This is a genomic window from Streptomyces sp. NPDC048291 (genome assembly GCF_043201715.1).
In the GTDB taxonomy this organism is placed as follows: Bacteria; Actinomycetota; Actinomycetes; order Streptomycetales; family Streptomycetaceae; genus Streptomyces.
In genome coordinates this window covers 283,357-340,494 of record NZ_JBICZC010000006.1, presented here as the reverse complement: position 1 = coordinate 340,494, position 57,138 = coordinate 283,357, and the positions used below count along the sequence as shown (strand labels likewise).

Here is a 57,138-nt window from a genome sequence, read left to right as displayed (position 1 = left end):
TCTGCTCGCGTACCAGTGCGGTCACGCGCCGCCGACGAGATTCGACCGATTCACCCTCGTTTACGTCGATCTGGATGAGTGAGGCGCGCACAGTACCACCGTCCTGGCATTCGAGTCGTCCACACGGGCCTACGATCGTCACACGAAAGCACTGCCGGGGTGCCTCACAGCAGCGTAACTTAGCGTCTCAAGACACCCGCCGACAGCAGCCACCTCCCGCTGGCAGCGCCGCCATCACCTGCCCGAGTACCGACCGCCGAGGGGTCCCGTTCCGTGAGTCTGCATCCCACCCTCCAGCCCTACGCCGACGCGTGGACCCACTCCATCGAAGCGATATCCGAGCTGGTGACGCCGCTTGTCGAGGGCGAGTGGAACCGGCGGACACCGTGCCCGGGCTGGTCGGTGCGGGACGTGGTCTCCCATGTCATCGGCCTGGACTGCGAGATGCTCGGCGACCCGCGGCCCATCCACACCCTGCCGCGCGACCTCTACCACGTCACCAACGAGCACCAGCGGTACACGGAGATGCAGGTCGACGTACGACGCCACCACACGGCGCCGGAGATGACCTCGGAGCTGGAGTACACGGTCATCCGCCGCAACCGCCAGCTGCGCAACGAGTCGCGGGAGCCGGGGCACCTCGTGCGCGGGCCGATGAGCAAGGAGATCCCGCTCGAAGAAGCCATGCGCAACCACGCGTTCAACGTGTGGGTGCACGAGCAGGACCTGCGGGCGGCGCTGGGCCGGCCGGGCAACCTCGACTCGCCGGGCGCGCAGGTCGCCCGGGACGTGCTGCTCGGCGCGCTGCCCAAGGTGGTCGCCAGTGACGCGGACGCGCCACGCAGTTCGGCGGTCATCTTCGACGTGCACGGGCCGGTCGAGTTCCTGCGCACGATCCGCATCGACATCCAGGGCCGCGGATCCCTGGAGACCACGCCCGCCCTCGGCCCGGCCGCCGTCTTCACCCTCGACTGGGAGACCTACGTCCGCCTGGCCTGCGGCCGCACCACCCCGGACGCGGTCGCGGACCGGGTGAAGGCGGAAGGCGACCCGGAGCTGACGGCGGCGATCCTGCGGAACTTCGCGGTCACGCAGTAGGAAGCGGAAGCAGTGAGAAACGGAAGCAGTGAGAAGCGGTAGGAATCCGTGCGGGAAGCGGTGAGAGCGGGGCGCCGGTAATTCGGTGGGCGGCGGTCGCCGTCGGGACCTACCGTGCCCGCCATGACTGTTGCCCCCGCACCGCACGACGATCTCCCGCCCCGGCTCACCCGTCTCACCTTCCACGGCCCGCTCTCCGAGGCCCGCGCGACCGGCATGGTCCGGCGCCTCGCCGCGACCTGCCCGGCCACCGTTCTCGACATCGGCTGCGGATGGGGCGAGCTGCTGCTCCGGCTGCTGGAGGCCGTGCCGGCGGCACAGGGGGTCGGGGTGGATCTGCGGGAGGAGGATCTGCGGCGCGGGCGGCGGAACGCGAAGGCGCGGGGGCTCACGGAACGGGCGCGGTTCCTGCGGGAGTCCGCGGCGGGGACCCGGCGCGGCCCGGCCGACGTGGTGCTGTGCCTGGGCGCGAGCCAGGCGCTGGGCGACGATCCGGTGACGGCCCTGCGGGAACTGCGGCGGCTGGTGACCGACGGCGGGCGGGTCCTGCTCGGCGAGGGCTTCTGGCAGCGGACCCCGACGGAGGCGGAGCTGGCCCGGATGTGGCCGGACGCCTCGGTCACCGACCACCACGATCTGGCGGGCCTGGTCGACCTCGCGGTGGCCGCGGGCTTCCGCCCGGAGTGGACCGAGACGGCGAGCCTCGACGAGTGGGAGGAGTTCGAGTCGGCCTACCAGGCGGACACCGAGACATGGCTGGCGGCCAACCCCGCCCACCCCCTGGCCCCGGAAACCCGAACCCGCCTCGACACCCACCGCACAGCCTGGCTGACCTACCGAGGCATCCTGGGCCTCGCCTACCTGACCCTCGTCCCGACGACGCCCTGACCCCACGACGCCCTGATTGCACGGCGCCCCGATCCCACGCAGGCAGGACCCCACGCAGGCAGGACCCCGCACGCACGGAAACCCGCCGACGACGGGAACCCCCACAGGTCGCCGAACCTCTCCACCGACGGTGAACGGGCGGTGCGCGGGTGGGAAAAAACCCGACCACGCACCGAAAGCCGCCCACGGCGGGAACCCCCACAGGTCGCCCAGCCTCTCCACGGGCGGGAGAAGAAGTCACGCAGGGACGTGCACCGTCTCCACCCGGCTCGCCACCAACCGTTCCCGCTCCCGCCGAACCGCCCGCCCCCGCAACCGCAGGATCTGGCTCACCCCCAGCCCCTGCAGCACGAACACGCACGAGAAGGCCACGGTGTAGTTGTCGCCGGTGGCATCCAGCAGCACACCCACCACGAACAACGTCGTCATCGACGCCACGAAACCACCCATGTTGGTGATCCCCGACGCGGTCCCCTGCCGCTCGGGCGGATTCGCGGGCCGCGCGAAGTCGAAGCCGATCATCGACGCAGGCCCGCACGCGCCCAGCACCGCGCACAGCACCACCAGCAGCCACATCGGTGCATGGTCGGCCGGGTACACCAGCGTCGCCGCCCACACCACGGCTGTCGCCCCGACCGTGCCCAGCGCCAGCGGCAACCGCGCCGTGTGGTGCCGGGCGACGATCTGGCCGTAGACGAGGCCGACCACCATGTTGGAGAGGACGACCAGGGTCAGCAGCTCACCGGCCGTGGCGCGGGACAGCCCCTGCGCCTGGACCAGGAACGGCAGCCCCCACAGCAGCAGGAACACCATCGCCGGGAACTGGGTGGTGAAGTGCACCCACAGGCCCAGCCGGGTCCCCGGCTCCCGCCAGGACGCGGCGATCTGCTTCCGTACGTAGGCCGCCCCCTGGTGCGGGAAGGGCGCCGGCTCGTGCCCCTCGGGGTGGTCCTTCAGGAACAGGAACACGAGGACCAGGACGACCACCCCGGCCAGCGCGCTGCCCGCGAACGCCGGGGTCCAGCCGATGCCGTGCAGCAGCCGGGCCAGGACCAGCGTGGAGACGAGGTTGCCGGCCATGCCGACGAGACCGGCGAGCTGGGCGACGAGCGGACCGCGCCGGGCCGGGAACCAGCGGGTGCCGAGCCGCAGCACGCTGATGAACGTCATCGCGTCACCGCAGCCGAGCAGCGCGCGCGAGGCGAGCGCGGTGCCGTACGACGGGGAGAAGGCGAAGCCCAGCTGCCCGGCGGTGAACAGCACGGCGCCGATGGACAGCATCTTCTTCGTGCCGAGGCGGTCGACCAGCAGGCCGACGGGTATCTGCATGCCGGCGTAGACCAGCAGCTGGAGTATCGAGAACGTGGACAGGGCGGAGGCGCCGACGTGGAAGCGGTCGGCCGCGTCGAGGCCGGCGACCCCGAGGGAGGTGCGGAAGATGACGGCGACGAAGTAGACCGAGACGCCTATGCACCAGATCATCACGGCCCGGCGGCCGCCCGGCGGATCACCGGGCAACGACGCGCTGCCGCGGCTCATCGGACCTCACCCCGCGCCAGGTGCGCGAACCAGTCGACGTGCCGGTGCACCAGGCCGACCGCGCGATCGGCGTCCCCCGCGCGGAGCGCGTCCAGGATCTCCTCGTGCTCGGTCAGCGACTTGGCGATGCGGTCGGGGTGGGCGTTCATGATCGCGACGCCCATCCGCAGCTGGCGGTCGCGCAGCTGGTCGTAGAGGCGGGAGAGGATCTCGTTGCCGCCGTCGCGGACGATCGCGGCGTGGAAGCAGCGGTCGGTGACGGCCGCGGCGGCCAGGTCACCGGCGGCGGCCTCGGCCTTCTGCCGGTCGAGCAGCTCCGCCAGGCGGGCCACCAGCGCGGCCGAGGCGGGTACGGCCTTGCGCATCGCGTGTTCCTCGACGAGCATCCGGGTCTCCACCACGTCGGCGATCTCCTGCGCGGAGACGGGCAGCACCATGGCGCCCTTCTTCGGGTAGAGCTTGATCAGCCCCTCGGCCTCAAGACGCAGCAGCGCTTCCCGTACCGGGGTGCGGGAGACTCCCACGGCCTCGGCGAGTTCGCCCTCGGTGAGGAGCGCGCCGCCTTCGTAGTGACGGTCCAGGACGCCTTGCTTGACATGGGAGTAGACGCGGTCGGCGGCGGGGGGCTGCTTGACGGCCAGGCTCATGCCCACAGCATAGATACAACACGTACGCAAGGCCCGTCTCGTCCACCATGCGGACGTCACATAAATCCCCCTCAGCAACCGCACAACCATCTGTGCTACTTACGTGTCACACACGTGCGGCCCCATTCGCTTCGGCACCCCCAACTCGGCCGCACGCCAGGGGCATTACGACTCGACTCGACTCGGGGTATTTCAGTTGATTACCGGTATTAAGGGCACTCGCCTCCGCAAGGCCGCCGCCGTCGCCGTCACGTCCGGCGCGCTGCTGGCGACCGGGGCCCTCACCGCGGCGCCCGCGCAGGCCGTCACCAAGCCCTCGATCGTGGCCAAGGGCGGCTACGTCATGAACAACGCGAACGCGAAGACGCTGTACACGAAGGCGGCGGACACCAAGCTGTCCACCGGCTCCACCACGAAGGTCATGACCGCCAAGGTCGTGCTCGCGCAGTCGAACCTGAACCTCGACAAGAAGGTCACGATCCAGAAGGCGTACAGCGACTACGTCGTCGCCAACAACGCCTCCCAGGCGCACCTGATCGTCGGGGACAAGGTCACCGTCCGCCAGCTGCTCTACGGGCTGATGCTGCCCTCCGGCTGCGACGCCGCCTACGCGCTCGCGGACACGTACGGCTCGGGCACCACCCGCGCCAAGCGCGTCGCCAACTTCATCGCCAAGATGAACACGGCCGCGAAGAACCTGGGTCTGACCAACACCCACTTCGACTCCTTCGACGGAATCGGCAACGGCAACAACTACTCGACGCCGCGCGACCTGACGAAGATCGCCAGCAGCGCGATGAAGAACTCCACGTTCCGCGCGGTCGTCAAGACGAAGGCGTACACGGCGAAGACGATCACCAAGACCGGTTCCACCCGCACCATGGGTACCTGGACCAACACCAACACGCTGCTCAGCAGCTACAGCGGCGCCATCGGCATCAAGACCGGCTCCGGCCCCGAGGCCAAGTACTGCCTCGTCTTCGCCGCGACCCGCAACGGCAAGACGGTCATCGGCACCGTCCTCGCCTCCTCCTCGATCACCCAGCGCGCGACGGACGCCACGAAGCTCCTCAACTACGGCTTCGCGACGATCTGACACGCCGTACCCCGATCCCGCAAAGGCCCGCCGCAAGCCACGCGGCGGGCCTTCGGCATACCAGCACGACCAGCACGACCAGCCGCAGGAGAACGCGAGTTCGTCCCCCGCGTTCGGGCCTGACAGCCGGCGAGAAGAAGAATGGGCGGTCGCACGACGAATCCGCGACCGCCCACTCTCTCGACCTGGCCGCCCCTACCCCCAGGTGATCAACCGCTTCGGCTGCTCCAGGATCGCCGCGATGTCCGCGAGGACCTTGGAGCCCAGCTCGCCGTCGACCAGGCGGTGGTCGAAGGACAGGGCCAGAGTGGTGACCTGGCGCGGCTTCACCTTGCCCTTGTGGACCCACGGCTGGAGCCTGATCGCGCCGACGGCGAGGATCGCCGCCTCGCCCGGGTTGAGGATCGGCGTGCCGGTGTCGATACCGAAGACGCCGACGTTGGTGATGGTCACCGTGCCGCCCTGCATGGCGCCGGGTGACGTCTTGCCGTCCCGGGCCGTGGACACCAGCTCGCCGAGGGACTCGGCCAGCTGCGGCAGCGTCTTCGCGTGGGCGTCCTTGATGTTCGGGACGATCAGGCCGCGCGGGGTGGCCGCGGCGATGCCCAGGTTGACGTAGTGCTTGAGCACGATCTCCTGGTTCGCCTCGTCCCAGGACGCGTTGATGTCCGGGTTGCGCTTGATGGCGACCAGCAGCGCCTTGGCGATGAGGAGGAGGGGGTTGACCCGGAGGCCCTGCAGGTCCTTGTCCTGCTTCAGCTCCTCGACCAGCTTCATCGTGCGGGTCACGTCCACCGTCACGAACTCGGTGACGTGGGGTGCGGTGAACGCGGAGCCGACCATCGCCGCCGCCGTCGCCTTGCGCACGCCCTTGATGGGGACGCGGGTCTCGCGGGCGGTGTCGTACGCGGCTACGGGAGCCGCGGCAGCGGCCACCGGTACGGCCGCCGCCACCGGCTCGGGCACGGCAACCGCCGGCACCGCCGCGTGCACGTCCTCGCGCGTGATGACGCCGTCCGGGCCGGAGGGGATCACCGTGGCCAGGTCGACGCCCAGGTCCTTCGCCAGCTTGCGCACCGGCGGCTTCGCCAGCGGGCGGGGGCGCTCCTCCGCCGTGGCAGGGGCCGGGGCGGGGGCGGGGGTGGGGACCGGTGCCGGGCCGTGGCCGTTGAGCTCCTGCTGGACCGCCGCCCGGACCGTCACCTCGGCGGCCGTGGTCTCCGGGCCCTTGCGCGGACGGCGCTTGGTGGAGGAGGCGGCCACGCCGTAGCCGACGAGGACCGGCTGGCGGCCTTCCGGCTTCTTCTCCGGCTCCGGGGACGGGGACAGGGCCGGAGCCGGGGCCGCGGCGGACTCCGCGGCCGGCGCCCCGCCCGCCACGTCCACCGCGATGATCGCCGTGCCCACGTCCACCGTGGTGCCCTCGGCGAAGCGCAGCTCGCGGACCACGCCGTCGTAGGGGATCGGGAGTTCGACGGCCGCCTTCGCCGTCTCGACCTCGCACACCACCTGGCCGTCGGTGACCGTGTCGCCGGGCTGGACGTACCACTTGAGGATCTCGGCCTCGGTGAGCCCCTCGCCCACGTCCGGCATCTTGAACTCGCGTACGGACGCTTCCGTCATCGTCGTCACGACCCTCTCCTCAGTACGCCAGGGCACGGTCGACGGCGTCGAGCACCCGGTCAAGGCCCGGAAGGTACTCCTCCTCCAGGCGGGCCGGCGGGTAAGGGGCGTGGTAGCCGCCGACCCTGAGGACCGGGGCCTCCAGGTGGTAGAAGCAGCGCTCGGTGATGCGGGCGGCGATCTCCGCGCCCGAACCGAAGAACACCGGTGCCTCGTGGACCACGACCAGGCGGCGGGTCTTCTCGACCGAGGCCTGGATCGAGTCGAAGTCCATCGGGGAGACGGACCGCAGGTCCAGGACCTCCAGGGACTTGCCCTCCTCGGCGGCCGCGTCGGCGGCCTCCTGGCAGACCTTCACCATCGGGCCGTAGGCGGCGAGGGTCAGGTCCGTGCCCTCGCGGACCACGCGTGCCTTGTGCAGCGGGCCGGGGATGGCCTCGGGGTTGACCTCGCCCTTGTCCCAGTAGCGCCGCTTGGGCTCGAAGAAGATCACCGGGTCGTCGCTCTGGATGGCCTGCTGCATCATCCAGTACGCGTCGGAGGGGTTGGAAGGGCTGACGATCTTCAGGCCCGCCACGTGCGCGAAGAGCGCCTCGGGGGACTCGGAGTGGTGCTCGACCGCGCCGATGCCGCCGCCGTAGGGGATGCGGACGACGACCGGCATCTTGACCTTGCCCAGCGAGCGGGCGTGCATCTTCGCGAGCTGGGTGACGATCTGGTCGTACGCCGGGAAGACGAAACCGTCGAACTGGATCTCCACCACCGGGCGGTAGCCGCGCAGGGCGAGGCCGATCGCGGTGCCGACGATGCCGGACTCGGCGAGGGGGGTGTCGATGACGCGGCTCTCGCCGAAGTCCTTCTGCAGGCCGTCGGTGACCCGGAAGACGCCGCCGAGCTTGCCGACGTCCTCGCCCATGACGAGGACCTTGGGGTCGGACTCCAGCGCGCGGCGCAGCGACTCGTTGATCGCCTTGGCCAGGGCCATGTTCTTAGCTGTCACGGTCTCCGCTGCCATGGTCAGACCCCCTCTACGTCCGCGAACGACGCCTGGTAGGCGGCGAACTGGGCTCGCTCCTCGTCGACGAGCGCGTGCCCGTCGGCGTACACGTTCTCGAAGATGGCGAAGTTGTCCGGGTCCGGCATGGCCCGTACCGCTTCGCGCACTCGCCTGCCCAACGCCTCGGACTCGGTCTCGAGTTCCGCGAAGAATCCGTCGTCCGCGTGGTTTGCGGCCTCCAGGTAGCGGCGCAGGCGCAGGATCGGGTCCTTGGCCTCCCAGGCCTCGCGCTCCTCGTCGGCCCGGTACTTGGTCGGGTCGTCGGAGGTGGTGTGGGCGCCCATCCGGTAGGTGTACGCCTCGACGAGCGTCGGGCCCTCGCCGCTGCGGGCGCGCTCCAGCGCCCACTTGGTGACCGCGAGGCAGGCCAGCACGTCGTTGCCGTCGACCCGGACACCGGGGAAGCCGAAGCCCTGGGCCCGCTGGTAGAGCGGGACGCGGGTCTGCTTCTCGGTCGGCTCGGAGATCGCCCACTGGTTGTTCTGGCAGAAGAACACCACCGGGGCGTTGTAGACCGCGGCGAAGGTGAACGATTCGGCGACGTCGCCCTGGCTGGACGCGCCGTCGCCGAAGTAGGCGATCACCGCGCTGTCCGCGCCGTCCTTGGCGACGCCCATCGCGTAGCCGGTGGCGTGCAGCGTCTGGGAGCCGATGACGATCGTGTAGAGGTGGAAGTTGTTGCTGTTGGGGTCCCAGCCGCCGTGGTTGACGCCGCGGAACATGCCCAGCAGGTTGGTCGGGTCGACCCCGCGGCACCAGGCGACGCCGTGCTCGCGGTAGGTCGGGAAGACGTAGTCGTCCTCGCGGGTCGCCCGCCCGGAGCCGATCTGGGCGGCCTCCTGGCCGAGCAGGGACGCCCACAGGCCCAGCTCGCCCTGCCGCTGCAGGGCGGTGGCCTCGGCGTCGAAGCGACGGGTGAGCACCATGTCGCGGTAGAGACCGCGCAGCTCCTCGGGGGTGATCCCGGCGACGTACGCGTCGTACTCGGCGTTCTTGACCCGCTTGCCCTCGGGGGTCAGCAACTGCACGAGCTCGGGCTCGGTGCTCTTCTTCGCGGTGGTACGGGTGGTGGTGCGGCTGGTGGTGCGCTTGGTGCCGGTCTTGCTGCCGGTGGTACCGGCCTTGCCTGCGGCGCTGCGTCGCGGTGTGCCCGCGGCACTGCTGTCCACGCTCACGTGTGCTCCTCCGTCGGTCCGGCCCCCGGGGTTGCCGGGTGAACCAGTGCGGCTCACCTGTTTCCGACACCCGTGACACGGGGTGGGTGCCACTCGGCCGGGAACAGGCGTGACAGGTGCCCCGGCGAGCGCCCTGCAACATGCACGTTACCCAGTGCCTCACATTTCTGTGAAACCCCTCCTGACCTGCGTTTTTGCTTGGAAATCCAAGTACTTTTTGCTTGGGTTTCCTAGTAGATCGACGCGGGCCGGAAGGTTGCTGGTCAGAGCCTTGCAGGAGGCCGGAGCAACGGCACGTTATCCCGCCGCCCGGGGCCACGGGAAGACATCCAGGGGTCCGGTCTGCTCGCCGAAGCGCGGGCGCACGCCGCGCGCGGCGCAGCGACCCTACGCCCCGGGCGCCGTCCCGGCGGCGCGTATTTCGCACTTGTATTCGCCGCGGTCCATCGCGTGACCGAAAGCGACCATCGATGACTATCTGTGATAACCCGCAGCTCACAGGGTTGGCGTTTGCCCTACCATCTGCCGCGTGCCGCGCTCATGTTTACCCCCTCTCGTGCCCCAAGCGCCCCCTCTGGGCGCCCTGCTCCGGCAGTACGCCGCCGGCTCCGCACTCGCCTGCGAGCCCGTCGAACAAGGTCTGCTCAACCGCGGCTACCGCCTCTGCACCACCCGCGGCAGCTACTTCCTGAAGCACCACTTCGACCCCGACACCGCCGACCCGGCCGCCATCGAACGGCGTCATCTGGCCACCCAGCGGCTGGCCGCCCTCGGCGTCCCGGTCGCCCCGCCCCTCGCCGGCCGCGACGGCCGCACGGTCGCCGTCGTCGGCGGCCACGCCTACGCACTGCACCCCTGGATCGACGGCCGGCACCGGCACGGCGGACAGCTCACGCGCGGGGAGTGCGCGCGGCTCGGCGCGCTCCTCGGCGCCGTGCACGCCTGCCTGGAGCGCGTGATGCCCCCCAAGGGGCGCACCCGCCCGGCCACCAGCCCCCACCCCGTCGAGAGCGCCGACCCCGCCGACACCTTCGCGCTCATCGACGACCTGCTCGCCCACGTCAGCCGGCACCGCCCCGCCGACGCCTTCGACGAACTCGCCCGCCACCGGCTGCTCGAACGCCGTGCGCTCCTGGAACAGCACACCGCCCGGCGCCCCCCGCGCGGCGCCTCGGTGGGCTGGGTGCACGGCGACTTCCACCCGTTCAACCTGCTCTACAAGGGCGACGCGCCCGCCGCGATCGTCGACTGGGACCGGCTCGGGGTGCAGCCCCGCGCGGAAGAGGCCGTACGCGCCGCCGCCATCTTCTTCGTGCGCCCGGCGGGAGCGCTCGACCTGCGGAAGGTGCGGGCGTACGCGCGCACGTACCGGCGCGCGGCCGGCGCCACGCCCTCGGAACTCGCGGCGGCCGTGCACCGCGTGTGGTGGGAGCGGCTCAACGACTTCTGGATGCTGCGCTGGCACTACGAGCGCGGCGACACCCGCGCGGACCCCCAGTTCCCGGCCGCCTCGGCGCTCGCCGTGTGGTGGACCCGGGAGTACGACGCGGTGTGCGACGCGTTCGTGCGGTAGCGGCAGACCGGCGGCGGCCGGTAGGTGCGGCCGGTCGGCAGAGGCAGCCCGACGGCGGTCGGTCAGCCGGTCAGCCGGTCAGCCGAAGGGTGTCGGTGTCCTTCAACCGCCGCCGACACCGGTGCCGGCGATCGAGTTGCCGCCGTCGACCCCGCCGTCGTCGCCCGTGCCGGTCGTGTCGGAGGGCTGCGTGTCCGGCGAGCTCTCCGTGTCCGTGGGCTGCGAGGCGCTCGCCGTGTCGCTCGGCTGGTCGCTCGGCTCGCTGCTCTGCGTCTGGGACTGGGTGTACGACGGGGTCTGGGACGGCGTGTACCCGTTGCCGTTGCCGGTGTTCGAGCCGCTGTCGTCGGTCGCCGTGTCCGTGGCCGTGTCGCTGGCCTCGTCCGACGGGCTGGAGCTGGGCGTCTCGTCCTTGGTGGTCTGCGAGACGGTCGGCGACTGCGTCGTACCGGTGCCACCGCCGTCGCCGCCACCGCCGTTGTTGATCGCCAGGGCGACGCCCGCCGCGATGGCGATCACCGCGAGGACGGCCAGGATCCACAGCTTGCCGCGGCCGCTGCCCCGGTTGCCGTGCCCCTCGAAACCGCCGTCGTCGCCGCCTCCGTAGCCGCCCGGCAGGATCGGCTGCGGGATCTGGGTGGTCCCGGCGGCGGCCGCCGGGTGCGGCATCACGGTCGTACCGGCGAAACCGCCCGCCGGGGTGTGCCGGCCGTCGGGCACGGTGACCGGGCCGGTGTTCCAGGTGCCGGTGTGGCTGCCCTGGTCGTACAGCATCTGCAGGCCGTACTGGACCAGGCCGCGCATCTCCTCGGCGGTCTGGAAGCGGTCGTCGGGCTCCTTGGCGAGCGAACGCATCACCAGGCCGTCCAGCTCCGGCGGGGCGACGCCCTCGGAGGTCTGGGACGGCGGCACCGGGATGTCCTGGACGTGCTGGTAGACCACCGCCAGCGGGGTCTCGCCGATGAACGGCGGGCGCAGCGAGAGGAGTTCGTAGAGCAGGCAGCCGGTGGCGTACAGGTCGGAGCGGTGGTCGACGGCCTTGCCGAGCGCCTGCTCCGGGGAGAGGTACTGGGGGGTGCCCATGACCATGCCGGTCTGCGTCATCGTCGTGGACGCGCCGTGCAGGGCGCGGGCGATGCCGAAGTCCATCACCTTGACGGAACCGGTCTGGGTGATGATGACGTTGGCCGGCTTGATGTCGCGGTGCACGATGCCGTGCTGGTGCGAGTAGGCCAGCGCCTCGAGGACCCCGGAGACGATGGTCAGGGCCTGCTCGGGGCCCGGCGCCTCCGCGTTGATCAGCAGGTCGCGGATGGTGTGGCCCTCGACCAGCTCCATCACGATGTACGGCACCGACTGACCGCCGACGACGTCCTCGCCGGAGTCGTACACGGCCACGATCGCATGGTGGTTGAGGCCGGCCACCGACTGCGCCTCGCGCGTGAAGCGGGCCTTGGAGACCGGATCCTCGGCGAGGTCCGCGCGCAGCAGCTTGACGGCCACGGTCCGGCCGAGCCGAATGTCCTCGGCCGCGAACACCTCGGCCATACCGCCCCGCCCGAGCCGGTGGGTCAGCCGGTACCGGCCGTCGCCGACCAGGCCGTGGTTGCCCCACATCTCCGGCGCGTCCGACATCCCGCCGCCAGTCGCCTCGGGGTCGGACGGGCCCTGGGCGCTGTGCGTCTGTGCCATCGGTCCTCGCCGTCGTTTCTGCCCGCGGTGCGCGCGGTGTTGTCACGGTCTCCGTCGGCCACGCTACAGCCTCCGCGCAACCCGTCGGTCCGGGATCCGACCCCTGGACGGACCGGCCATCAAACCCGTACCACTCGCCGCCGTGCAAATTCTGTGTACCGGACGTAGGGCAGCTGTAATGCTTCCGCGCCTCTTCTTTCGCGTACGGTCACGGAACGGGCACCACGCTTGACGTGTCAGTGCCCTCCGGCAGACTTGGCCGGGAATGAGACATTCGATCAACAAGGGTGCCTGAGTACCCAACGGGGGACGGGGAAATGAGCCAGGACGGCGCACATGGCCGTTATGCGGGGCGGGCTCTGGCCGGTGGCCGCTACCAGCTGCGCGACCTGCTCGGCGAGGGCGGCATGGCCTCCGTGCACCTGGCGTACGACTCGGTCCTGGACCGGCAGGTCGCGATCAAGACCCTGCACACCGAACTCGGCCGGGAACAGGCCTTCCGCGAGCGCTTCCGCCGCGAGGCCCAGGCAGTGGCCAAGCTCACGCACACCAATATCGTCTCCGTCTTCGACACCGGCGAGGACGCGCTCGACGGCTCCACGATGCCGTACATCGTCATGGAGTACGTCGAGGGCCGCCCGCTCGGCTCGGTCCTGGACGAGGACGTACGGCAGTACGGCGCGATGCCCGCCGACAAGGCGCTGAAGATCACCGCCGACGTGCTGGCCGCGCTGGAGATCAGCCACGAGATGGGGCTGGTCCACCGCGACATCAAGCCCGGCAACGTGATGATGACCAAGCGCGGTGTCGTCAAGGTGATGGACTTCGGGATCGCCCGCGCCATGCAGTCCGGGGTCACCTCCATGACCCAGACCGGCATGGTCGTCGGCACCCCGCAGTACCTCTCCCCGGAGCAGGCGCTCGGCCGGGGCGTGGACGCGCGGTCCGACCTCTACTCGGTCGGCATCATGCTGTTCCAGCTGGTCACCGGGCGGCTGCCGTTCGACGCGGACTCCCCGCTGGCGATCGCCTACGCCCACGTCCAGGAGGAGCCGGTCGCTCCCTCCTCGGTCAACCGGGCCCTGCCCCCGGCCGTGGACGCGCTGGTCGCCCGCGCGCTGAAGAAGAACCCGAACGAGCGCTTCCCGACCGCCGAGTCCATGCGCGACGAGTGCCTGCGGGTCGCCGCCTCGCTCCACCCGGCCGCGCCCAGCATCGTCCCGGGCATCCCGCCGACGCAGAGCGGCTCAGGGGTAGGCTCCGCGGTCTTCCCGCCGGTCGGCCAGGGGACGCCGGCGCCTCCCGGTCCGGTGCAGACGCCGTACCAGCCGGCACCGGCACCGAATCCCTACGGGGGCGCGGCGCCCGCACCCGGCTACGGCTATCCGCAGCAGGCGGGCTACCAGACCCCGGCCGGGTACGCCCCGCCGGCGGCGGCTGCGTCGACGCCGCCGCCCTACAACATCACGCCGCAGGGGCCGTCCGCCGGGGGCGTCGGTGGTGGCGGCGGTGGCGGCGGTGGCGGTGGGAAGAGCAACCGGCCGGTGGTCATCGGGTCGATCGCGGTGTCGCTGGTCGCGGTGATCGGCCTGGTCGTGGCGCTGGCGCTGAACAACGGCGGCGGTGACGACACCGGCGGCAGCGGTGGTGGCGGGGGCGGTGGCAGCACCGCGAGCACCGCCGCCTCGCACGCCTCGGGCTACCGCGGCCCCGACACCTCGAAGACCGTCGAGAAGACCGAGTGCACCGAACCCCAGGAGTCCTACGACGACCCGGACAAGATCCAGGTCCCGGACTTCAAGTTCAAGTACATCAAGTCGGTCAAGGAGTGCTTCCAGGCCGCCGGCTGGCAGATGAAGATCGTCTCCGTGGACGAGAACACGTACGGCGACGGCACGGTCATGGAGCAGTTCCCGTCCTCGGGCACCGACGTCGACCCGCAGGACATGCCGACCATCGAGCTGAAGGTGTCGACGGGCAACCCGGCGACCGGCTGAGGCGGGACGTTCCGGCGCGGGACGTCCTGGGGCGGGACGTACTGGCGCGGGGCGCACCGACGCACGGCGCGCGGCGCAGTAGAAAGGGCCCGGCGGCTGTCCGCCGGGCCCTTCGCCGCTTCGGGAGTGTCCCGGGAGTCCCTAGAGGTACGGCCCGCCGGAGCGGCCGGCCGGGCCGTGCTCCTCGCCCTCGTGGCCGACGCCCGGCGGCAGCGCGCGCCGCATCTGCTCCAGCTGGGCGCGGGCGGCCATCTGCTGGGCGAACAGGGTGGTCTGGATCCCGTGGAACAGCCCCTCCAGCCAGCCCACCAGCTGGGCCTGCGCGATGCGCAGTTCGGCGTCGGAGGGGGTGGAGTTCTCGGTGAACGGCAGCGAGAGCCGCTCCAGCTCCTCCACCAGCTCCGGGGCCAGGCCGTCCTCCAGCTCCTTCACGGAGCTGGCGTGGATCTCCTTGAGCCGGACCCGGCTGGCCTCGTCGAGGGGAGCCGCACGCACCTCCTCTAGGAGCTGCTTGATCATGCTGCCGATCCGCATGACCTTGGCGGGCTGTTCCACCATCTCCGTCACCGGGATCTCGCGGGAGTCCTCGTCCCCGTTGCCGCCGCCGAGTGCCATCCCGTCCTGGCCCACGACCAGGATCTGCGGATTCTCGGGCGACCGTTCGTTCCTCGGCATCTCCATGCCGCCATTCTCTCGCACCCGTACACCTCACCACCGTGGTGCCCCCCATGAGGGCTGATCCACCACTCTGACCGGCTCCGGGCCGGCCGTAGCCCCTTCGGCCGAGTCAGAAATGCCAGTTCTGCGGGCGAATGTGAGGCTGATGATCGTCTGCCCTGACGACGACCGTGCTCCAGGAGGTCACCGCCGTGACTCCAAGGCTGCGACTCCCCTTCACCGGCATCCGGCCGCCCGCGGCCCGCGAGCAGTCCCTGCGCCGGGTAAGGCTCGCGCTCGCCCGTCGGCTGTCCGTACGTCTGCTGCTGGTTCTCGCGGCGGTCCTGTTGCCGTGCGTCACGGCCGTCGGGTTCACTCCCCGGCCGGTGCCCTCGGGCTCCGCCCGCGCCTCGGCCACCCCCGAGCCGTCGCTGGCCGGCACCGTGGCGGGCGAGGGCCGGATGCGGCCGGGACGGCCTCAGGGACCGGCGACGAAGATCGAGGGCCAGGACCCCGACGACCCCGAGGAGCCTGAGGAGGCTGACGACTCCGCCGCCCGCGACACCCCCGGCACCCCCGGCACCTCGGACGACTCCGACGACCATGGCGGTCTCGGCGAAGGAGCGGCGACCGAGCCCGCGGGGAGCGGTGCCGGGAGCCCGGCGGCCGACTCCGCACAGCCGCCCCGCGAGGCCGTCCTCGCCCCCACCTCGCCCCAGCCGCCCCAGGCGGGCCAGGCGATGGGCTCCGGCCAGGAGGACGACACCGAGCCCATGCTGCACGTCCTTCCGCTCGGCAGCGGCCTGGTCCTGATCGGCCTCGGGCTCGGCCTCGCCTTCGTCGGCCTGCGGGTACGGCGGGGCTGAGGCGCTACGGGGCGACCAGCACGACCTTGCCGATGTGCTCGCTGGCCTCGACCACCCGATGGGCCTGCGCCGCGTCCGCCATCGGCAGCTCCCGGTCGACGACCGGGCGGACATGGCCCTGGACGATCAACGGCCACACGTGCTCCCGCACCGCCGCGGTGATGGCCGCCTTCTCGGCGAGCGGACGGGCGCGCAGCGAGGTCGCGCTGATCGCGGCCCGCTTGCCCAGCAGCGCGCCGATGTTCAGCTCGCCCTTGACGCCGCCCTGCATGCCGATGATCGCGAGCCGCCCGTTGACCGCGAGCGTCTGCACGTTCCGGTCCAGGTACTTGGCGCCCATGTTGTCCAGGATGACGTCGGCCCCCGCGCCATCGGTGGCCTGCTTCACCTCGGCGACGAAGTCCTGCTCGCGGTAGTTGACGAGGATGTCCGCGCCGAGCTCGGCACAGAAGTCCAGCTTCTCCTTCGTGCCCGCGGTGACCGCGACCCTGGCGCCGACCACCTTGCCCAGCTGGATCGCCATGGTGCCGATGCCGCTGGAGCCGCCGTGCACGAGGAGGGTCTCGCCGGGGCGCAGGTGGGCGATCATGAAGACGTTCGACCAGACCGTGCACGCCACCTCGGGCAGCGCCGCGGCCTGCTTCAGGTCCAGGCCCTCGGGCACCGGCAGCAGCTGCCCGGCCGGCACGGCGACCTTCTCGGCGTACCCGCCGCCCGCGAGCAGCGCGCACACCTCGTCGCCGACCGACCAGCCGGAGACACCCGGGCCGAGCGCGACGATCCGCCCGGAGCACTCCAGACCGGGGTACGGGGAGGCCCCCGGCGGCGGGTCGTAGAAGCCCTGCCGCTGCATGATGTCGGCGCGGTTGACGGCACCGGCCACCACCTCGACCAGTACCTCGCCGTCACCGGGCACGGGATCGGGAACCTCCGCCCACACCAGCGCCTCGGGCCCACCAGGTTCGGGAATCGTGATCGCATACATGCGGCCGACGCTACTCCCCGCCCGTCCGGCCCCGGCCGGTGACGTCACCGGCGACTCGCCCGGTCAGGCGCGGGGCAACGGGCGTACGTCCGGTGCGACCTGGTTGCCCGGCGAGGCCCGCACGATCGTGATCAGCCGGTCCGTCGCCTCGATGGTGCCGACGGCCGGGTCGTCGTACCCGAGCACCCGGTGTCCGCGTACGACGCTCACCACCAGGTCCGCCGTCTCGCGCGGTGTCCTGCCGACCTCGGCCTTGACCGCGGGGCGTTCCACGAGGTCCAGTCCGCTGCCCTGCTGGATGAGGTCCTCCATGACCATGCCGGCCGCCGGGCTGAGCACGGACAGCCCGAGCAGCCGGCCGGCCGCGCTGGCGCTGGTGATGACGGCGTCGGCGCCGGACTGCTTGAGCAGCGGCGCGTTCTCCTCCTCGCGGACCGCCGCCACGATCTTCGCGGCCTTGTTGAGCTGCCGGGCCGTCAGGGTCACCAGCACGGCCGTGTCATCGCGCTGGGTCGCGATGATGATCTGCCGCGCCCGCTGCACCTCGGCCCGCTTCAGCACCTCGCTGCGGGTCGCATCGCCGATGACCCCCGCGTATCCGTCGGCGGTGGCCGCCTCGATCACCTTGGAGCTCGGGTCGACCACGACCACCTGTTCCGCCTTCAGCCCGGTCGCACAGACGGTCTGGATCGCCGACCGGCCCTTCGTCCCGAACCCGACGACGACGGTGTGATCCCGCAAGGCGGACCTCCAGCGGTTCAGGCGCCATTCCTCCCGGGTGCGTTCGGTGAGGACTTCGAGCGTGGTGCCGACCAGGATGATCAGGAACAGCACACGCAGAGGCGTGATGACGAAGATGTTGGTGAGCCGCGCACCGTCGCTGACGGGGGTGATGTCGCCGTAGCCGGTGGTGGAGAGGGTGACGGTCGCGTAGTAGAAGGCGTCGAGCAGGTCGACGGAACCGTCGGAGTTGTCGGTGTACCCGTCACGGTCGACGTAGACGATCAACGCGGTGGCGACCAGCACCAGCAGGGCCATGGCGAGCCGTTTGGTGACCTGGCGGATCGGGCGGTCCACGACCTTGGTCGGGAGTTTCACCCGCTGGGTCGCCAGGTGTTCGTCCGCCTGGCGGGCGATGGCGTCATGGCCGGGAAGTTTCACGTGAAACATACTCCGATGCCGGCGGCCGCCCAGGGGAGGTCGAGGAGTTCCGTCTCCTCCCCCTGCCGTGCTCCGCCCGGCGCCACGACCGCGAGCGCGTCGGCGGCGGCGATGCCGCGGAGCATGGCCGGGCCGTTGTAGTGCAGCGGGACCGCGGCGTCGCCGCGCAGGACGACCGGGATGAGCCGGGTGTCGTACGGGTGCCCGTGCGTCGCCTCCGCCAGCGGCAGGGTGTACGGCTCGGGGGCCGGGTGGGCGGCGAGGGTGCGCAGCAGGGGCTCGGCGAGGGTGAGCAGGCCGGAGACGGCGGCCAGGGGGTTGCCGGGGAGGCCGACGAGGTGCTGGTTCTCCTTGGTGCGGGCCAGCAGCATGGGGTGGCCGGGGCGCACCTTGACGCCGTCGACGAGGAGTTCGGCGCCGATGCGTTCCAGGGTGGGGTGGATGTGGTCGACCGGGCCGGAGGCGGTACCGCCCGTGGTGACCACGAGATCGGCCGTCGACGAGGTGATCGCCTTGTACAGGGCCTTGGCGTCGTCACCGAGCCGGCGTACGGCGGTGACCTCGGCGCCGAGCGCGCGCAGCCAGGGCGGCAGCATCGGGCCGAGCGCGTCCCGGATGAGTCCGTCGTGCGGGAGTCCTTCGGTGAGCAACTCGTCGCCCAGGATCAGAACTTCGGCGCGGGGGCGGGGGACGACGGTGACGGTGTCGTACCCCGCGGCTGCGGCGAGGCCGAGGACGCCCGGGGTGACCAGGGTGCCCAGCGGCAGCAACTGGTCGCCGGTGCGGCACTCCTGGCCGCGCGGACGGATGTCCTGGCCGTGGACCACCTCACGGGTGGGGTGCAGCCGGCTCTGGGCGTCGAGACGGCCGTGCTCGCTGCGCAGCACGGCCGTGGTGTCCGCCGGGATCCGGGCGCCGGTGGCGATACGGACCGCCTCGCCGTCGGTGAGCGGCTCGGGCTGCCCGTGCCCGGCCAACACGCCTTCCTCGCGGACGTCCCAGGGCCCGGGGCCGGCGACCGCCCAGCCGTCCATCGCCGAGGTGTCGAAGGAGGGCAGGTCGGTGAGCGCGTCCAGCGGGGCGGCGAGGGTCAGGCCTAGGGCGTCGGCCAGCGGTACGGAGACGGGGGCGCGACGGGCCCCGGACCGGACGGCGGACCGGGCGGCACGGGCGGCGGTCTCGCGGGCCTGGGGCCAGGGGGTGGCCCGGTGGCGGTGGGCCGAGTGACCGCCGTGCGCGTGCGCGCCGCGTTCGCCGGGCGCGCCGTGTTCACCGTGTTCGCCGTGGAGGGTGGGCGCTGCGCTCGCGTCCTGCCGGGGGTCCCTGGGCTTTCTCACGAGGGCGAGCGCCTCCTCGACGTCGAGATCGTCGTCGGTGTCCGCGGCGGCGGGGGTGCCGGACCGGATGCCGGGGGCGGTCACCGGCCGGGCCCGGGGGCGGGGTTGCCGGGCGCGGGGTCGCCGGGGGCGGGGTCGGCTTCTTCCGCCCAGCGCTGGGCCAGCGCGGCGGCCTTGCGGGCGGCCTCGGCGACCGCCTCGGGGCCGCCCTTGCCCTGTGCGGCGGCGTAGCCGACGAGGAAGGTGGTCAGCGGGGCGGCAGGGCGGTCCACGCCGTGCGCGGCGTCCCTGGCCAGGTCGAGCAGAAGGCGGATGTCGACGTCCAGGTCGATGCCCAGTTCGTCCTTGACTGCGGAGATCCATTCGTCCAACACGTGCCCATGCTCCCTGATGCGTGCCCTGGCGTCGGCGATGTCGTCCCAGGTGTCGCAGTCGAAGGAGGCGAGGGGGTCCGGGACGCGGGTGAGGTTCAGTGCGGCGGTCAGGCGCCGCAGGGGGAGGCCGGTGAGACCGCGGTCGCCCGCGGCGAGGGCCGCAAGTGCGTGGCGCAGTGCCGCCGTCCGGTAGGCCGCCACGAGGGGTTGGTCCCTGCCGTCGGCATCGGTGAGCAGCGCGGCGTCCGCGCCGGTCGTGTGCAGGACCGACAACAGGCGCTCCACCGTTGCCTCTTCGAGGAACGGGAGGTCGGCGGAGAGCACGAGTGCGCAGTCGGCGGCGGTGTGGCGCAGGCCGGCGTCGAGCGCGGCGACCGGGCCGCCGCCCGGCGGGTCCTCGCGGGTCCAGTGGACCGGGCGGGAGGTGGGGCGGGGGGCTGCCACGACGACGGTCCGGCGGGCGCCGGCGCAGGCCGCGAGGACGCGGTCGAGGAGCGGGCGTCCGCCGACCCTGACGGACGGCTTGTCGGCCCCGCCGAGGCGCCTCGCGGCGCCGCCGGCCAACACGATCGCGTCGTAGGGCGGGGGCTCGGTGGCGGTCACCTTTCGAGTATGGGGGGCGTTCTGATCACGGGGAACCGATGGGGGCGTGGGATGTGCAGGGTGTGGTTGCGTGCGCCCAAGGGGCGGGGGCAGGACGTCCGTGCGCGAGTGCGGGTTGTGTTTGGTTGATCGCGCAGTTCCTCCCCCAGCCTTCGGCCGGGGGTACCCCCAGCGCCCCTGACGGGGCGCTGCGGCTAGAGCGTCCTGAGAAGTACCGTCGGATTCTCCACGCAGTCGGCCACGTAGCGCAGGAAGCCGCCCGCTGTGCCGCCGTCGCAGACCCGGTGGTCGAAGGTGAGGGAGAGCTGGACGACCTGGCGGACCGCCAGCTCGCCCTCGTGGACCCAGGGTTTCGGGACGATGCGGCCCACGCCGAGCATGGCCGCCTCGGGGTGGTTGATGATCGGGGTGGAGCCGTCGACGCCGAAGACGCCGTAGTTGTTGAGGGTGAAGGTGCCGCCGGTGAGGTCCGTGGGGGTGAGGGTGCCGGCGTGTGCCGACTCGGTCAGGCGGGCGAACTCCGCGGTCAGGGACTCGGCGTCGCGGGTCTGGGCGTCGCGGACGACGGGGACGACCAGGCCACGGTCGGTCTGGGCGGCGAAGCCCAGGTGGACGTGGTCGAGCTGGACGATCTCGCGGGCCTCGACGTCGACGTAGGAGTTCAGCTCGGGGTGGCGGGCCAGGGCGGCGGTGCAGATCCGGGCGAGGAGGGCGAGGAGGGAGATCCTCGGCCCCGCCGCCGCGTTCATCGCCGTGCGGGCGCGCATCAGTTCGGTCGCGTCGGCGTCCACCCAGCAGGTCGCGTCGGGGATCTCCCGGCGGCTGCGGGAGAGCTTGTCGGCGACCGCGCCCCGGATGCCCTTGAGGGGGGTGCGGGTGCCGGAGAGGGCGTGCGTGGTGGTGGGCGGGGTCTTGGGGGCGGTGGCACGGGCCGCGCTGACCCGCAGGGCGTCCTCGACGTCGGCGCGCAGGATCAGGCCGTCGGGGCCCGAGCCGGACAGCCTGCGCAGGTCCAGGTCGTTCTGCCGGGCGAGGCGGCGGACCAGGGGGGAGATCACCGGGACGGGGCCCTCGGTGAGCGGAGCGGACGACGCGGGCGCTGCGGGCACGTGCGCGTGGGTGACCGTTGCCGCTTCCGTGAGAGCGGCGTACGGCGCCGGTTCCGGGGCGGTGCCCCGGTCTGCGCTGTCGCGGTCTGCGCTGCCCCGGTCGGCCGAGCCGTTGGCCCGTTCCGGGGCGGCGTTGCGGACCCTGCGGCGGCGCGCCGGAGGCGTCCCCGTGCCGTATCCCACCAGGACGTTGCCGGATCCCTCGGGCTCGGGGACAGTCGTCGCCTCGCCGACGGCGACCGTCAGGAGCGGTGCCCCGACGGGCAGCTCGGCGCCCTCCTCGCCGAAGCGGGCGGTGACCACACCGCCGTAGGGGCAGGGGACCTCGACCATCGCCTTGGCCGTCTCGACCTCGACGACCGGCTGGTCGATCGCGACGACCTCGCCGACCTGGACCAGCCAGGTCACGATCACCGCCTCGGTGAGCCCCTCCCCGAGGTCGGGCAGTTTGAACTCCAGCACCTGTGCCATCAGCCCTCGGCCTCCCACTGCAGACGCGCCACCGCGTCCAGGATGCGGTCGACGCCGGGCAGGTGGTGGCGCTCCAGCATCGGCGGCGGGTAGGGGATGTCGAACCCGGCCACGCGCAGCACCGGTGCCTCCAGGTGGTGGAAGCAGCGCTCGGTCACACGTGCCGCGATCTCCCCTCCCGGTCCGCCGAACCCGCCCGACTCGTGTACGACGACCGCTCGCCCGGTGCGCCGTACGGAGGCGCAGACCGTCTCGTCGTCGAACGGCACCAGGGAGCGCAGGTCGACGACTTCCAGGTCCCAGCCCTCCGCCTGGGCGGCCTCGGCGGCTTCGAGGCAGACCGGTACGGACGGGCCGTAGGTGATGAGCGTGGCGCTGCGCCCGGTTCGGCGCACCACCGCGCGGCCGATGGGTTCAACGTCCGTCGGGTGCTCGGGGTTCCAGGAGTCCTTGGACCAGTACAGGCGCTTGGGTTCGAGGAAGACGACCGGGTCGTCGGAGGCGATGGACCGGCGCAGCAGGCCGTAGGCGTCGGCGACGGTGGCGGGGGTGACGACGTGCAGGCCGGGGGTGGCCATGTAGTAGGCCTCGGAGGAGTCGCTGTGGTGCTCGACGCCGCCGATGCCGCCGCCGTAGGGGATGCGGACGGTGATCGGGAGGGGCATCCGGCCGCGGGTGCGGTTGCGCATCCGGGAGACGTGGCTGATGAGCTGCTCGAAGGCGGGGTAGGCGAAGGCGTCGAACTGCATCTCCACGACCGGGCGCAGCCCGTACATGGCCATGCCGACGGCGGTGCCGAGGATGCCGGCCTCCGCGAGGGGGGTGTCGGTGCAGCGGGCCTCGCCGAACTCCTTGGCGAGGCCGTCGGTGACCCGGAAGACCCCGCCGAGGGTGCCGACGTCCTCGCCCATGACGTGCACGGCGGGGTCGGCGGCCATGGCGTCCCGCAGTGCGCGGGTGAGCGCCTGCGCCATGGTGGCCGGCTTGACGGCGACGGTCGTCATCGCTGCCCGCCTTCCTGCTCCTGCTGCTCGGCCTCCAGCTCGGCGCGGAGCACGGCGCGCTGTTCGCGCAGCTGCGTGGTGGTCTCGGCGTACACCTGGTCGAAGAGGTGCATGGGGTCGAGTTCGGGGTCGCGGTTCATTCGCTCGCGCAGGTCGGCGGCCATGGTCTCGGCGTCCTCGCGGGCACACCTGACGGTGTCCTCGTCGAGCAGGCCGCGGTCGGTCAACTCGCGTTCGAGGAGCAGGATCGGGTCGTGGTCGCGCCAGGCGTCGACCTCGGTGTCGCCGCGGTAGCGGGTGGCGTCGTCGGCGTTGGTGTGGGCGTCGATCCGGTAGGTGACCGCCTCGACCAGGGTCGGGCCGCCGCCCTCGCGCGCGTGCCGTACGGCGTCGGCGAGGACCTCGTGCACGGCGGCCGCGTCGTTGCCGTCGACCAGGCGGCCCGGCATGCCGTATCCGACGGCCTTGTGGGCCAGGGAGGGCGCGGCGGTCTGCTTGGCGAGCGGGACGGAGATGGCGAAGCCGTTGTTCTGGACCAGGAAGACGACCGGGGCCTGCCAGACGGCGGCGAAGTTCAGGGCCTCGTGGAAGTCGCCCTCGCTGGTGCCGCCGTCGCCGACCATGGCGAGCGCGACCACGTCGTCGCCCTTGAGGCGGGCCGCGTGGGCGAGGCCGACGGCGTGCGGGAGCTGGGTGGCGAGGGGGGTGGAGAGGGGGGCCACGCGGTGCGCGTACGGGTCGTAGCCGGTGTGCCAGTCGCCGCGCAGCAGGGTGAGCGCCTCGACGGGGTCCACGCCCCGGGCGATCACCGCGAGGGTGTCGCGGTAGCTGGGGAAGAGCCAGTCGCGTTCCTCCAGGGCGAGGGCGGCGGCGACCTCGCAGGCCTCCTGGCCGGTGCTGGAGGGGTAGACGGCGAGGCGGCCCTGCTTGGTGAGGGCGGTCGCCTGTGCGTTGTACCTGCGGCCGCGGACGAGCTGGGTGTACAGCCGGCGCAGCAGCTCCGGGTCGGCCTTGGCGGCCGACTCCGTCCCGAGAACGCGGTACGGGCGCTCGTCGGGCAGCAGCGGCGCGGGGTCCGTCCGGGGCTGCCAGGCGGGCGGCGGCGACGGCCGGTATGCGCCGCGCTGCTCCATGACCGTCATGACGGCACCTCCTTGTGGGGGTGGCTACGGGAGACGGATCGCCTGTGACCCATCCCACCTACCGATTGTTCGGTCGTCGGCACATTTTGGCTACAGGCACCTCCAGGCTGTGGACAAACGGTTCTCCACAACCTGCAATGAACGCAGTACGTCCATGGTAGGGAGGTGGAGGGACATGGCACCTGAACAAATGGCCGAGGGCCCGCAGGACCGCGCGGCGCTGCCGCCCGCGCGCCCGCTGGACGCCATTGATCAGGACATCCTGCAGATACTGCAGGCGGACGGCCGGGCGTCGATACGGTCGGTCGCCGAACGCGTCCATGTCTCGCGCGCCAACGCCTACGCACGGATCAACCGGCTCGTCGAGGACGGAGTGATCCGCGGTTTCGGCGCCCGGGTGGACCACGAGCGGGCCGGCCAGGGCACCTCGGCGTACATCACCCTGAAGATCGTCCAGAACAGCTGGCGGACCGTGCGCGAGCAGCTGCGGCAGCTGCCCGGCGCCTCCCACATCGCCCTGGTGGGCGGGGACTTCGACGTCCTGCTCCTGGTGCACACGCCCGACAACCGGGCGCTGCGCGAGCTGGTGCTGACCCGGCTCCAGGCCATCCCCGAGGTGCTCAGCACCCGCACCCTGCTGGTCTTCGAGGAGGAGGACCTGGAGCCGGAGGACGGCTGAGGACGACCGGCGTCAGTGCGCGCGCAGGCCGGAGAAGACCAGCCGGACGACCGCGTCGGAGACCTCGCGCTCGCTCGCGCCGCGGCCGTCCGGGCGGTACCACTCCACGATCGAGTTGACCATGCCGAAGACCAGCCGGGTCGCGAGGCGGACCTCGACGTCTCCGCGTATGTCGCCCTCGGCGGCCGCCGCCTTCAGCAGGTCGGCCACCCGGTGGTCGAAGTCCCGGCGCCGCTCCAGCGCCCACCGCTCGGTGTCGGTGTTGCCGCGCACCCGCAGCAGCAGCGTCACGTAGGGCAGTTCGGTGATCAGCACCTCGACCATGCGCCGTACGACGTGTTCCAGTCGGTCGGCGGCGGGGCCCACGCGCGCGTGCTCCTCGTCGAGGATCGCGAACAGGCCCTCCAGGGCCCGGCTGACCGCGCGGCGCAGCAGCTCCTCCTTGCCGGCGACGTGGTGGTAGATCGACGACTTGGAGATGCCGGCCGCCTTCGAGAGGTGCTCCATGGAGGTGCCGTCGTAGCCGCGCTCGTTGAAGACCTGGACGGCCACCGAGAGCAGGGTCTCGGGGGTGTAGGTGTCGCGCTTGGCGGTGGTCATGAGGCGCCCTCCCGCTTCTCGGTGGCGTAGGCGTGCCGGTACAGCGCGAGGGAGGGCGCGTAACGGCCGCTCGGGTCGCGCAGGTGCAGGTCGTCGAGGAGGTCGTAGGCGAAGTCGCGGCCGAGGCGGCGGCTCCACTCGAAGGGGCCGAGCGGGTAGTTGACGCCCAGCCGCATCGCGGTGTCGATGTCCTCCTCGGTGGCGACGCCCTTGGCGACGGCGTCGTGCGCGAGGTCGATGACCCGGGCCACCGTCCGGGCGACGATCATGCCGGGCACGTCGCCGATGACACTGACCTGCTTGCCCAGCGCCTGGAAGAGGCCGATGGCCTCGCCGAGCGTCTGAGGCAGGATGTCGTGGCCTGCGGAGAGGGCGATGCGGGTGGCGCGGCGGTAGTCGAGGGCGAGGTCGAAGTAGACGACGTCCCGGAACTCCACCGAGGTCTGGCCGTCGGCGAGGACCAGCTGGCCGCCGCTGGGCAGGACCAGGCGGGTGCCGTGGTCCTCGTCCTCCTCGCGGACCTGGATGCCGGCCTCGCGGATCATCGCGAGCAGTTCGGCCGCGGGACCCAGGGTGCCCTCGGCGACGACGTAGACGGGCGGGTCGGCGGGCTCGGCGGTGTGCGGCTCGACGGGCTCGGCGTCGTCCGCGTAGTCGTACCAGCCGTGCCCGGTCTTGCGGCCGAGCCTGCCGGACTCGACCAGCCGGCGCTGGGCCAGGGAGGGCGCGAAGCGGACGTCCTGGAAGAACGCCTGCCACACCGAGTGCGTCACGGATTCGTTGACGTCCTGGCCGATCAGGTCGGTCAGCTCGAAGGCGCCCATGCGGAAGCCGCCGCACTCGCGCAGCACCGCGTCGATGGTGGCCGGGTCGGCGGCCTGCGCCTCGTGGACCGCGAACGCCTCGGCGTAGAAGGGCCGCGCGATGCGGTTGACGATGAAGCCCGGGGTGTCCGCGCAGGCGACCGGCGTCTTGCCCCAGGAGCGGGCGGTCTCGTACGCGCGCGTGGCCGAGGTGACGTCGGTGGCGAACCCGGAGACGACCTCCACCAGCGGCAGCAGCGGGGCCGGGTTGAAGAAGTGCAGGCCGACCAGGCGGGAGGCGCTGCGCAGGGCGCCGCCGATGGCGGTCACCGACAGGGAGGAGGTGTTGGTGGCGAGCAGACAGTCCTCGCCGACGATGTCCTCCAGGGCGCGGAACAGCTCCTGCTTGGCCTCCAGCCGCTCCAGCACGGCCTCCACGACCAGCGTGCAGTCGGCGAACCCGGTGAGCTCGTCGGTGGGCAGCAGCCGGGCGCGGGCGGCGTCCCGGGCGGCGGCCGTCATCCGGTCCTTCTCCACGAGCCGGTCGAGGCGGGCCACGATCGCCGCGGCCGCCTCCCGGGCCCGCCCGGGGACGGTGTCGTACAGCCGGACGGGATGGCCCGCGACGAGTGCGACCTGGGCGATGCCCTGGCCCATGGTGCCGGTGCCGACGACGCCCACGGTGCTGCTGAGGTCGAGTGCTGTCATGTGCGCGATCCTCCCGCACGGGGTTTTCCACAGATGCGGCAGGCCCCCTTGTCCCGACCGATCGTTCGGTTACTCTAACTCTGTCCGGCCGTTTCCGCCCAGGTCATGAGCTTCAAGGGGAAGCTCATCAGACGAGGAGTTGGTCCCGCATGACCGCCGAACTCACCGCGCCCGAGCTGATCGCCAAGCACCGGCCCACGCTTGACCAGGCGCTGGAGGCGATCCGCACGCGTGCGTACTGGTCCCCCCACCCCGAGCACCCCAAGGCCTACGGCGAGCACGGCAGCCTGGACGCGGCGGCGGGCAAGGCCGCCTTCGACGCCCTCCTCGGCACCCGCGTCGACCTCGGCCAGCCCGGCACCGACGACTGGACCGGCGGCGAGGTCTCCCCGTACGGCATCGAGCTGGGCGTGACCTACCCGCATGCCGACGTCGACACACTGCTGCCGGCGATGCGGGCCGGGCAGCGCGCGTGGCGCGACGCGGGCGCGGAGGCGCGCGCGGTGGTCTGTCTGGAGATCCTCAAGCGGATCAGCGACCGGACGCACGAGTTCGCGCACGCGGTCATGCACACCAGCGGCCAGGCCTTCATGATGGCGTTCCAGGCGGGCGGCCCGCACGCCCAGGACCGCGGCCTGGAGGCGGTGGCCTACGCCTACGCGGAGCAGGTCCGCACCCCCGGCACGGCCGAGTGGACCAAGCCGCAGGGCAAGCGGGACCCGCTCGCGCTGACCAAGACGTTCACGCCGGTCCCGCGCGGCATCGCGCTGGTCATCGGCTGCAACACGTTCCCGACGTGGAACGGCTACCCGGGCCTGTTCGCCTCCCTCGCCACCGGCAACGCGGTCCTGGTGAAGCCGCACCCGCGCGCGGTGCTGCCGCTGGCCCTGACCGTGCAGGTCGCCCGCCAGGTCCTCGCCGAGGCCGGCTTCGACCCGAACCTGGTGGCGCTGGCCACGGAACACCCCGGCGAGGGCATCGCCAAGACGCTCGCGACCCGCCCCGAGATCAGGATCATCGACTACACCGGTTCGACCGCCTTCGGCGACTGGCTGGAGGCCAACGCCCGGCAGGCGCAGGTGTACACCGAGAAGGCCGGCGTGAACACGGTCCTGGTCGAGTCGACCGGCGACTACAAGGGCATGCTCTCCAACCTGGCCTTCTCGCTCTCCCTCTACAGCGGCCAGATGTGCACCACCCCGCAGAACCTGCTGATCCCCCGCGACGGCATCCGCACCGACGAGGGCCCGAAGACGTACGACGAGGTGGTCGCCGACATCGCCCGCGCGGTCGACGGCCTGCTCGGCGACGACGCCCGCGCGAACGCTCTGCTCGGCGCCATCGTCAACCCCGACGTCAAGGCCCGTCTGGAGGCCGCCGCCGGGCTCGGCGAGGTCGCCCTCGCCTCCCGCGAGATCGCCAACCCGGAGTTCCCGGGCGCGGTCGTGCGCACGCCGGTGATCGTGAAGCTGGACGGCGCCAAGCCGGACGCCGAGGCCGCCTACATGAGCGAGTGCTTCGGCCCGGTGTCCTTCGCCGTCGCCGTCGACTCCGCCGCCGACGCGGTGGAACTGCTGCGGCGGACGGTCCGGGACAAGGGCGCGATGACGGTCGGCGCGTACACGGTCGACGCCGACGTGGAGCGTGCGGTGGAGGAGGTCTGTCTGGAGGAGGCGGCCCAGCTGTCGCTGAACCTGGTGGGCGGGGTGTACGTCAACCAGACCGCCGCCTTCTCCGACTTCCACGGCTCGGGCGGCAACCCGGCGGCGAACGCCGCGCTGTGCGACGGGGCGTTCGTGGCGAACCGGTTCCGGGTGATCGAGGTGCGCAGGGAGGGGTGACGCGCGGGGCACGACCGGCCGACGTCTCCGGCAGGCATCGCGGGTGCGGCGCCGTCGGGGCTGGTCGCGCAGTTCCCCGCGCCCCTTACGGAGCGCTCCAGTCCCCTCTCCTAGAGAGCACTCCAGTGGTACAGCGCCATCGCCACGCTCGTCGCCAGGTTGTAGCTGCTGACCTGGGGGCGCATCGGCAGGCGCAGGAGATGGTCGGCGCGTGCGCGGAGGTCGGCCGAGAGGCCCGTCCGCTCGGAGCCGAAGGCGAGGATCGCGTCGTCGGGGAGTTTCGTCGCCCTGATGTCCTCGCCCTCCGGGTCCAGGGCGAACACGGGACCCCGCGGCAGCTCGGGCACCGGCATCCGCTCCACCGCCGTGGCGAAGTGGAGGCCCGCGCCGCCGCGGACGACCGTCGGGTGCCAGGGATCGAGGGTGCCGGTCGTGACGACACCCGTCGCGCCGAAGCCCGCCGCGAGGCGGATCACCGCGCCCGCGTTGCCGAGGTTGCGGGGCTCGTCGAGGACCACGATCGGGGCGGTGCGCGGGACGCGGGCCAGCTCGCGCAGGTTGGCCTCCCGGGACGGCCGTACGGCCAGGCCGGCCACGGCCGTGGGGTGCGGGCGCGGGACGAGGGACGCGTACGTCTGGGCCGGCACCTCCGTCAGCAGCGCGGCCAGCGCCTCCCGTACGTCCGGCGCCAGTTCCTCGGCCAGGGCCAGCGCCGCCGCCCGGTCCGCCGTGACCGCCACCGGCACCTGTGCGCCGAAGCGCAGCGCGTGCTTGAGGGCGTGGAAGCCGTCCAGGAGGACGGCGGAGCCGGCCAGCCGCGCCCAGTGGTCCAGGAAGTCGGTCATGCCCCGAAGCCTACGCGGGGCTGTTCGTCGGGCTCCGGGAAGCGCTGCCCGGGCAGCTCCGGGGCGGTCCGGCGGAGCACCCGGTCACGCGCGCGTGCCGCCCAGCCGCCGACCCGGTGCAGGAAGGGTGTCGGCAGGAAGACGGAGTCCGCCGCGATCATGGCCAGCGAGAAGAAGGGCAGCCCGAGGACGACCGCGATCACCGCGTGCTCGGTCATCATCGCGGCCAGCAGCACGTTCTTGACCCGCCGGTTGAACAGCGTGAACGGGAAGGCGACCTGCACGATGACCGTCCCGTAGGTCACCAGCATCACCATCGTGCCGTTGGCGGACAGCAGGTCGGCGAGGGCCGGCCAGGGCGAGAAGTAGTCCAGGTGGAGCGGGTAGTAGACGGCGGTGCCGTCCTGCCAGCGGGAGCCCTGGATCTTGTACCAGCCGGCGGTGGCGTAGATCAGGCAGGCCTCGGCCATGATCACGAACAGGGCGCCGTTGTGCAGGATGTTCGCGACGACGTCGAGCAGGATCCGGGGCTCGGACGTGCGCGCCCGACGGCCGGCCGCCCACCACAGGGCGCTGCCCGCCCAGGTCGCCCACAGCACGGCCGGGACCAGCCAGCCGCCGCCGGTGCGGCCGGTGAGGGCCGCCGCGAGCAGGACGAGACCGGACACCGCCCACAGGGCGAGGCCCGCCAGGTCGGGGGCCACGCGTTCGCCACGCGCGCGTGCGGCGCTCTCGCGGGCGGCCCGGCGCGCGTCCAGGGACCACACCTGCCCGCAGCGCGTGAACACCAGGTAGAAGGACATCAGGTGCAGCACGTTGTCGCCGCCGTCGCCCACGAAGACACTGCGGTTCTGCAGGGACAGCACACCGATCATGAAGAACACGGCGGTGGCCCGGGTCCGCCAGCCCACCAGCAGCAGGGCGCTGGAGACGACGGCGAGGAGGTAGAAGACCTCGAAGAAGGCCGGGCTGTCGGAGGCCATCAGCGCCGTGAAGGCGTGGTTGTCGGAGGTCAGCTGCTGGGCGAGGCCGAAGCTCCAGGTGGCGTGCGGGCCGTACAGCTCCTGGCGGTGCGGGTACTCGCGCAGCAGGAACAGCAGCCAGGTGGCGGCGAAGCCGATGCGGATGACGGCCGTCTGGTACGGGCCGAGCGCCGCCTCGGTGACCCGGGCGATGGCACGGGACAGGCACAGGGCGAGACGGTTCACCGGACACCGCCGTTCGCTTCGTCCTGCGTGACCGTCCACCAGGGCAGCACCCGGTAGACGGGTGTGTCGGAGACCTTCTCGCCGCTCCAGTCCGGCGGGGTCACGTTGGTGGTGCCGGAGCGGACCTGCACGCGCTCGATGGTGCCCTTCTGGCTCGTGGCGTCCCCCTTGTACATGCGCATCACGACGATCCGCCGCAGGTACTGCTCGGACAGGGAGCCGCGCAGGCCGATCGGACGGTTGTCGGTGCCGTGCGTGGAGGTGAAGAAGTCCCAGGCCCTACGGAGCTCGTTCTGCACGGTGTGGCTGGGCACCAGGCTGCCGTCGATGGCCCTGCCGTCCTGTGCGGACAGGTCGTTCCAGCCGGTGGTGGTCGTGCTGCCGTCCGGCATCAGCACGTCGGCGCGCACCTGCACGGCGATGTTCTGCTGCAGCGGGTTCGGCGCGAAGAGCTTCCAGTTCTGTTCGAACTCCGGGTACACCCAGTCCTCGATCGCCTTGCCGTGCTGCTTGGTCACCGTGTTCGCAGGCGCCAGGCTCAGGAACACCATCCCGAGGTGCACGCAGGCCGTGACCGCGATCAGGGCGAGGGCGAGGGCCGCACCGACCTGGTAGCGCGGGGACAGGGCGGCGACACCGGTACGAGGGAGGGCGGGGCTCTCCGCCGGCGGGGCCGGCGGGCCGGGTGGCGGCTGCTCCGGAGGAGCCGGACGGTCCGGACCGTCCGGTGGGGCCGGCTCGGGTTCCGCACGCGTCCCGCTCGGGGCGTCCGGCCCGTGCCGGGCGTCCACGCCCTCGTCGTACGCGTCGTCCATGCCGCCCCGTTCCCCGATTCCGCCGCGCCGTCCGGGCGGACACCGATCCGATCGGGCGCCGCACGGTGTGCCGCTGCCCGGCACTCGCACGGAACGGTACTCAGCACCGGCCACCGGGCGCAGCCCCGGGGACCAGGCCAACGGCGTGGCCATCACCACTCCGGGCACGGCCGTCGGCCCTTCCGAACCACGGCGCCCGCGCCCGCCGCCCGGGATCACCCCAGGTCATACCGCGTCCGAGCGCGCCCGCCGACCACCGTTCCGCAGGTTTTCCACAGGTGGCGGCCGAGGTTCTCCACAGGGGTTGATCGACGGCACGGGCACCGCGACCATGGGATTGGCCGGAACCGAACGATCGGACGGGACTCCGACGGCCCTGCCCGGGGTCAGGCGTTCGCGGCCCGGGCGCGGAGCATGCGGCGGACGGCGTCCGAGCGTTCCAGAAGGGTGTTGCGGACCACGGGGGCCGCTTCACCGGCCACCTGACGGGCCTTCTCGAGGTACGCGGCATCGATGGCGTACGGCGGGAAGAGGTGGGAGGCGTAGGTCATCGCCGGGATCATGCCGCCCTGGTTCAGCTCCGGGACCGCGGCCAGGTAGCGCTCGGCGTACGGGGCGAGCAGGGCGTCCTGGCCGGGGCGCCAGAAGGCGGCGGCCACCGCGGAGACCGCTGCGACGGGCACCTCGCGGTCCACGACCAGCCGCTGCCAGACCTCGGCCTTGGCGGCAGGGTCGGGGAGGGCGGCCCGGACGGTGAGGGCGCGGACCCAGGCGTCGGGGTCGGTGTCGCGTTCGAGCAGGGCGGCGGACTCGGCGGTGACGTCGCCGCCGAGTTCGGCCTCGCGGACGAGGGCGCGCCAGCGCAGGTCGACGTCGTCGCCGGCCTGCTCGCGGAGCCAGGCCAGGTCCTCGGCGCCGGTCGCGGTGCGGGCGAGGCCGCGCAGGGCGACCTGGCGGCGGCCCGGGGCGGCGGCGATTCGGCGGCAGGTCGCGGCCACGGCCTCGGCCAGCGCGGGACGTTCGGCGGGCGGGGCCCAGAGCTCGGCGATGTTGATGGCGAGCGTGAGGTAGGGCTCGATCACGGCGTCGGACGTCTCGGCCGCGAGAACCGCGGTGAGGCAGTGGCCGGCCTCGGCCGCCGTGGCCTCGCCGGCCGTGAGCATGTCCCAGACAGTGGCGGCGGCCACGCCCCGCGAGATGGCCGTGGGCAGCTGTGCCGCCGCGCGGAAGAGGGTGTCCCGGGTGGTGGGGTCCGGGCGGGTGGTGGCGAACGTGAGGTCGTCGTCGTTGACCAGAAGGAGGTCGGACGTGGCGGGAAGGCCGGTGACCGGGGTGCGGGCCTCGGTGACCTCGACGCGGACCAGCGCGGTGCGTTCCAGGGCGTCGCCCGCGCGGTCGTACGCGCCGACCGCGAGGACCTGGGGGCGCGGGCTGCCGTCGGCGACCAGGGTGACGGTGTCGCCGTCGTGCTCCAGGGTGAAGCGGTCGGTGCCGGCGCTCTCCAGCCAGGCCTTGCGCCAGCCGGTCAGGTCGCGGCCACTGGCCTCGGCGAGGGCGTCGATCAGGTCCTGGAGGGTGGTGGTGCCCCAGGCGTGCCGGGCGAAGTAGGCGGCCATGCCGGTGCGGAAGCGGTCCTCGCCGACGTAGGTCATCAGCTGGAGCAGGACGGAGGCGCCCTTGGGGTAGGTGATGTTGTCGAAGATCGACGCGGCCTGGGCGACGTCGTGGATGGGCTGGTGGATCGGGTGCGAGACCGGGCCCTGGTCGGAGAGGTATGCCCGGACCTTGCCGCCGAGGAGGTGGCCGGCCCAGGCGTCGGTGTAGCGGGTGGCGCCCTCGGCGGCCCAGTGGCAGGCGAACTCGGCGAAGGCCTCGTTCAGCCAGAGGTCGTCCCACCAGCGCATGGTGACGATGTTGCCGAACCACATGTGCGCCATCTCGTGCAGCAGCACCACCGCGAGCAGCTCGCGCTCGGCGGGCGTCGGCTCGGCGCGCCGCAGGAAGGCGTCCGACCAGGTCACGCAGCCGTAGTTCTCCATCGCGCCGCCGAACTCGGGCATGAACACCTGGTCGTACTTGCGCTGCGGGAAGGGCATCGCGAAGGCCTCGGCGTAGAAGGCGAGGCCCTGCCGGGTGAGGGTGAAGACTTCGTCGGCGTCGCGTTCCAGGACCTCGGCGAGCGAGCGGCGCGCGTAGACGCCGAGGTCGTGGCCGTCGGCCTCGCGGCGGATCCCGTGGAAGGGGCCGGCGTTGACGACCGTGTTGTACACGGACAGCGGCGGGGTGTCCGGGAAGCTCCAGCGGCGGGCCGCGCCCTGCTCCTCGATCCGCGGGTCACCGGAGTTGCTGAGGACGGTCCAGGCGGCGGGGGCCGTGACGGTGAAGGCGTGCGGGGCCTTGAGGTCGGGCTGGTCGAAGCAGGCCCAGACGAACCGGGCCTCGTCGGGTTCGAAGCTCGTCCACACGTACACCTCGCCGTCGGCGGGGTCGACGGCCTTGTGCACGCCCTCGCCGGCGATGGTGTCGGCCTGGACGCTCTCGACGCGCAGCACGTTGTGCGCGGCCAGTCCGGGCAGCGGGATCCGGCCGTCGCCGGAGGGGGTGAGGGGGGTGCCGTTCAGGGTGGCGGCGCGGACCTCGGCCGCACAGTCGACGAAGGTCTCCGCGCCCGGCTCGGAGCAGCTGAAGGTGACCGTGGAGACGGAGCGGAGCTCTGGTCCGTCGGCGAGTGCGGTGAGGTCGATGTCCACGTCGTACCGCTCGACCGTGATCAGTGCGGCCCTGCGCTCGGCCTCGGTGCGGGTCAGGCTGCGGATCCCCATGTGTCCTCCCTCGTGTGTCCGTCCCCCATCGGCGGACAGCGGCCGTCAGCCTACGACGGGCGGAGCCGGTGATCGCAGTGGTTTTGGGTTCCCTTCTTCTAGAACCTGTTCTATCTTGACGGATCGTCAGATCAGCGGATGCCCGCCGGGAGGACAGGACCGTGGACTTCACCTTCACCGAGGAGCAGTTGGCGGCGGCCGAGGCGGCGCGCGGGGTGTTCGCCGGGGTGGCGCCGGACGCGGTGCCGAGCCCGGCGCTGACCACCGGTGCCGTGGCCGAGTGCTTCGACCGGGAACTGTGGGACAGGCTGGCCGGCGCGGATCTGCTGAGTCTGCTGCTGGGCGAGGAGTACGGAGGCGCCGGTCTGGACGCCATCGCACTGTGCCTGGTGCTGCGGGAGTCGGCGAAGGTACTGGCGAGGGTGCCGCTGCTGGAGCACAGCGCGGCCTTGGCAGCCCTGGAGAGGTACGGGACGGCGGAGGTGCGGGACCGGCTGGCGGCGCGGGCCGGGCGGGGCGAGCTGGTGCTGACCGTCGCCGCGAGCGGACGCACCGGGCACGACCCCGCCGAGCTGGCGGTGACCGCGCGGCGGGACGGTGACGGGTGGGTCCTGGACGGGGTGCAGACGGCGGTGCCGTGGGCGTACGACGCCGGCCTCGTCCTCGTACCGGCGCGCACCGAGGCGGACCGGAGCGTGCTGGCGCTGGTGGCACCGGGTGGCGAGGGGGACGCGTCCGGCGTCACGGCCGGAGGCGCGTCCGGGGTCACGGTCGCCGAGCAGGTGTCGACCAGCGGGGAGCGGCTCGGGGAGCTGCGGCTGGCGTCGGCGCGGGTCGCGGGGCGAGACGTGGTGACGGCGGAGGGGGCCTGGGAGTGGCTGCGGGAGCTGCTGGTGACCGGGACGTGCGCGCTGGCGCTCGGCCTGGGTGAGCGGGTGCTGCGGATGACCGGCGAGTACGCCGGGAAGCGGGAGCAGTTCGGACATCCGATCGCCACGTTCCAGGCGGTGGCCGTGCAGGCCGCTGACCGGTACATCGACCTGCGGGCCATGGAGGCGACGCTGTGGCAGGCCGCGTGGCGGATCGCGTCGGGTGCGGCCGGGGCGCTGCCGGCGGCCGGGGACGTGGCGGTGGCGAAGATCTGGGCGGCCGAGGGGGTGCGGCGGGTGGTGCAGACCGCGCAGCACCTGCACGGGGGGTTCGGGGCCGACACCGAGTACGTGCTGCACCGGTATCACGCGTGGGCGAAGCAGATCGAGCTGGCGCTCGGCGGGGCCGGGGTTCATGAGGAGGCGCTGGGGGAACTGCTCGCCGCGCATCTACTGGGGTAGGGGATGCGGAGCAGGGGGCGCCCGGTCGTGGGTGATCTGCGGGACGGTGGGGGCTGGTCGCGCAGTTCCCCGCGCCCCTGACGGGGCGCTTCCGGACCGGCGTTGTCTGGTTCCCCTCAGACGACGAAGCCCGATTCGCCGCTGTCCGTGATCACCTCGCGGCCCGCTGCCTGCCACACCTGCATGCCGCCGTCCACGTTCACGGCGTCGATGCCCTGCTGGACCAGGTACATGGTGACCTGGGCCGAACGGCCGCCGGAGCGGCAGATGACGTGGACGCGGGCGTCCTGGGGGGCCGCCTCGGTGAGCTCGCCGTAGCGGGCCACGAACTCGCTGATCGGGATGTGCAGGGCGCCGGCGGCGTGGCCCGCCTGCCACTCGTCGTCCTCGCGGACGTCCAGCAGGAAGTCGCCGTCCTTGAGGTCCGCGACCTCGACCGTGGGCACACGTGCTGCGAAGTTCATGTCCCCGACGCTACCCGACCGGAGCGGGGGGCTACTCCTGGGTCAGGAGGGCCGCCAGTTCCGCCTCGCGTTCGGTCACGTCCTTGCGGAGCCGCTCGGCGATCTCGTCGAGGAGGGCGTCGGGGTCGTCGGGGGCGAGCCGGAGCAGGCCGGCGATGGGGCCGTTCTCCAGCTCCTTGGCGACCAGCCCGAGCAGCTCCTTGCGCTCGGAGAGCCATTCCAGGCGGGCGTACAGCTCCTCGGCCCGGCTCGGCCTGCGCTCCGGCGGGACCGGGCCGGCCGCCCACTCCTCGGCCAGCTCGCGCAGCAGGGCCTCGTCGCCGCGGGCGTAGGCCGCGTTGACCCGGCTCAGGAACTCCTCACGCCGCTGCTGCTCGGCCTCGTCCTGCACCAGGTCGGGGTGGGCCTTGCGGGCCAGCTCGCGGTAGAGCCGGCGGGCCTCCTCGCTGGGGCGGACCCGCTGCGGCGGCCGGACCTCCTGCTCGGTGAGCATCGCGACGGCCTCCGGGAACAGACCGTCGCCGTCCATCCAGCCGTGCAGCAGCTCCTCGACGCCGGGGATGGGCAGGACCCGGGCCCGGGCCTCCTCGGCGGCACGGATGTCCTCGGGGTCGCCGCTGCGCGCGGCCTTGGCCTCGGCGATCCGCGCGTCCAGCTCCTCGATGCGGAAGTAGAGGGGGCCGAGTTTCTGTTCGTGCAGGCGGGAGAAGTTCTCCACCTCGACACGGAAGGTCTCGACCGCGATCTCGTACTCGATCAACGCCTGCTCGGCGGCCCGCACGGCCTGCTCCAGCCGTTCCTCGGGCCGCGGTGCCTGGGACTGCTCAGCTTCCGGGGTCGTCACCCGACCAGCCTAGGGCCTGTCGTCGTCGGCGGTGGCCGGGACCCACTCGGCGACCAGATCGGTGCAGGCCACGACGAGGGTGCCGGGGCGGCAGGCAAGCTCGTGGGTGCAGCCGCCGGGGTGCGGCAGGATCTCGTCCAGGATCACCTCGCCGAGCGAGGTGAGGTCGCAGGCGCCCAGGATGTCCGTCTGGAAGCGGGAGACGCCCGTGTAGCGGACGATCAGGTCCTCGTCGTGCCTGCGGCAGTCGTGGCGGAAGCGGATCTCCATGTCGGCGGGGGCCGTGCGGCGCATGTCCAGCGGGCGCAGGTCCTTCACGCAGCGCCGGCCGCCGAACTCGTAGTGGCGCGGATCGGTGGCGAAGGCACGGGCGCCGGGCGGCAGGCCGACGGCGAGTTCCGGCAGCCGCGCCAGGTAGGGGCCGGGGTCGACGGAGACCGCGGCCGTGCCCTTGTCCGTCGCGCCCTCGGCTATTTCGACGTACTTCACGTCAACACCTCTCGGGACACCGGAGGCCGGAGGCCGGAGATCACTCGGATCACTCGGATCACTCGGATCGCACCAATCACCCGGGTCACACCCCGAGCTCCGCCGCTATGCGTCCCGCCCGCACCGCGGTCACCAGTTCCTCGTGGTCCGCTTCCGTGCGGTCGGCGTAGGCCACCGCGAACGCGGCGATCGCCTCGTCCAGCTCCTCGCTCTTGCCGCAGTAGCCGGCGATCAGACGCGGGTCGGCACTGTGCGAGTGGGCGCGGGCCAGCAGGGCACCGGTCATCCGGCCGTAGTCGTCGATCTGGTCGGGGGACAGCGCGGCCGGGTCGACGCTGCCCTTGCGGTTGCGGAACTGGCGGACCTGGAAGGGACGCCCCTCCACCGTGGTCCAGCCGAGCAGGATGTCGCTGACCACCTGCATCCGCTTCTGGCCGAGGACCACCCGGCGGCCCTCGTGGTCGACGGCCGGGGTCTCGAAGCCGGCCGTGGCGAGATGGGGGACGAGCGCGGACGGGCGGGCCTCCTTGACCTGGAGGATCAGCGGCTCGCCGCGGTGGTCGAGGAGGAGGACGACGTAGGAGCGGGTGCCGACGCTGCCGGTGCCGACGATACGGAAGGCGACGTCGTGCGGGGCGTGCCGGGCGAGCAGCGGGTGGCGGTCCTCGGAGAGCGTGGTCACGTAGTGCTCCAGGGCGGCGGTGACCGCCTCCGCCTCCGCGTCCGGGACCCGGCGCAGCACCGGCACGGCGTCCACGAAGCGGCGGCCGCCGTCCTCGGTGGGCTCGGTGGAACGGGCCGCGAACCGGCCGCTGGTGTTGGCGCGGGCCTTCTCCGAGACCCGGCGCAGGGTGCCGACCATGTCGTGGGCGTCGGAGTGGGAGACCAGCTCCTCGTCCGCGATCGCGTTCCACGCGTCCAGGACCGGGAGCTTGGCCAGCAGGCGCATGGTGCGGCGGTAGGCGCCCGCCGCGTCGCCCGCCGCCTTGCGGCACATGTCCTCGTCGGCGCCCGCCTCCCGGCCGGCCAGCACCAGGGAGGCGGCGAGCCGCTTGAGGTCCCACTCCCAGGGACCGAGCACCGTCTCGTCGAAGTCGTTCAGGTCGATGACGAGGTCGCCGCGCGGGTCGCCGTACAGGCCGAAGTTGGCCGCGTGGGCGTCGCCGCAGATCTGGGTGGCGATCCTGGTCATCGGGGTGCGGGCCAGGTCGTGCGCCATCAGGCCGGCCGAGCCGCGCAGGAACGCGAACGGGCTCGCCGCCATCCTGCCGACCCTTATCGGGATCAGCTCCGGGATGCGGTCCCGGTTGGACTCCTCGACCGCACGGACCGCGTCGGGACGGGAGCCGTCCAGGTCCAGGGCGTCATGGCCGCGGCGCGGCACCGCCGAACGCAGCGCCTTGCCCTCCTCCTTGGGAGAGCCCTGCGAAGGCCACCGCGCAAAACCCTTCGGTGCGGGCAGCTTGCGCCCGCCGGCCGCCGTCGGCTCTTCCACTCCGGTCACGTCGACCGCCTCCCCCGTACTCCACGCACGCACACGCACGAACATCAACTCGTGGAGACGGTACAGGTGAGGGCCGAAAGCCGTCAGACCCTGTGGATAACTTCGGGGTGGTCTGGGGAGGGTGGATCGCCGTCGTCGTATATCCACCGACCGGTGGGGGTTGTCCGCGCAGTTCCCCGCGCCCCTTTTCGGGTGGGACCAGCGGACCCACTTTCTTGGGGGCGCGGGGAACTGCGCGACCAGCCCCCACGCACCCGCAGCCGAAAACGCCACGGAACACCCTGAAAAGGGGTCACGCCCTCAAATACGCCAGCACAGCCGGCATCTGGCGGTGCGAATCCTCCGTCGACGGCAGGTCCAGCTTCGTCAGGATCCCCCCGATGACCTTCCCGACCGCCGCCTCCGAGACCACCGGCTCTCTCGTAATCGCCCCGTTCGGCTTCCCCTACGCGACCAGCGCCGGCACCTCCCGCTCGCGCGGCGACAGCCGCTCCAGCGGATCCCGGCGCAGCAGTTGCCGTACCACCTCGGGGTCGACCACCGTCCCCCACTCGGCCACCTCCCCCAACGCCGCGACGAACTCCGCCACCTGCCCCACCCGGTCCTTGAGCAGGTACCCGACGCCCGAACCGTCCCCGGAGTCGAGGAGTTCGGCGACGTAACTGCGCTGCACATACTGGCTGAGGACCGGGATCGGCAGCGCCGGCCGGGCCGCGCGCAGCCGCACCGCCGCGCGCAGCCCCTCGTCCTGGAAGCCCGGCGGCATCCGCACGTCCGTCACGACGACGTCGGGCGCGTGCTCCTCGACCGCCGCGACCAGCGCCTCCGCGTCCCCCCACCGCGGCGACCACCTCGTGACCGAACCGGGCCAGCAGCCCCGCGATCCCCTCCCGCAGCAGCACGCCGTCCTCGGCCAGGACTACGCGCAGAGGTCGATCGGCTCGCACGGCAACTCCACACGCAGCAGGGTCGATCTGCCCGGCGGGCTGGACAGGGAGAGTCTGCCATCGAGGACGGACACCCGGTCCGCGAGTGCGGTGAGGCCGCTGCCCGCCCCGGCGTCCGCGCCGCCCCGGCCGTCGTCGCGCACCTCCAGGTGCAGCAGGCCGTCCCGGTGCCCGCCGGACACCTCGGCGCGGCCCGCGCCACTGTGCCGGTCGACGTCGGCGAGCGCCTCGCGCACCACGAAGTACGCCGCCGCCTCGACCGCACCTTCGCCGTACGGGCGGAGAACGCGCCCGGCGATCTCGTCGGCCACCCCTGGCCGGTCGCCGCCTTCGGGTCGTACGAGATCGCCTCGGGCCGCGCACCGCGCACCGCCCGCGAGGTGGTCGTCACCGGGAGCTGGGCGAAGCCCGGCCGCACCCTCCGCACGGAGCACGGCGGCGTCACCGTCGTCGGCACGGTCGCCGACCGCGGCTTCGGGCACGCCGTCTTCTGCACCGCCGCGCGGGCGGCCCGGCTGGCACCGCGCAGCACCCAGCCGGTCGTGGCCGCGCGACCGGCGGCCGTACGCCGCGGCCTTCTCCGCCGGTCTGCTCGTCGTCCTGCTGGGAGCGGTCGCCGCGTCCCCGCGGCCCGGCCCGTGAGCTATCTCACGGGCCGGCCCCTACTGTCGTCCGGACAACGAGAAACGAGCCCCCACCGTGACTTCCGTCACCGGTGAGAGCCCGTTTCGTCGGTTTCTCTCTGTGCGCGAGGGGGGAGTTGAACCCCCACGCCCTTGCGGGCACTGGAACCTGAATCCAGCGCGTCTGCCTATTCCGCCACCCGCGCATTGGGTGTGTCTTCCGGCTTCGGCCCCGTTGTTTCCTTTGGGCCGGCCCCTTCCGACATCGAGAACACTAGCACGTGGGGCAGGGTGGGTTCACATCCCTTATCCCGGGGCAGCGCTCACCTGGTGATCACGTACCGGGCGGTCGGCATTCACGTATCAACCTCGTACCGGTCGAGCCCATCTATGCAGGAGACGGATCGGGTCCACAGTCAGGTGCGGGACACTGGTCGTGGGCCACCTCTACGATCCTGGGAAGAAGTAGCGCCGATCCTTGACAGGAGAAGCGATCCGATCGGTTCGAAGGGGGGCCGCTCGGGGAACCGGCTGATTGCCGGACGCGTAGATACGATCAGTGAGCGGTAACGGCAACGGCAGGCAGTACGGGCAAGGCGACAGAGGAGGTGCCCTGTGGGAGTCCTGAAGAAGTTCGAGCAGCGTCTCGAAGGTCTGGTCAACGGCACCTTCGCCAAGGTGTTCAAGTCCGAGGTCCAGCCCGTGGAGATCGCCGGCGCGCTGCAGCGCGAGTGCGACAACAACGCGACCATCTGGAACCGGGACCGGACCGTCGTACCCAATGACTTCATCGTGGAGCTGAGCGCGCCCGACTTCGAGCGGCTCAGCCCCTACTCCGGGCAGCTGGGCGACGAGCTCGCCGGGATGGTCCGCGACTACGCCAAGCAGCAGCGCTACACCTTCATGGGGCCGATCAAGGTCACCCTGGAGAAGGCCGACGACCTCGACACCGGCCTGTACCGGGTGCGCAGCCGTACGCTCGCGTCCTCCAGCAACCAGCAGGCCCCCGAGCGCGCCCCCGCGGGCGGTGCGCCGCAGCGCCCGGGCGGCTACGGCTACCCGCAGGGCGGCGGCGCCGCGGCCCCGCCGATGCCGAGCGCCCCGCCGCCCGGTGCCCGCCCCGGCGGGTACGGGTACCCGCAGCCGACCCAGCCGGCCGCCCAGCGGCCGCCCTCGGGTCCCGTCGGCGCCTCGGCGCCCGGCGCCCGCACCCGCTACTGGATCGAGATCAACGGCACCCGCCATCAGATCTCCCGCGCGACGCTCGTGCTGGGCCGCAGCACCGAGGCCGACGTGCGGATCGACGACCCCGGCGTCTCCCGCCGGCACTGCGAGATCCGGACCGGAACGCCCTCGACGATCCAGGATCTCGGATCCACCAACGGCATCGTGGTGGACGGGCAGCACACCACCCGCGCTACGCTCCGCGACGGCTCGCGGATCGTCGTGGGCAGCAGCACCATCATTTACCGGCAAGCCGAAGGGTGAAGCGGGGGCAATGTCAGAGCTGACCCTCACGGTCATGCGGCTGGGTTTCCTGGCCGTACTGTGGCTGTTCGTGATCGTGGCCGTGCAGGTCATCCGCAGCGACCTGTTCGGTACGCGCGTCACCCAGCGCGGATCGCGTAGGGAAGAAGGACGCCGGCAGCAGCCGGCCGCCGCCCGGCAGCAGGCCGCGCCCCCGCAGCAGCGCGGCCAGCAGCCCGCGGCCGGTGGCCGGCAGCGCCGTAACGCCCCCACCAAGCTGGTCGTCTCCGAGGGCACCCTCACCGGTACGACGGTCGCCCTCCAGGGCCAGACCATCACCCTCGGCCGCGCCCACGACTCGACGATCGTGCTGGACGACGACTACGCCTCCAGCCGTCATGCCAGGATCTACCCGGACCGCGACGGCCAGTGGATCGTCGAGGACCTCGGCTCCACCAACGGCACCTACCTGGACCGGTCCCGGCTGACGACTCCCACGCCGATCCCGCTGGGCGCGCCGATCCGCATCGGCAAAACCGTCATCGAGCTGCGGAAGTAGTGCTACATCATGAGTAGGCGCGAGCGGAGCGAGCACGCAGCGGCGGACCGGACGCCGGTCCTTTGCGCGCTCCCGACCGGAGGGTGGGCACCGTGCGGATGTATCCGGAGCCGACGGGCGAGGTGCGCATGAGTCTGTCACTGCGCTTCGCCGCCGGATCGCACAAAGGCATGATCCGGGAGGGCAACGAGGACTCCGGTTACGCCGGTCCCCGCCTGCTCGCCATCGCCGACGGCATGGGCGGCCAGGCCGCCGGCGAGGTCGCCTCCTCCGAGGTGATCTCCACCCTGGTCACGCTCGACGACGACGTGCCCGGCTCCGACATCCTCACCTCCCTCGGCCACGCCGTGCAGCGCGCCAACGACCAGCTGCGCGCCATGGTGGAGGAGGACCCGCAGCTGGAGGGCATGGGGACCACCCTCACCGCCCTGCTGTGGACCGGGCAGCGGCTCGGCCTCGTGCACGTCGGCGACTCCCGCGCGTACCTGCTCCGTGACGGCCTGCTCACGCAGATCACCCAGGACCACACCTGGGTGCAGCGGCTCGTCGACGAGGGCCGGATCACCGAGGAAGAGGCCACCACCCACCCGCAGCGCTCGCTGCTGATGCGCGCCCTCGGCAGCGGCGACCACGTCGAGCCGGACCTGTCGATCCGCGAGGTGCGCGCGGGTGACCGTTATCTCATCTGCTCCGACGGGCTCTCCGGGGTCGTCTCCCACCAGACCCTGGAGGAGACCCTCGCCAGCTACCAGGGCCCGCAGGAGACCGTGCAGGAGCTGATCCAGCTCGCGCTGCGCGGCGGCGGCCCGGACAACATCACGGTCATCATCGCGGACGTCCTCGACCTGGACACCGGCGACACCCTCGCGGGCCAGCTCTCCGACACCCCGGTGGTGGTCGGCGCGGTCGCCGAGAACCAGCACCACCTGCACGACAACGGCTACATGCAGACCCCGGCGGGCCGCGCAGCCAACCTCGGCCGGCAGGGCCACGGCGGGGGCGGCGAGTTCGGCCCGCCCGGCTCCGGCGACACCACCGGCTACGTCCCCACCGACAGCTTCGGCGACTACACGGACGACGACTTCGTCAAGCCCCGCAAGGGCCGCAGGTGGCTGAAGAGATCCTTCTTCGGCATCCTCGCCCTCGCCGTGATCGGCGGGGGCCTGTACGGCGGCTACCGCTGGACGCAGACGCAGTACTACGTCGGCTCCAACGGCGAGCACGTCGCGCTCTACCAGGGCATCAGCCAGGACCTGGCGTGGGTGTCACTGTCGAAGGTGGAGACGGACCACCCCGAGATCGAACTCAAGTACCTGCCGCCCTACCAGCAGAAGCAGGTCAAGGCCACCATCGCCGAGGGCGGCCTCAAGGACGCCCAGTCGAAGGTCCAGGAACTGGCCGTGCAGGCCTCCGCCTGCCAGAAGGAGTCGGAGCGCACCGCCGCCGAGTCCAAGACCAGCTCCAAGACCGGCCAGGGCGAGGCCGGAGGCACCACGGGAACCACCAAGACCTCTCTCACGTCCAAGGCCTCGCCCACACCGTCGAAGTCGACGTCCTCCACGGCGTCACCGTCCCCGTCCCCCTCAGCGACCCCCAGCCCCGGCCCCACCCTCTCGGAGGATGAGCAGAAGGTCGTCTCGCTGTGCGGTAAGCAGTAGCAGGCAAGCCGTGAGAGGCCCCGTCACACGATGAGCAGTACTACCAACACGTCGACGAACCACACGTCCACGATCGGCTCCATCGGCACACCGAGCCGGCGCAACACCGAGCTCGCGCTCCTGGTGTTCGCCGTCGCCATCCCGGTGTTCGCCTACGCCAACGTGGGCCTGGCCATCAACGACAAGGTCCCGGCCGGACTGCTGAGCTACGGCCTGGGCCTCGGCCTCCTCGCCGCCGTCGCCCACCTCGCCGTCCGCAAGTTCGCCCCCTACGCGGACCCGCTGCTGCTGCCGCTGGCCACCCTGCTCAACGGCCTCGGTCTGGTCGTCATCTGGAGACTCGACCAGTCCAAGCTGCTGCAGTCGATCCACGTCTCGGGCGGCAAGGCCACCAACCAGCTGCTCTACACCGCGATGGGCATCGCGCTGTTCATCGTCGTCCTGATCTTCCTGAAGGACCACCGAGCACTCCAGCGCTACACCTACATCTCCATGGTGGCCGCGCTCTTCCTGCTGCTGCTCCCGCTGGTCCCGGGCCTCGGCCTGAACGTCTACGGCGCCAAGATCTGGATCTCCATCGGCGGCTTCACCATCCAGCCCGGTGAGTTCGCGAAGATCGTCCTCGCGGTGTTCTTCGCCGGCTACCTGATGGTCAAGCGGGACGCCCTCGCGCTCGCCAGCCGCCGCTTCATGGGGCTGTACCTGCCGCGTGGCCGCGACCTGGGCCCGATCCTGGTCGTCTGGTTCATCTCGATCCTCATCCTGGTGTTCGAGACCGACCTCGGTACCTCGCTGCTGTTCTTCGGAATGTTCATCATCATGCTGTACGTCGCCACCGAGCGGACCAGCTGGATCGTCTTCGGTCTGCTGATGTCGGCGGCCGGCGCGGTCGGCGTGGCCAGCTTCGAACCGCACGTCCAGCAGCGCGTCCAGGCGTGGATGGACCCGATGAAGGAGTACACGCTCTCCCGGCAGGGCGTAGCCGGCCACTCCGAGCAGGCGATGCAGGCCCTGTGGGCGTTCGGCTCCGGCGGCACCCTCGGCACCGGCCTCGGCCAGGGCCACTCCGACCTCATCCGGTTCGCCGCCAACTCCGACTTCATCCTCGCCACCTTCGGCGAGGAGCTCGGCCTCGCCGGCATCATGGCGATCCTGCTCATCTACGGCCTGATCGTGGAGCGCGGCGTGCGCACCTCGCTCGCCGCCCGCGACCCGTTCGGCAAGCTGCTCGCCGTCGGCCTCTCCGGCGCCTTCGCCCTCCAGGTCTTCGTCGTCGCCGGCGGTGTGATGGGCCTCATCCCGCTCACCGGCATGACGATGCCGTTCCTCGCCTACGGCGGTTCCTCCGTCATCGCCAACTGGGCACTGATCGGCATCCTCATCCGCATCAGCGACACCGCCCGGCGCCCGGCCCCGGCCCCCGCCGCCAACCCCGACGCCGAGATGACCCAGGTGGTCCGTCCCTCATGAACAAGCCCCTGCGCCGGATCGCGATCTTCTGCGGCCTCCTCGTCCTCACCCTGCTGCTGCGCGACAACTGGCTCCAGTACGTCAAGGCCGACACCCTCCGCGAGGACCCCGCCAACCGCCGCGTCACCATCGCCCGCTACTCCACCCCGCGCGGCGACATCATCGTCGACGGCAACCCGATCACCGGGTCCACGGCGTCCGGCTCCTCCGGTCTCAACGACCTGAAGTACAAGCGCACCTACAAGAACGGCCCCATGTGGTCGCCGGTCACCGGCTACGCCTCCCAGGCCTTCGGCGCCAACCAGCTGGAGAGCCTGGAAGACGGCATCCTCACCGGCAACGACGACCGGCTCTTCTTCCGCAACACCCTCGACATGATCACGGGCAAGCAGAAGTCGGGCGGCAACGTCGTCACCACCCTCAGCGCCGCCGCGCAGAAGGCCGCCTACGACGGCCTGAAGGCACAGGGCGGCAAGGGCGCCGTCGTTGCCCTGGAGCCCTCCACGGGCAAGATCCTGGCCCTCGCCTCCTACCCGTCGTACGACCCCTCCGCCTTCGCCGGCACCTCGGACACCGACGCCGCGGCCTGGAAGAAGCTGCAGAAGAAATACAACCCGAACGACCCGATGCTGAACCGGGCGCTGCGCGAGACCTACCCGCCGGGCTCCACCTTCAAGGTCGTCACCGCCGCCGCCGCGCTGGAGAACGGGCTGTACAAGTCGGCCGACGAGAACACCGACTCCCCGCTGCCCTACGTCATGCCCGGCACCACCACCGAGCTGAAGAACGAGGGCAGCATCCCCTGCAAGAACGCGACCATGCGGATCGCGCTGCGCTACTCCTGCAACACCGTCTTCGGCAAGATCGGCGCCGACCTCGGCAACGACAAGATGCTCGCCGAGGCCAAGAAGTTCGGATTCGACTCCGAGCAGTTCACCCCGGTCCGCTCCAGCGCCTCGGTCTTCTCCGACAACATGAACCAGTCGCAGACCGCGCTCTCCTCGATCGGCCAGTACAACACCGCCGCGACCCCGCTGCAGATGGCCATGGTCGCCTCCGCGGTCGCCAACGACGGCAAGCTGATGAAGCCGTACATGATCGACAAGCTGCAGTCGTCGAACCTGGACACCATCTCCCAGACCGACCCCGAGGAGATGAGCCAGCCGCTCTCCTCCTCGAACTCCCAGATCCTCCAGTCCATGATGGAGACGGTCGTCAAGGACGGCACCGGCAAGAACGCGCAGATCAACGGCATCACCGTGGGCGGCAAGACCGGTACCGCCCAGCACGGCGTGGAGAACAGCGAGAACCCCTACGCCTGGTTCATCTCGTACGCCAAGCTCCCCGACGGCAGCAAGCCGGTCGCGGTCGCCGTGGTCATCGAGGACGACCAGGCCAACCGTGACGACATCTCCGGCGGCGGCCTCGCGGCCCCGATCGCGAAGAGCGTGATGGAGGCGGTCATCAACGCCAAGAAGTGAGCCCGCTCACGTCCCCTTCACATCGGTGCACGTTGACATACCGGTCCTGTATCGGGTTACGGGCTTGGCCAGGTCACACAAACACAGCCGGGTACGGTAGGCCCGGACGGCAGCCTCCGACCGCACACCCGTGCCGGTCGGGACCGACGGAGAGGGCTGGTAGGGAACTATGGAAGAGCCGCGTCGCCTCGGCGGCCGGTACGAGCTGGGCCACGTGCTCGGCCGTGGTGGCATGGCGGAGGTCTACCTCGCCCATGACACGCGGCTCGGCCGCACGGTGGCGGTGAAGACGCTGCGCGCGGACCTCGCGCGCGACCCGTCCTTCCAGGCCCGGTTCCGCCGGGAGGCCCAGTCGGCCGCCTCGCTCAACCATCCCGCGATCGTCGCGGTCTACGACACGGGCGAGGACTACATCGACGGGGTCTCGATCCCGTACATCGTCATGGAGTACGTGGACGGCTCGACGCTGCGCGAGCTCCTGCACTCCGGACGCAAGCTGCTGCCCGAGCGCGCGATGGAGATGACCATCGGCATCCTCCAGGGCCTGGAGTACGCGCACCGCAGCGGCATCGTCCACCGTGACATCAAGCCGGCGAACGTCATGCTGACGCGCAACGGCCAGGTCAAGGTCATGGACTTCGGCATCGCCCGCGCCATGGGCGACTCCGGCATGACCATGACCCAGACGGCGGCCGTCATCGGCACCGCCCAGTACCTCTCCCCGGAGCAGGCGAAGGGCGAGCAGGTCGACGCCCGCTCGGACCTGTACTCGACGGGCTGCCTCCTCTACGAGCTGCTGACGGTACGGCCGCCCTTCGTGGGCGACAGCCCGGTCGCGGTCGCCTACCAGCACGTCCGCGAGGAACCCCAGTCCCCGTCGGTCTTCGACCCCGAGATCACGCCCGAGATGGACGCCATCGTCCTGAAGGCCCTGGTCAAGGACCCGAACTACCGATACCAGTCGGCCGACGAGATGCGCGCCGACATCGAGGCCTGCCTCGACGGCCAGCCGGTCGCGGCCACCGCGGCGATGGGCTCCGTCGGCTACGGGGGCTACCCGGACGACATGCCGACCACGGCCATGCGCTCCGACGCCGGCGCCACCACCATGCTCCCCCCGATGAATCCGGACGACGGCGGCTACGGCTACGACGAGCGCCCGGACCGCCGCCGCCAGCAGAAAAAGAAGAACAACACCTCCACGATCCTCCTCGTGGTCGCCGGGATCCTCGTCCTGGTCGGCTCGATCCTGATCGGGAAGTGGGTGGTCAGCGGGGGCGGGACGGAAACCTTCAAGGCCCCGAACTTCGTCGGCCAGACCTACACCGACGCGCAGAAGATGGCCGTCAACTCCGGCCTGAAGCTGGGAACACCGACCAGGAAGCCCTGCGAGAAAGCGCCGAAGGGCAGCGTCTGCTCCCAGGACCCGGCGGCGAACTCGGACGTGAAAAAGGGCGACACGGTCAACCTGGTGGTGTCGACGGGCGCGCCGAAGGTCTCCGTCCCCAGCGTGATCGGCCTGAGCCTCGACGACGCGAAGTCGAAGCTGGAGGGTTCCGACTACCAGTTCGTGGTCAAGACCCAGACCCGCATCTCCACCGAGGACCCGAACACGGTCCTGGACCAGAATCCCATCGGCGGCAAGGAGGTGGAGAAGGGGACCACGATCACCCTCACCATCGCCAAGGCCGAGGAGAAGGTGCCGGTCCCCGACGTCACCGGCAGGAGCTGTGACGACGCCAAGGCGCAGATGCAGGCGAACAACCTGACCGGCAACTGCATCGAGGTCGACACCAGCGACGCCAACCAGGTCGGCAAGGTCATCTCGACCGACCCGACGGCCGGCACCCAGGTCAAGAAGAACTCCACGGTGAACATCCAGATCGGCAAGGCCCAGCAGCAGACGGCCGTCCCGAGCGTGCTGGGTCAGACCGTGAGCCAGGCCAGGCAGACCCTGCAGGCATCCGGCTTCACCAACATCCAGTTCAACGGCGACTCCAGCGACAACGCCCTCGTCACCAACCAGGACCCGGGGGCCAACACCGGCGTCGACGATCCCGGCAACACGCAGATCACCCTCACCACGGTGAGCACGGGCAACGGCAACAACGGCGGGAACAACGGCGGTACCAACTTCTTCGGCGGTACCTTCGGGTAGCCGAGGCCTTAAGTGAGAAGTGAGAGGTGGCCCTGCCGGTCGATCCGGCAGGGCCACCTCTTGTTTCCGGCCGGGGATGTGCTCCGGCGGATCACGCCCCGCGCTGTCTCAGCGCAGTTCCTTCGGCGGGGTCCGCTCGCTGTCGACCTTCTGCACGCGGACCAGTTCGCCCCACACCACGTAGCGGTAGCGGCTCGTGTAGACCGGGGTGCAGGTGGTCAGGGTGATGTAGTGGCCCGGCTTGGTCTTGCCGGACTCCACGGGGACCTGGGAGAGGACCTTGACGTTGTACTTCGAGGTCTCGGGGAGGATGTCGTAGACCTTGTAGACGTACCAGTTGTCGCGGGTCTCGAAGACGACCGGGTCGCCGACCTTCACCTTGTCGATGTTGTGGAACTTGGCGCCGTGGCCGTCGCGGTGGGCGGCGAGGGTGAAGTTGCCGGCCTTGCCCGTGGTGGGGAGCATGGCCTTGGCCGGGTCGGTGTAGTAGCCGGCCACGCCGTTGTTCAGGACGTCCGTCGACGTGCCCTTCTCGACCAGGACCTCGCCGTTCTTCATGGACGGCACGTGCAGGAAGCCGATGCCGTTCTTCGTGTCCAGCGCGCCGGGACCGGTGTCCTGCTGGGCCCAGGTCTCCCGGACCTTGTCACCGGCCCGGTCGGCCTTGCGGTCCGCTATCACGTTCGTCCACCACAGCGAGTAGACGACGAACAGGCCGAGCACCAGGCCCGCCGTGATCAGGAGTTCGCCGAAGACGCTGACCGCCATGGCGATCCGGCCGATCGGCCGCCGCCCCGGCACGGACGCCGCGTCCGGCGCGTCGGTCTGCTCTTCGGTGTCGTCGGCGGTCGCTGCCACTGTTCTTCTGCCCCTACTCGACGAGCGCGTCTGGCTTGCCCTTGCTGCGCGGGCGTTCCTCGACCATCTTGCCCCACACGATCAACCGGTACTTGCTGGTGAACTCCGGTGTGCAGGTGGTGAGTGTGATGTACCGGCCCGGCTTGGTGAAACCCGAACCCTTCGGCACCGCGTCCAGCACGCTCACGTTGCTCGGCGACGTCACCGGCAGCATCGACGTCACCTTGTACACGAAGTACTCGTCCTGCGTCTCGACGACGACCGCGTCACCGGCCGCAAGCTTGTTGATGTACCGGAACGGCTCACCGTGCGTGTTGCGGTGCGCGGCCAGACCGAAGTTGCCGGTCTTGTCCTGCGGCATCGCGGTCTTCAGCGCGCCCTCGCCGTAGTGCCCGACCATCCCCTTGTCGAGGACCTTCTTGTTGCTGACGCCCTCGGCGATCGGCGCCACCACGTCCAGCTTCGGGATGTGCAGGATGGCGAAGCCCTGCCCGGGCGCGAAGACACCGGGGGCGCGCTTGCCGCTCGCCCAGTCCTTCTGGAGACTGCTGGCCTCGCTGCCGGCCTGGGCGTGGGCGCGGACGTTGGTCCACCACAGCTGGTACGTGACGAACAGCAGCATCAGCACGCCGGTGGTGATGAACACCTCGCCTATCGCCCGGCTCGCCATGACGGCCGGGCTGGGCTTGCGCAACCGCTGCTGGCGACGGGCCTCGACCCGGGAGAGCGGCCGGCCCGCCGCGGTGCTCGCAGCGTTGTTCGGCGCAGGGTTCAGCGCAGGGTTCAGCGCAGGGTTCAGCGCGGTGTTCTCCTGCGCCGCCGACTCCGGTGCGCTGCCGTGCCGCCCGCCACGCCGCTTGGCGGCCTTTCTGCGGGCCGCTCGGCCGCCTCCTGGGGTTCCAGTGCCGGAAGGGGCTGCCGTGCCCGCAGAAGCCGATATGGGCGGCGGATCAGGGATCCGCAGCGCGACGGTCTCCTCGTCGATCGGCGGGAGAAACGCCGGAGGCTCCTGGATCGGCGGGAGAAACGCCGTCTCCCCGAGCGCGCCCGCGCCTGACCCCTCGTACGGTTGATCCCCGTACGAGGCACCGGTCTCGCGCTCGGGGCGCAGCGCGGTCACGCCGTGGCCCTGCCCACCACCGGGGCGAGCCCCGCCGACCTCGCCACGGCCGCCTGGTCACCGCACTCCACCAGCCAGTTGGCCAGCATCCGGTGCCCGTGCTCGGTCAGCACCGACTCGGGGTGGAACTGCACGCCCTCCACCGGCAGTTCACGGTGCCTGAGCCCCATGATGATCCCGTCGTGGGTGCGGGCGGTCACCTCAAGATCGGCCGGCACCGTGGCCGGCTCGGCGGCCAGCGAGTGGTACCGGGTCGCCGTGAAGGGCGAGGGCAGGCCCGCGAAGACGCCCTTGCCGCCGTGCTCGACCAGCGAGGTCTTGCCGTGCAGCAGCTCCGGCGCCCGGTCCACCACACCGCCGTACGCCACCTGCATCGACTGCATGCCGAGGCAGACACCGAAGACCGGGACCCCGGTCGCGGCGCAGTGCCGGACCATGTCCACGCAGACGCCGGCCTCCTCCGGTGTCCCCGGACCCGGTGAGAGCAGTACCCCGTCGAAGCCGTCCTGGGCGTGCGCCGTCGACACCTCGTCGTTGCGCAGCACCTCGCACTCGGCGCCCAGCTGGTACAGGTACTGGACCAGGTTGAAGACGAAGCTGTCGTAGTTGTCGACGACGAGAATCCGCGCGCTCACTGGTTGTCCACCGTCACATCGTTGAAGGGCAGCAGCGGTTCGGCCCAGGGGAAGACGTACTGGAAGAGGACGTAGATCACGGCCAGGACGAGCAGGAGTGAGATCAGCGCTCTCACCCACGCGTTGCCCGGCAGATGCCGCCAGATCCAGCCGTACATGCCGTCCCTTCCGTTCCACCACGGCACCAGAAACCCGCCGTACTGCACCAGACTAACGGCGCAGCGCCTTGGGTCTGCCTGACTCCACGGGCTGTGTGGAGTCCAAGTGCGCCCAGACGATCAGCCGATGGCTGTGCCCCCATTCCGGATCGCACGTGGTCAGCGTGAGATAGCGCCCCGGACGCGTATACCCCGACTTACGTGGCACAGGGTCGATCACTTCAACGTCCGTCGGAACTGTTTTGTAAGGGCCTTTGTCGATCCGATACGTGAACCAGGTCGTCCCGTCCGTCAGGACGATCGCATCGCCCACCCGCAGCTTCGGGAAGTCGAGGAACGGGTCGCCGTAGGTGCGCCGGTGGCCGGCGACCGCGAAGTTGCCCACCTGGCCGAGCCGGGCGGTCCGGGCGTAGTGGGCGAGGCCCTTCTTCAGCACATCGGTGCCGGTGCCCTCCAGGACCGGCTTGTTCCACGTGAAACCGAACCGGGGGATGTACATGATCGCGAAGGGCTTGCCGTAGTGGTAGGCGGCGGGTGTCACGGGTGCGGCGGTCGCCGTCGCCGTGGGGTGCACCGTGGCCTTCGCCGACCACTGCCGCTGTAACTGGTCGATCTGGTCGTGCATCACGCTGTCGGCCTTCACGCCGGTCCAGAACAACACGTACGCGACGAAGAGCACGATGAGCGTGCCGACGGTGATGCAGAGCTCGCTGACGGTCCTGACGATCACGCGCACCGGCGGCTCCAGAAAGTGACGAGCTGCTTACTCCACTTACTCCGCTTACTTCACGGGCTTCGCGTAGTGCAGATCCACTGTGCCCGAGTAGCCCGGCAGAGTCACCGTCCCGTCCTCGGTCACTTTCCAGCCGAGGCCGTACACGTTCACGTACACCATGTAGTTCTGGATGGCCTCGGAGTCCGCGAGCGACTTCTGCAGCTTCGCCGGGTCGCCGATCGCCTGGATCTTGTACGGCGGCGAGTAGACCCGGCCCTGGAGGATCAGCGTGTTGCCGACGCAGCGCACGGCGCTGGTGGAGATCAGCCGCTGGTCCATGACCTTGATGCCCTGGGCGCCGCCCTGCCAGAGGGCGTTCACCACGGCCTGCAGGTCCTGCTGGTGGATGACCAGGTAGTCGGGCTGCGGCTCGGGGTAGCCCGGAAGCTTGGCGGTGGCGTTCGGCGGGGCGTCGTTGAGCGTGACGGTGATGGCCTTGCCGGTCAGCTTCTGGGTGCCCGCGTCCTTCTCCAGGCCCGCGAGCTGGTCGTCCTGGGCCTTGGTGGAGCCGTCGTCGCGCTTGGCGAGCTTCTCGTTCTGGTCGCGCGTGCTCGCGTTGGACTCGTCCAGCTCCTTGTTCTTGCGGCTGTGCTCCTGGATCAGGTCGGAGAGCTTGAGCAGGTTGTCGTCCGAGCGGATGTCGGTGCCTTTGGCCGTGTTGAAGCTGGTGAAGAAGAGCAGACCGGCCAGAGCGAAGACGCCCACGGTGAGGATCCGCACCGGACGGAGGCGCGGCCGGGGGCCGGGCCGGGAACCGCCCTCATCGGCCGGGCCGGAACCCGTTGATCCGGTCGCGTTGGAGTCGGCAGAATTGCTCAACGTACCCTTATCTCCTTCAGCGCCACGGAAGCACTACGCTAACGGACGCCCGGGGGAGCGCTCAGTCTGCCCTTACTGTCCCCTTGTACGCTGCCCCGAGCCCGACCCAGTTACCTGCGCGGCCACGCAGCGCATCGACAGGAGAGACCCTCGTGCCGAAGTCACGTATCCGCAAGAAGGCCGACTACACGCCGCCCCCGGCGAAGCAGGCGACCGCCATCAAGCTCAACAGTCGTGCCTGGGTCGCGCCGGTGATGCTGGCCATGTTCCTCATCGGGCTGGCCTGGATCGTCGTCTTCTACGTGACCGACGGTTCGATGCCGATCGACAGCCTCGACAACTGGAACATCGTCGTGGGCTTCGGCTTCATCGCGGCCGGCTTCGGCGTCTCCACGCAGTGGAAGTAGCTCTGCCCAGGGTTATCCGCTGAGTTATCCACAGGCCTGTGCATGGACCTGGGGAAAAGAAGACGATCTGTGGATAACCAGTCGGGTGTTGACGCCGGTACGACTACCACAACACCCACCGCAGTACCGCTCGCCCCCTCCCTGACCTGCGACAACGCAGGTGAGTCGGAGGGGGCGCAGTTGTGCGCGCACGTTGTGCACAAGATCCGCCACCGACTGTGGACAACGGTTCGGTATCGGTGCGGTGCGCCGCCGTGATCAGGCGCAGGCTCAGGTGAGCTGTGCGGTCCGGACGACCGTGATGACCACGGCCGCGACCAGCACCAGCGCACACGTGCCGTACTGGATCAGGTTCCGCCGCTCGCGCGGGGCGTGCACCATCGCGTAGCCGGTGATGACACCGGCGACCAGGCCGCCGATGTGGGCCTGCCAGGCGATGCCGCCGCTGAACGTGAAGATGAGGTTGATCACCAGCAGGGCGATGATCGGCCGCATGTCGTAGTTGAGCCGGCGGATGAGCACCGCGGTCGCGCCGAAGAGGCCGAAGATCGCGCCGGACGCGCCGAGCGAAGGGCTGGCGGGATCGGCGATCAGATAGGTGAGCGCGCTGCCGGCCAGGCCGGAGACGAAATACAGCGTCAGGTAGCGGGCGCGGCCCAGCGCGGCCTCCAGCGGGCCACCGATCCACCACAGGCTCAGCATGTTGAACACGATGTGCATGTAGTTCGAGGGGTCGTGCAGGAACGTCGCGGTCAGGAGGCGGTAGTACTGCCCCTGCGCGACGCCTTCGAGCCCGCCGTTCTGCGTGATCCAGGCCTGGCCGAACAGCTCGAAACGGCTGGTGAAGTCGTCTCCGACGGACTTCTGGACCAAGAAGACCGCGATGTTGACGGCGATCAGGATCTTGGTGAGCAGCCGTGGGTCGGCGGTCATCGTGCCGCCGGCGAGGGTGCGGGGCTGGGAGGCGGCGGCGGGCGGGCCGCTCTGGCCGGCGGTGGTGCCACGGACGCAGTCGGGGCACTGGAAGCCCACGGAGGCGCTGACCATGCACTCGGGGCAGATGGGGCGGTCGCAGCGGGTGCAGCGCACGCCGGTCTCCCGGTCCGGGTGCCGGTAGCACTTGGGCAGGCTGTGGGCGTCGCGCGCGCTGCCTGTCGCCTGGTCCTCCATGGGGTCCCCTCGCTCGTCGTGGGCAGTGTTCCGCCCCGCCCATCCTTACGGACGAGCGGGGCGTTTGGTTCCCTTCGGGTGCTTCCCTTTCGTACCCGGTCAGCCGGCGCGCTTCGTGACGACGACCGTGTCGAGGACGACGTCGTTGACCGGCCGCTTGTTGGGTCCGCTGACGGGGACGACGGCGATGCTGTCCACGACCTTCTGGCCGGCCGGGTCGGTCACCTCGCCGAAGATGGTGTGCTTGCGGTTGAGGTGGGGAGCGGGGTTGACCGTGATGAAGAACTGGGAGCCGTTGGTGCGCGGGCCGGCGTTGGCCATGGCGAGCAGGTAGGGGCGGTCGAAGCGCAGGTCGGGGTGGAACTCGTCCTCGAACTTGTAGCCCGGGCCGCCGATGCCGGAGCCGAGCGGGTCGCCGCCCTGGATCATGAAGCCGCTGATCACCCGGTGGAAGACGGTGCCGTCGTAGAGCGGGTCGGTGGAGACGGCGCCGGTGGCCGGGTGGGTCCACTCACGCTCACCCTGCGCCAGTTCGACGAAGTTCCTGACCGTCTTGGGCGCGTGGTTCGGGAAGAGCCGGACCTCGATGTCGCCGAGGCTGGTCTTCAGGGTGGCGTAGAGCTGCTCGGCCACGGTCCGCCTTCCGTTGTGCTCGGATTCAGTGCCCACGATCCTCGCACGGTACGGCGGGTCCGATGCCCGGCCGGAGCGTCCCGGCCCAGATCCTCACGAATCACTTGCGGAACCCCTTCCGCGATGCGGGGGCGCATGGCGCCGATCCGTGGCATTGTCGTCGACAAGCCCCTCTTAGCTCTGGTTGCACCCGTATGCCCGTCCTCGCGCGCCTCCCGGCCTGCGGACAGGCATGATCCGTAAAAGGGTGGAAAGTCGAAATACCGTACGCCACCGAGGAGGAGGAAACCCGTGACCCGCAAAGACAGCGTGCGCGCCGCGACCAGTTCGGCGAAGGACAGCGTGCGGCACGCCGCGGAAGCGGTGGCGCCCTATGCCGACACGGCCAAGGAGCGTGCCGCGTACTACGCACAAGAGGCACGCGTACGGCTCGCGCCCGTGGTGTCGCAGGCCGCTGAGCAGGCCCGCGTCCAGTACGACGCCCGTCTCGTGCCGCGCCTGGAGCAGGCCCTCACCCATGTGCCGCCGAAGATGGACCAGGCCGCGCACGACGCCGCCGACCTGACGCGCAAGGCAGCCCGGCAGGCCGCCGACTACTCGCGTCCGAGGATCGAGCAGGCGGTCGCGGCGGCCGGTCCGGTCCGTGACGAGGCGACCGCGCGGGGTGCCGCGGCGCTGGCCGCGCTGCGCGGCAACGTGTCGGCCGAGGAGATCGAGAGGCTGGCCCGCCGGAATCAGCGGCGCTCGTCGTGCGGCCGTGCGTTCAAGGCGTTCGCGGTGTTCGGCGTGCTGGCCGGTGCGGCCTTCGCCGCCTGGAAGTGGTGGGACAAGCAGGCCAACCCCGACTGGCTGGTCGAGCCGCCGGCCGCCACGGAGGTCCCGGACGCGGGCCGCCTAGGCTCGGTGGACGGCAGTTCTCCCCTGGACCCCGAGGTCCAGGCGAAGGAGGCGGAGGAGCACGGTTCCCGTTCCCGGGACGACAAGAACCGCTGAGCCCGCCGGACCGCTCTTCGGCGGCCCCCGTTTCACGTGAAACCAGACGTCCGCCCGCCCCGGCGGACGCTTAACCCCTCTGACCGCGCTTCACGCAGGTCAGGGGGGTTTCCCATGGGAGGAGCGACCGACCCGAATTCCGTGTCTCACCGGACGACTT

General features: G+C 71.2%; 50 protein-coding genes, 1 tRNA gene and 2 pseudogenes (1 of these 53 only partly in view). 17 read left to right on the top strand and 36 right to left on the bottom strand.

The window, feature by feature from the left end; all coding sequences use genetic code 11:
* Positions 1–91, bottom strand: partial view of a carbon-nitrogen family hydrolase gene (locus ACGF5O_RS18330; protein ID WP_393810885.1) — the 5' portion only. It extends 722 nt beyond the left edge of the window; 91 of the gene's 813 nt are visible here — the first part of the coding sequence; the start codon lies at positions 89–91; its stop codon lies off the left edge, out of view.
* Between the two features lie 182 nt (positions 92–273).
* Between ACGF5O_RS18330 and ACGF5O_RS18325 the strand changes: the two genes are divergently transcribed.
* Complete coding sequence (locus tag ACGF5O_RS18325) at positions 274–1,098, top strand: maleylpyruvate isomerase family mycothiol-dependent enzyme (RefSeq protein ID WP_393810884.1); 825 nt, start codon at positions 274–276, stop codon at positions 1,096–1,098.
* Positions 1,099–1,221: 123 nt separating this feature from the next.
* Positions 1,222–1,986, top strand: coding sequence for an SAM-dependent methyltransferase (locus ACGF5O_RS18320; protein WP_393810883.1), 765 nt, complete (start codon positions 1,222–1,224; stop codon positions 1,984–1,986).
* Between the two features lie 237 nt (positions 1,987–2,223).
* On the opposite strand, the gene ACGF5O_RS18315 is transcribed toward ACGF5O_RS18320, so the two are convergent.
* Entirely contained in the window at positions 2,224–3,525 is a 1,302-nt protein-coding gene (locus tag ACGF5O_RS18315) for a nitrate/nitrite transporter (RefSeq protein WP_393810882.1), read from the bottom strand.
* A complete protein-coding gene (locus tag ACGF5O_RS18310; RefSeq protein ID WP_393810881.1) occupies positions 3,522–4,172 on the bottom strand; it encodes a GntR family transcriptional regulator in 651 nt (216 codons plus the stop codon). Before ACGF5O_RS18310 ends, ACGF5O_RS18315 begins: the two co-directional genes overlap by 4 nt.
* A gap of 196 nt (positions 4,173–4,368) precedes the next feature.
* Between ACGF5O_RS18310 and ACGF5O_RS18305 the strand changes: the two genes are divergently transcribed.
* A complete protein-coding gene (locus ACGF5O_RS18305) occupies positions 4,369–5,268 on the top strand; it encodes a D-alanyl-D-alanine carboxypeptidase family protein (protein ID WP_393810880.1) in 900 nt (299 codons plus the stop codon).
* Between the two features lie 195 nt (positions 5,269–5,463).
* Here the strand turns inward: ACGF5O_RS18305 and ACGF5O_RS18300 are convergent, their stop codons facing one another.
* The 3 genes from ACGF5O_RS18300 to pdhA (ACGF5O_RS18290) are packed head-to-tail and all read right to left on the bottom strand — an operon-like array spanning position 5,464 to position 9,123.
* Positions 5,464–6,900, bottom strand: coding sequence for a dihydrolipoamide acetyltransferase family protein (locus ACGF5O_RS18300; RefSeq protein ID WP_393810879.1), 1,437 nt, complete (start codon positions 6,898–6,900; stop codon positions 5,464–5,466).
* A 10-nt stretch (positions 6,901–6,910) separates the two neighbouring features.
* Positions 6,911–7,906 carry an alpha-ketoacid dehydrogenase subunit beta gene (locus ACGF5O_RS18295; protein ID WP_393810878.1) on the bottom strand — a complete coding sequence of 332 codons (996 nt, stop codon included), beginning with the start codon at positions 7,904–7,906 and terminating at the stop codon, positions 6,911–6,913.
* Between the two features lie 2 nt (positions 7,907–7,908).
* Positions 7,909–9,123, bottom strand: coding sequence for a pyruvate dehydrogenase (acetyl-transferring) E1 component subunit alpha (gene pdhA, locus ACGF5O_RS18290; protein WP_393810877.1), 1,215 nt, complete (start codon positions 9,121–9,123; stop codon positions 7,909–7,911).
* A gap of 556 nt (positions 9,124–9,679) precedes the next feature.
* Here pdhA (ACGF5O_RS18290) and ACGF5O_RS18285 point away from each other — a divergent pair.
* The gene (locus ACGF5O_RS18285) at positions 9,680–10,696 is read left to right on the top strand and encodes a phosphotransferase (protein WP_393810876.1); all 1,017 of its coding nucleotides are present in this window, start codon (positions 9,680–9,682) and stop codon (positions 10,694–10,696) included.
* Between the two features lie 102 nt (positions 10,697–10,798).
* On the opposite strand, the gene ACGF5O_RS18280 is transcribed toward ACGF5O_RS18285, so the two are convergent.
* Positions 10,799–12,388 carry a protein kinase gene (locus tag ACGF5O_RS18280; RefSeq protein WP_393810875.1) on the bottom strand — a complete coding sequence of 530 codons (1,590 nt, stop codon included), beginning with the start codon at positions 12,386–12,388 and terminating at the stop codon, positions 10,799–10,801.
* 317 nt (positions 12,389–12,705) lie between these two features.
* On the opposite strand from ACGF5O_RS18280, the gene ACGF5O_RS18275 reads away from it, so the two are divergent.
* The gene (locus ACGF5O_RS18275) at positions 12,706–14,385 is read left to right on the top strand and encodes a protein kinase (protein WP_393810874.1); all 1,680 of its coding nucleotides are present in this window, start codon (positions 12,706–12,708) and stop codon (positions 14,383–14,385) included.
* A 141-nt stretch (positions 14,386–14,526) separates the two neighbouring features.
* Here the strand turns inward: ACGF5O_RS18275 and ACGF5O_RS18270 are convergent, their stop codons facing one another.
* Entirely contained in the window at positions 14,527–15,066 is a 540-nt protein-coding gene (locus ACGF5O_RS18270; protein ID WP_181808180.1) for a bacterial proteasome activator family protein, read from the bottom strand.
* 188 nt (positions 15,067–15,254) lie between these two features.
* Here ACGF5O_RS18270 and ACGF5O_RS18265 point away from each other — a divergent pair, with 188 nt between their 5' ends.
* Positions 15,255–15,908 carry a hypothetical protein gene (locus ACGF5O_RS18265; protein WP_393810873.1) on the top strand — a complete coding sequence of 218 codons (654 nt, stop codon included), beginning with the start codon at positions 15,255–15,257 and terminating at the stop codon, positions 15,906–15,908.
* Positions 15,909–15,912: 4 nt separating this feature from the next.
* Here the strand turns inward: ACGF5O_RS18265 and ACGF5O_RS18260 are convergent, their stop codons facing one another.
* The 7 genes from ACGF5O_RS18260 to pdhA (ACGF5O_RS18230) all read right to left on the bottom strand — a co-directional run bounded on the left by ACGF5O_RS18260 (position 15,913) and on the right by pdhA (ACGF5O_RS18230) (position 24,094).
* Entirely contained in the window at positions 15,913–16,893 is a 981-nt protein-coding gene (locus ACGF5O_RS18260; protein ID WP_393810872.1) for an NAD(P)H-quinone oxidoreductase, read from the bottom strand.
* Positions 16,894–16,956: 63 nt separating this feature from the next.
* A complete protein-coding gene (locus ACGF5O_RS18255; protein ID WP_393810871.1) occupies positions 16,957–18,063 on the bottom strand; it encodes a potassium channel family protein in 1,107 nt (368 codons plus the stop codon).
* Positions 18,051–19,475: a molybdopterin molybdotransferase MoeA gene (locus ACGF5O_RS18250; RefSeq protein ID WP_393810870.1), complete on the bottom strand. Its 1,425-nt coding sequence runs from the start codon at positions 19,473–19,475 to the stop codon at positions 18,051–18,053. The genes ACGF5O_RS18255 and ACGF5O_RS18250 overlap by 13 nt, the downstream gene beginning before the upstream one ends.
* A complete protein-coding gene (locus tag ACGF5O_RS18245; RefSeq protein WP_393810869.1) occupies positions 19,472–20,368 on the bottom strand; it encodes an NTP transferase domain-containing protein in 897 nt (298 codons plus the stop codon). Before ACGF5O_RS18245 ends, ACGF5O_RS18250 begins: the two co-directional genes overlap by 4 nt.
* A 194-nt stretch (positions 20,369–20,562) precedes the next feature.
* Positions 20,563–21,948, bottom strand: coding sequence for a dihydrolipoamide acetyltransferase family protein (locus tag ACGF5O_RS18240; protein ID WP_393810868.1), 1,386 nt, complete (start codon positions 21,946–21,948; stop codon positions 20,563–20,565).
* Positions 21,948–22,952: an alpha-ketoacid dehydrogenase subunit beta gene (locus tag ACGF5O_RS18235; protein ID WP_393810867.1), complete on the bottom strand. Its 1,005-nt coding sequence runs from the start codon at positions 22,950–22,952 to the stop codon at positions 21,948–21,950. The genes ACGF5O_RS18240 and ACGF5O_RS18235 overlap by 1 nt, the downstream gene beginning before the upstream one ends.
* Entirely contained in the window at positions 22,949–24,094 is a 1,146-nt protein-coding gene (pdhA, locus tag ACGF5O_RS18230; RefSeq protein WP_393810866.1) for a pyruvate dehydrogenase (acetyl-transferring) E1 component subunit alpha, read from the bottom strand. The genes ACGF5O_RS18235 and pdhA (ACGF5O_RS18230) overlap by 4 nt, the downstream gene beginning before the upstream one ends.
* Before the next feature lie 175 nt (positions 24,095–24,269).
* Between pdhA (ACGF5O_RS18230) and ACGF5O_RS18225 the strand changes: the two genes are divergently transcribed.
* The gene (locus tag ACGF5O_RS18225; RefSeq protein WP_390045569.1) at positions 24,270–24,773 is read left to right on the top strand and encodes an Lrp/AsnC family transcriptional regulator; all 504 of its coding nucleotides are present in this window, start codon (positions 24,270–24,272) and stop codon (positions 24,771–24,773) included.
* 12 nt (positions 24,774–24,785) lie between these two features.
* Here the strand turns inward: ACGF5O_RS18225 and ACGF5O_RS18220 are convergent, their stop codons facing one another.
* Together ACGF5O_RS18220 and ACGF5O_RS18215 are read right to left on the bottom strand one after the other, a co-directional pair.
* On the bottom strand, positions 24,786–25,373 hold the full coding sequence (locus ACGF5O_RS18220) for a TetR/AcrR family transcriptional regulator (RefSeq protein ID WP_362580555.1): 588 nt from the start codon (positions 25,371–25,373) through the stop codon (positions 24,786–24,788).
* A complete protein-coding gene (locus ACGF5O_RS18215) occupies positions 25,370–26,884 on the bottom strand; it encodes a 3-hydroxyacyl-CoA dehydrogenase (protein ID WP_393810865.1) in 1,515 nt (504 codons plus the stop codon). Before ACGF5O_RS18215 ends, ACGF5O_RS18220 begins: the two co-directional genes overlap by 4 nt.
* Before the next feature lie 149 nt (positions 26,885–27,033).
* Here ACGF5O_RS18215 and paaN point away from each other — a divergent pair, with 149 nt between their 5' ends.
* Positions 27,034–28,725, top strand: a complete 1,692-nt coding sequence (gene paaN, locus ACGF5O_RS18210) for a phenylacetic acid degradation protein PaaN (protein ID WP_393810864.1) — start codon at positions 27,034–27,036, stop codon at positions 28,723–28,725.
* 110 nt (positions 28,726–28,835) lie between these two features.
* Here paaN and ACGF5O_RS18205 read toward each other — a convergent pair whose 3' ends face one another.
* The 4 genes from ACGF5O_RS18205 to pepN form a co-directional block, all read right to left on the bottom strand.
* A complete protein-coding gene (locus ACGF5O_RS18205) occupies positions 28,836–29,570 on the bottom strand; it encodes a TrmH family RNA methyltransferase (RefSeq protein WP_393810863.1) in 735 nt (244 codons plus the stop codon).
* On the bottom strand, positions 29,567–30,778 hold the full coding sequence (locus tag ACGF5O_RS18200; protein WP_393810862.1) for an HTTM domain-containing protein: 1,212 nt from the start codon (positions 30,776–30,778) through the stop codon (positions 29,567–29,569). Before ACGF5O_RS18200 ends, ACGF5O_RS18205 begins: the two co-directional genes overlap by 4 nt.
* Positions 30,775–31,593: a DUF5819 family protein gene (locus ACGF5O_RS18195; protein ID WP_393810861.1), complete on the bottom strand. Its 819-nt coding sequence runs from the start codon at positions 31,591–31,593 to the stop codon at positions 30,775–30,777. Before ACGF5O_RS18195 ends, ACGF5O_RS18200 begins: the two co-directional genes overlap by 4 nt.
* A 386-nt stretch (positions 31,594–31,979) precedes the next feature.
* On the bottom strand, positions 31,980–34,415 hold the full coding sequence (gene pepN, locus ACGF5O_RS18190; protein ID WP_393810860.1) for an aminopeptidase N: 2,436 nt from the start codon (positions 34,413–34,415) through the stop codon (positions 31,980–31,982).
* Between the two features lie 161 nt (positions 34,416–34,576).
* Between pepN and ACGF5O_RS18185 the strand changes: the two genes are divergently transcribed.
* Entirely contained in the window at positions 34,577–35,746 is a 1,170-nt protein-coding gene (locus ACGF5O_RS18185; protein ID WP_393810859.1) for an acyl-CoA dehydrogenase family protein, read from the top strand.
* 116 nt (positions 35,747–35,862) lie between these two features.
* On the opposite strand, the gene ACGF5O_RS18180 is transcribed toward ACGF5O_RS18185, so the two are convergent.
* From ACGF5O_RS18180 to ACGF5O_RS18150, 7 genes and pseudogenes are all read right to left on the bottom strand, one after another.
* Entirely contained in the window at positions 35,863–36,192 is a 330-nt protein-coding gene (locus ACGF5O_RS18180; protein WP_393811089.1) for a rhodanese-like domain-containing protein, read from the bottom strand.
* 49 nt (positions 36,193–36,241) lie between these two features.
* Positions 36,242–37,054 carry a hypothetical protein gene (locus ACGF5O_RS18175; RefSeq protein ID WP_393810858.1) on the bottom strand — a complete coding sequence of 271 codons (813 nt, stop codon included), beginning with the start codon at positions 37,052–37,054 and terminating at the stop codon, positions 36,242–36,244.
* A 9-nt stretch (positions 37,055–37,063) separates the two neighbouring features.
* Positions 37,064–37,543, bottom strand: coding sequence for a hypothetical protein (locus ACGF5O_RS18170; RefSeq protein ID WP_393810857.1), 480 nt, complete (start codon positions 37,541–37,543; stop codon positions 37,064–37,066).
* A gap of 85 nt (positions 37,544–37,628) precedes the next feature.
* Positions 37,629–39,092 carry a DUF2252 domain-containing protein gene (locus ACGF5O_RS18165; protein WP_393810856.1) on the bottom strand — a complete coding sequence of 488 codons (1,464 nt, stop codon included), beginning with the start codon at positions 39,090–39,092 and terminating at the stop codon, positions 37,629–37,631.
* A 247-nt stretch (positions 39,093–39,339) separates the two neighbouring features.
* Positions 39,340–39,994 (bottom strand): annotated as a pseudogene (locus ACGF5O_RS18160) (response regulator).
* Positions 39,967–40,296 (bottom strand): annotated as a pseudogene (locus ACGF5O_RS18155) (hypothetical protein); the annotation flags it as partial. The pseudogenes ACGF5O_RS18160 and ACGF5O_RS18155, both read right to left, overlap by 28 nt.
* Before the next feature lie 443 nt (positions 40,297–40,739).
* Positions 40,740–40,823: transfer RNA gene (locus ACGF5O_RS18150), tRNA-Leu, on the bottom strand.
* Between the two features lie 409 nt (positions 40,824–41,232).
* Here ACGF5O_RS18150 and ACGF5O_RS18145 point away from each other — a divergent pair.
* The 6 genes from ACGF5O_RS18145 (at position 41,233) to pknB (ending at position 49,410) form a co-directional block, all read left to right on the top strand.
* The gene (locus ACGF5O_RS18145) at positions 41,233–42,105 is read left to right on the top strand and encodes an FhaA domain-containing protein (RefSeq protein ID WP_393810855.1); all 873 of its coding nucleotides are present in this window, start codon (positions 41,233–41,235) and stop codon (positions 42,103–42,105) included.
* A 10-nt stretch (positions 42,106–42,115) separates the two neighbouring features.
* On the top strand, positions 42,116–42,643 hold the full coding sequence (locus tag ACGF5O_RS18140; protein ID WP_393810854.1) for an FHA domain-containing protein: 528 nt from the start codon (positions 42,116–42,118) through the stop codon (positions 42,641–42,643).
* A gap of 98 nt (positions 42,644–42,741) precedes the next feature.
* Positions 42,742–44,301 carry a Stp1/IreP family PP2C-type Ser/Thr phosphatase gene (locus tag ACGF5O_RS18135; protein ID WP_393811088.1) on the top strand — a complete coding sequence of 520 codons (1,560 nt, stop codon included), beginning with the start codon at positions 42,742–42,744 and terminating at the stop codon, positions 44,299–44,301.
* A gap of 30 nt (positions 44,302–44,331) precedes the next feature.
* On the top strand, positions 44,332–45,771 hold the full coding sequence (locus ACGF5O_RS18130) for an FtsW/RodA/SpoVE family cell cycle protein (protein WP_393810853.1): 1,440 nt from the start codon (positions 44,332–44,334) through the stop codon (positions 45,769–45,771).
* On the top strand, positions 45,768–47,252 hold the full coding sequence (locus ACGF5O_RS18125; RefSeq protein ID WP_393810852.1) for a peptidoglycan D,D-transpeptidase FtsI family protein: 1,485 nt from the start codon (positions 45,768–45,770) through the stop codon (positions 47,250–47,252). Before ACGF5O_RS18130 ends, ACGF5O_RS18125 begins: the two co-directional genes overlap by 4 nt.
* Before the next feature lie 169 nt (positions 47,253–47,421).
* Entirely contained in the window at positions 47,422–49,410 is a 1,989-nt protein-coding gene (gene pknB / locus ACGF5O_RS18120) for a Stk1 family PASTA domain-containing Ser/Thr kinase (protein ID WP_393810851.1), read from the top strand.
* A gap of 108 nt (positions 49,411–49,518) precedes the next feature.
* Here pknB and ACGF5O_RS18115 read toward each other — a convergent pair whose 3' ends face one another.
* From ACGF5O_RS18115 to ACGF5O_RS18090, 6 genes are read right to left on the bottom strand one after another with little or no spacing between them, the layout of a single operon-like run.
* Positions 49,519–50,268, bottom strand: a complete 750-nt coding sequence (locus ACGF5O_RS18115; protein ID WP_393810850.1) for a class E sortase — start codon at positions 50,266–50,268, stop codon at positions 49,519–49,521.
* 13 nt (positions 50,269–50,281) lie between these two features.
* A complete protein-coding gene (locus ACGF5O_RS18110; protein ID WP_393810849.1) occupies positions 50,282–51,388 on the bottom strand; it encodes a class E sortase in 1,107 nt (368 codons plus the stop codon).
* On the bottom strand, positions 51,385–52,023 hold the full coding sequence (locus tag ACGF5O_RS18105) for an aminodeoxychorismate/anthranilate synthase component II (RefSeq protein ID WP_393810848.1): 639 nt from the start codon (positions 52,021–52,023) through the stop codon (positions 51,385–51,387). The genes ACGF5O_RS18110 and ACGF5O_RS18105 overlap by 4 nt, the downstream gene beginning before the upstream one ends.
* Positions 52,020–52,181: a hypothetical protein gene (locus ACGF5O_RS18100; protein ID WP_393810847.1), complete on the bottom strand. Its 162-nt coding sequence runs from the start codon at positions 52,179–52,181 to the stop codon at positions 52,020–52,022. Before ACGF5O_RS18100 ends, ACGF5O_RS18105 begins: the two co-directional genes overlap by 4 nt.
* A 52-nt stretch (positions 52,182–52,233) precedes the next feature.
* Positions 52,234–52,917, bottom strand: coding sequence for a class E sortase (locus tag ACGF5O_RS18095; protein WP_393810846.1), 684 nt, complete (start codon positions 52,915–52,917; stop codon positions 52,234–52,236).
* A 45-nt stretch (positions 52,918–52,962) separates the two neighbouring features.
* Entirely contained in the window at positions 52,963–53,775 is an 813-nt protein-coding gene (locus ACGF5O_RS18090; RefSeq protein ID WP_393810845.1) for a DUF881 domain-containing protein, read from the bottom strand.
* Between the two features lie 152 nt (positions 53,776–53,927).
* Here ACGF5O_RS18090 and crgA point away from each other — a divergent pair, with 152 nt between their 5' ends.
* Positions 53,928–54,182: a cell division protein CrgA gene (gene crgA / locus ACGF5O_RS18085; RefSeq protein ID WP_393810844.1), complete on the top strand. Its 255-nt coding sequence runs from the start codon at positions 53,928–53,930 to the stop codon at positions 54,180–54,182.
* 270 nt (positions 54,183–54,452) lie between these two features.
* On the opposite strand, the gene ACGF5O_RS18080 is transcribed toward crgA, so the two are convergent.
* Together ACGF5O_RS18080 and ACGF5O_RS18075 are read right to left on the bottom strand one after the other, a co-directional pair.
* A complete protein-coding gene (locus ACGF5O_RS18080; RefSeq protein WP_393810843.1) occupies positions 54,453–55,352 on the bottom strand; it encodes a rhomboid family intramembrane serine protease in 900 nt (299 codons plus the stop codon).
* A 99-nt stretch (positions 55,353–55,451) separates the two neighbouring features.
* A complete protein-coding gene (locus ACGF5O_RS18075) occupies positions 55,452–55,985 on the bottom strand; it encodes a peptidylprolyl isomerase (protein ID WP_393811087.1) in 534 nt (177 codons plus the stop codon).
* A gap of 291 nt (positions 55,986–56,276) precedes the next feature.
* On the opposite strand from ACGF5O_RS18075, the gene ACGF5O_RS18070 reads away from it, so the two are divergent.
* Positions 56,277–56,978, top strand: coding sequence for a DUF5324 family protein (locus tag ACGF5O_RS18070; protein WP_393810842.1), 702 nt, complete (start codon positions 56,277–56,279; stop codon positions 56,976–56,978).
* Positions 56,979–57,138: the final 160 nt, after the last annotated feature.

Coding starts and splice junctions, on each gene's coding strand:
- ACGF5O_RS18220 (WP_362580555.1), bottom strand. CDS start 25,373: ATGACCACCGCCAAGCGCGACACCTACACCCCCGAGACCCTGCTCTCG.
- ACGF5O_RS18205 (WP_393810863.1), bottom strand. CDS start 29,570: ATGACCGACTTCCTGGACCACTGGGCGCGGCTGGCCGGCTCCGCCGTC.
- ACGF5O_RS18235 (WP_393810867.1), bottom strand. CDS start 22,952: ATGACGACCGTCGCCGTCAAGCCGGCCACCATGGCGCAGGCGCTCACC.
- ACGF5O_RS18240 (WP_393810868.1), bottom strand. CDS start 21,948: ATGGCACAGGTGCTGGAGTTCAAACTGCCCGACCTCGGGGAGGGGCTC.
- ACGF5O_RS18225 (WP_390045569.1), top strand. CDS start 24,270: ATGGCACCTGAACAAATGGCCGAGGGCCCGCAGGACCGCGCGGCGCTG.
- ACGF5O_RS18165 (WP_393810856.1), bottom strand. CDS start 39,092: ATGTTCGTGCGTGTGCGTGCGTGGAGTACGGGGGAGGCGGTCGACGTG.
- ACGF5O_RS18125 (WP_393810852.1), top strand. CDS start 45,768: ATGAACAAGCCCCTGCGCCGGATCGCGATCTTCTGCGGCCTCCTCGTC.
- ACGF5O_RS18295 (WP_393810878.1), bottom strand. CDS start 7,906: ATGGCAGCGGAGACCGTGACAGCTAAGAACATGGCCCTGGCCAAGGCG.
- ACGF5O_RS18310 (WP_393810881.1), bottom strand. CDS start 4,172: ATGAGCCTGGCCGTCAAGCAGCCCCCCGCCGCCGACCGCGTCTACTCC.
- paaN (WP_393810864.1), top strand. CDS start 27,034: ATGACCGCCGAACTCACCGCGCCCGAGCTGATCGCCAAGCACCGGCCC.
- ACGF5O_RS18275 (WP_393810874.1), top strand. CDS start 12,706: ATGAGCCAGGACGGCGCACATGGCCGTTATGCGGGGCGGGCTCTGGCC.
- ACGF5O_RS18140 (WP_393810854.1), top strand. CDS start 42,116: ATGTCAGAGCTGACCCTCACGGTCATGCGGCTGGGTTTCCTGGCCGTA.
- ACGF5O_RS18320 (WP_393810883.1), top strand. CDS start 1,222: ATGACTGTTGCCCCCGCACCGCACGACGATCTCCCGCCCCGGCTCACC.
- ACGF5O_RS18270 (WP_181808180.1), bottom strand. CDS start 15,066: ATGGAGATGCCGAGGAACGAACGGTCGCCCGAGAATCCGCAGATCCTG.
- ACGF5O_RS18135 (WP_393811088.1), top strand. CDS start 42,742: ATGTATCCGGAGCCGACGGGCGAGGTGCGCATGAGTCTGTCACTGCGC.
- ACGF5O_RS18080 (WP_393810843.1), bottom strand. CDS start 55,352: ATGGAGGACCAGGCGACAGGCAGCGCGCGCGACGCCCACAGCCTGCCC.
- ACGF5O_RS18315 (WP_393810882.1), bottom strand. CDS start 3,525: ATGAGCCGCGGCAGCGCGTCGTTGCCCGGTGATCCGCCGGGCGGCCGC.
- pdhA (WP_393810866.1), bottom strand. CDS start 24,094: ATGACGGTCATGGAGCAGCGCGGCGCATACCGGCCGTCGCCGCCGCCC.
- ACGF5O_RS18130 (WP_393810853.1), top strand. CDS start 44,332: ATGAGCAGTACTACCAACACGTCGACGAACCACACGTCCACGATCGGC.
- ACGF5O_RS18100 (WP_393810847.1), bottom strand. CDS start 52,181: ATGTACGGCTGGATCTGGCGGCATCTGCCGGGCAACGCGTGGGTGAGA.
- ACGF5O_RS18280 (WP_393810875.1), bottom strand. CDS start 12,388: ATGGCACAGACGCACAGCGCCCAGGGCCCGTCCGACCCCGAGGCGACT.
- ACGF5O_RS18255 (WP_393810871.1), bottom strand. CDS start 18,063: ATGTTTCACGTGAAACTTCCCGGCCATGACGCCATCGCCCGCCAGGCG.
- ACGF5O_RS18260 (WP_393810872.1), bottom strand. CDS start 16,893: ATGTATGCGATCACGATTCCCGAACCTGGTGGGCCCGAGGCGCTGGTG.
- pepN (WP_393810860.1), bottom strand. CDS start 34,415: ATGGGGATCCGCAGCCTGACCCGCACCGAGGCCGAGCGCAGGGCCGCA.
- pknB (WP_393810851.1), top strand. CDS start 47,422: ATGGAAGAGCCGCGTCGCCTCGGCGGCCGGTACGAGCTGGGCCACGTG.
- ACGF5O_RS18215 (WP_393810865.1), bottom strand. CDS start 26,884: ATGACAGCACTCGACCTCAGCAGCACCGTGGGCGTCGTCGGCACCGGC.
- ACGF5O_RS18195 (WP_393810861.1), bottom strand. CDS start 31,593: ATGGACGACGCGTACGACGAGGGCGTGGACGCCCGGCACGGGCCGGAC.